45 protein-coding genes (2 of these 45 cut by a window edge) are annotated in these 57,671 nt (G+C 38.2%); 18 read left to right on the top strand and 27 right to left on the bottom strand.

All coding sequences use genetic code 11. From position 1 onward, the window contains the following. Positions 1 to 822 carry the final stretch of a solute:sodium symporter family transporter gene (locus L0B53_RS03265; RefSeq protein ID WP_235059049.1) on the top strand. The gene continues 882 nt to the left of window position 1, outside the view, so only the last 822 of its 1,704 coding nucleotides appear in the window; its start codon lies beyond the left edge, outside the window; the stop codon is at positions 820 to 822. A gap of 151 nt (positions 823 to 973) precedes the next feature. Here L0B53_RS03265 and L0B53_RS03260 read toward each other — a convergent pair whose 3' ends face one another. After that, positions 974 to 2,587, bottom strand: a complete 1,614-nt coding sequence (locus L0B53_RS03260; RefSeq protein WP_235059048.1) for an ABC transporter substrate-binding protein — start codon at positions 2,585 to 2,587, stop codon at positions 974 to 976. A gap of 465 nt (positions 2,588 to 3,052) precedes the next feature. On the opposite strand from L0B53_RS03260, the gene L0B53_RS03255 reads away from it, so the two are divergent. Continuing rightward, positions 3,053 to 3,943 (top strand): DMT family transporter, encoded by an 891-nt coding sequence (locus L0B53_RS03255; protein WP_235059047.1) that lies wholly within the window; start codon positions 3,053 to 3,055, stop codon positions 3,941 to 3,943. A gap of 195 nt (positions 3,944 to 4,138) precedes the next feature. Here L0B53_RS03255 and L0B53_RS03250 read toward each other — a convergent pair whose 3' ends face one another. After that, positions 4,139 to 4,393 carry a hypothetical protein gene (locus L0B53_RS03250; RefSeq protein ID WP_235059046.1) on the bottom strand — a complete coding sequence of 85 codons (255 nt, stop codon included), beginning with the start codon at positions 4,391 to 4,393 and terminating at the stop codon, positions 4,139 to 4,141. A 777-nt stretch (positions 4,394 to 5,170) separates the two neighbouring features. Further along, complete coding sequence (gene ppiC / locus L0B53_RS03245; RefSeq protein WP_235059045.1) at positions 5,171 to 5,449, bottom strand: peptidylprolyl isomerase PpiC; 279 nt, start codon at positions 5,447 to 5,449, stop codon at positions 5,171 to 5,173. Between the two features lie 195 nt (positions 5,450 to 5,644). On the opposite strand from ppiC, the gene L0B53_RS03240 reads away from it, so the two are divergent. Further along, positions 5,645 to 6,316 carry a MarC family protein gene (locus L0B53_RS03240; RefSeq protein ID WP_235059044.1) on the top strand — a complete coding sequence of 224 codons (672 nt, stop codon included), beginning with the start codon at positions 5,645 to 5,647 and terminating at the stop codon, positions 6,314 to 6,316. A 255-nt stretch (positions 6,317 to 6,571) separates the two neighbouring features. Beyond that, complete coding sequence (gene yeiP, locus L0B53_RS03235; RefSeq protein WP_235059043.1) at positions 6,572 to 7,147, top strand: elongation factor P-like protein YeiP; 576 nt, start codon at positions 6,572 to 6,574, stop codon at positions 7,145 to 7,147. Positions 7,148 to 7,226: 79 nt separating this feature from the next. On the opposite strand, the gene phrB is transcribed toward yeiP, so the two are convergent. Together phrB and L0B53_RS03225 are read right to left on the bottom strand one after the other, a co-directional pair. After that, the gene (phrB, locus tag L0B53_RS03230; RefSeq protein ID WP_235059042.1) at positions 7,227 to 8,681 is read right to left on the bottom strand and encodes a deoxyribodipyrimidine photo-lyase; all 1,455 of its coding nucleotides are present in this window, start codon (positions 8,679 to 8,681) and stop codon (positions 7,227 to 7,229) included. 107 nt (positions 8,682 to 8,788) lie between these two features. Continuing rightward, a complete protein-coding gene (locus L0B53_RS03225; protein ID WP_235059041.1) occupies positions 8,789 to 9,739 on the bottom strand; it encodes a DUF523 and DUF1722 domain-containing protein in 951 nt (316 codons plus the stop codon). A 451-nt stretch (positions 9,740 to 10,190) separates the two neighbouring features. On the opposite strand from L0B53_RS03225, the gene L0B53_RS03220 reads away from it, so the two are divergent. The 5 genes from L0B53_RS03220 to L0B53_RS03200 all read left to right on the top strand — a co-directional run bounded on the left by L0B53_RS03220 (position 10,191) and on the right by L0B53_RS03200 (position 17,584). After that, positions 10,191 to 10,502 (top strand): DUF496 family protein, encoded by a 312-nt coding sequence (locus L0B53_RS03220; protein WP_235059040.1) that lies wholly within the window; start codon positions 10,191 to 10,193, stop codon positions 10,500 to 10,502. A gap of 176 nt (positions 10,503 to 10,678) precedes the next feature. Beyond that, entirely contained in the window at positions 10,679 to 11,305 is a 627-nt protein-coding gene (locus L0B53_RS03215) for a cyclic nucleotide-binding domain-containing protein (protein WP_235059039.1), read from the top strand. A gap of 583 nt (positions 11,306 to 11,888) precedes the next feature. Continuing rightward, the gene (locus L0B53_RS03210) at positions 11,889 to 12,527 is read left to right on the top strand and encodes a DUF2760 domain-containing protein (protein ID WP_235059038.1); all 639 of its coding nucleotides are present in this window, start codon (positions 11,889 to 11,891) and stop codon (positions 12,525 to 12,527) included. Beyond that, complete coding sequence (locus tag L0B53_RS03205; RefSeq protein ID WP_235059037.1) at positions 12,527 to 14,353, top strand: Hsp70 family protein; 1,827 nt, start codon at positions 12,527 to 12,529, stop codon at positions 14,351 to 14,353. Before L0B53_RS03210 ends, L0B53_RS03205 begins: the two co-directional genes overlap by 1 nt. A 315-nt stretch (positions 14,354 to 14,668) precedes the next feature. Then, positions 14,669 to 17,584, top strand: coding sequence for an Hsp70 family protein (locus L0B53_RS03200; RefSeq protein WP_235059036.1), 2,916 nt, complete (start codon positions 14,669 to 14,671; stop codon positions 17,582 to 17,584). A 502-nt stretch (positions 17,585 to 18,086) separates the two neighbouring features. On the opposite strand, the gene L0B53_RS03195 is transcribed toward L0B53_RS03200, so the two are convergent. Beyond that, positions 18,087 to 18,440, bottom strand: coding sequence for a type II toxin-antitoxin system PemK/MazF family toxin (locus tag L0B53_RS03195; RefSeq protein ID WP_235059035.1), 354 nt, complete (start codon positions 18,438 to 18,440; stop codon positions 18,087 to 18,089). Beyond that, complete coding sequence (locus L0B53_RS03190; protein ID WP_235059034.1) at positions 18,440 to 18,694, bottom strand: AbrB/MazE/SpoVT family DNA-binding domain-containing protein; 255 nt, start codon at positions 18,692 to 18,694, stop codon at positions 18,440 to 18,442. The genes L0B53_RS03195 and L0B53_RS03190 overlap by 1 nt, the downstream gene beginning before the upstream one ends. Positions 18,695 to 19,017: 323 nt before the next feature. Here L0B53_RS03190 and L0B53_RS03185 point away from each other — a divergent pair, with 323 nt between their 5' ends. Continuing rightward, positions 19,018 to 19,584, top strand: a complete 567-nt coding sequence (locus tag L0B53_RS03185) for a GNAT family N-acetyltransferase (protein ID WP_235059711.1) — start codon at positions 19,018 to 19,020, stop codon at positions 19,582 to 19,584. A gap of 95 nt (positions 19,585 to 19,679) precedes the next feature. Here the strand turns inward: L0B53_RS03185 and L0B53_RS03180 are convergent, their stop codons facing one another. Continuing rightward, positions 19,680 to 20,621, bottom strand: a complete 942-nt coding sequence (locus L0B53_RS03180; RefSeq protein ID WP_235059710.1) for a LysR family transcriptional regulator — start codon at positions 20,619 to 20,621, stop codon at positions 19,680 to 19,682. Between the two features lie 127 nt (positions 20,622 to 20,748). Here L0B53_RS03180 and L0B53_RS03175 point away from each other — a divergent pair, with 127 nt between their 5' ends. Beyond that, entirely contained in the window at positions 20,749 to 21,774 is a 1,026-nt protein-coding gene (locus L0B53_RS03175) for a zinc-binding alcohol dehydrogenase family protein (RefSeq protein ID WP_235059709.1), read from the top strand. A gap of 125 nt (positions 21,775 to 21,899) precedes the next feature. On the opposite strand, the gene L0B53_RS03170 is transcribed toward L0B53_RS03175, so the two are convergent. The 6 genes from L0B53_RS03170 to L0B53_RS03145 form a co-directional block, all read right to left on the bottom strand. Further along, positions 21,900 to 22,724 (bottom strand): glucosaminidase domain-containing protein, encoded by an 825-nt coding sequence (locus tag L0B53_RS03170; RefSeq protein WP_235059033.1) that lies wholly within the window; start codon positions 22,722 to 22,724, stop codon positions 21,900 to 21,902. 21 nt (positions 22,725 to 22,745) lie between these two features. Next, positions 22,746 to 24,203: a peptide MFS transporter gene (locus L0B53_RS03165; RefSeq protein ID WP_235059032.1), complete on the bottom strand. Its 1,458-nt coding sequence runs from the start codon at positions 24,201 to 24,203 to the stop codon at positions 22,746 to 22,748. A 938-nt stretch (positions 24,204 to 25,141) separates the two neighbouring features. Further along, complete coding sequence (aroA, locus tag L0B53_RS03160; protein WP_235059031.1) at positions 25,142 to 26,431, bottom strand: 3-phosphoshikimate 1-carboxyvinyltransferase; 1,290 nt, start codon at positions 26,429 to 26,431, stop codon at positions 25,142 to 25,144. Positions 26,432 to 26,685: 254 nt separating this feature from the next. Continuing rightward, positions 26,686 to 28,173 carry a DHA2 family efflux MFS transporter permease subunit gene (locus L0B53_RS03155; RefSeq protein ID WP_235059030.1) on the bottom strand — a complete coding sequence of 496 codons (1,488 nt, stop codon included), beginning with the start codon at positions 28,171 to 28,173 and terminating at the stop codon, positions 26,686 to 26,688. A 13-nt stretch (positions 28,174 to 28,186) separates the two neighbouring features. Then, positions 28,187 to 29,371, bottom strand: coding sequence for an efflux RND transporter periplasmic adaptor subunit (locus L0B53_RS03150; RefSeq protein WP_235059029.1), 1,185 nt, complete (start codon positions 29,369 to 29,371; stop codon positions 28,187 to 28,189). A gap of 36 nt (positions 29,372 to 29,407) precedes the next feature. After that, a complete protein-coding gene (locus L0B53_RS03145) occupies positions 29,408 to 30,835 on the bottom strand; it encodes an efflux transporter outer membrane subunit (protein WP_235059028.1) in 1,428 nt (475 codons plus the stop codon). Positions 30,836 to 30,911: 76 nt separating this feature from the next. On the opposite strand from L0B53_RS03145, the gene L0B53_RS03140 reads away from it, so the two are divergent. Further along, positions 30,912 to 31,856 carry a LysR family transcriptional regulator gene (locus L0B53_RS03140; protein WP_235059027.1) on the top strand — a complete coding sequence of 315 codons (945 nt, stop codon included), beginning with the start codon at positions 30,912 to 30,914 and terminating at the stop codon, positions 31,854 to 31,856. A 162-nt stretch (positions 31,857 to 32,018) separates the two neighbouring features. Here L0B53_RS03140 and L0B53_RS03135 read toward each other — a convergent pair whose 3' ends face one another. The 5 genes from L0B53_RS03135 to folE form a co-directional block, all read right to left on the bottom strand. Then, a complete protein-coding gene (locus L0B53_RS03135) occupies positions 32,019 to 32,717 on the bottom strand; it encodes a sulfite exporter TauE/SafE family protein (protein WP_235059026.1) in 699 nt (232 codons plus the stop codon). Between the two features lie 51 nt (positions 32,718 to 32,768). After that, entirely contained in the window at positions 32,769 to 34,136 is a 1,368-nt protein-coding gene (locus L0B53_RS03130; RefSeq protein ID WP_235059024.1) for an amidohydrolase family protein, read from the bottom strand. Between the two features lie 72 nt (positions 34,137 to 34,208). Beyond that, entirely contained in the window at positions 34,209 to 35,567 is a 1,359-nt protein-coding gene (locus L0B53_RS03125; protein ID WP_235059023.1) for a uracil-xanthine permease family protein, read from the bottom strand. Positions 35,568 to 35,844: 277 nt separating this feature from the next. After that, a complete protein-coding gene (locus L0B53_RS03120; protein ID WP_235059022.1) occupies positions 35,845 to 36,714 on the bottom strand; it encodes a substrate-binding domain-containing protein in 870 nt (289 codons plus the stop codon). A 733-nt stretch (positions 36,715 to 37,447) separates the two neighbouring features. Further along, positions 37,448 to 38,098: a GTP cyclohydrolase I FolE gene (gene folE / locus L0B53_RS03115; protein ID WP_235059020.1), complete on the bottom strand. Its 651-nt coding sequence runs from the start codon at positions 38,096 to 38,098 to the stop codon at positions 37,448 to 37,450. Between the two features lie 184 nt (positions 38,099 to 38,282). Here folE and moeA point away from each other — a divergent pair, with 184 nt between their 5' ends. The 3 genes from moeA to L0B53_RS03100 all read left to right on the top strand — a co-directional run bounded on the left by moeA (position 38,283) and on the right by L0B53_RS03100 (position 41,943). Then, positions 38,283 to 39,518: a molybdopterin molybdotransferase MoeA gene (gene moeA / locus L0B53_RS03110; protein ID WP_235059018.1), complete on the top strand. Its 1,236-nt coding sequence runs from the start codon at positions 38,283 to 38,285 to the stop codon at positions 39,516 to 39,518. A gap of 9 nt (positions 39,519 to 39,527) precedes the next feature. Then, the gene (gene moeB, locus L0B53_RS03105; protein ID WP_235059017.1) at positions 39,528 to 40,277 is read left to right on the top strand and encodes a molybdopterin-synthase adenylyltransferase MoeB; all 750 of its coding nucleotides are present in this window, start codon (positions 39,528 to 39,530) and stop codon (positions 40,275 to 40,277) included. A 427-nt stretch (positions 40,278 to 40,704) separates the two neighbouring features. Next, complete coding sequence (locus L0B53_RS03100) at positions 40,705 to 41,943, top strand: SO_0444 family Cu/Zn efflux transporter (protein WP_235059016.1); 1,239 nt, start codon at positions 40,705 to 40,707, stop codon at positions 41,941 to 41,943. Between the two features lie 310 nt (positions 41,944 to 42,253). On the opposite strand, the gene L0B53_RS03095 is transcribed toward L0B53_RS03100, so the two are convergent. The 6 genes from L0B53_RS03095 to nrdD all read right to left on the bottom strand — a co-directional run bounded on the left by L0B53_RS03095 (position 42,254) and on the right by nrdD (position 50,357). Further along, positions 42,254 to 42,433 (bottom strand): hypothetical protein, encoded by a 180-nt coding sequence (locus tag L0B53_RS03095; protein WP_235059015.1) that lies wholly within the window; start codon positions 42,431 to 42,433, stop codon positions 42,254 to 42,256. Positions 42,434 to 42,674: 241 nt separating this feature from the next. Further along, positions 42,675 to 44,450 carry a bifunctional UDP-sugar hydrolase/5'-nucleotidase gene (locus L0B53_RS03090; RefSeq protein WP_235059014.1) on the bottom strand — a complete coding sequence of 592 codons (1,776 nt, stop codon included), beginning with the start codon at positions 44,448 to 44,450 and terminating at the stop codon, positions 42,675 to 42,677. A 72-nt stretch (positions 44,451 to 44,522) separates the two neighbouring features. Further along, a complete protein-coding gene (locus L0B53_RS03085; RefSeq protein ID WP_235059013.1) occupies positions 44,523 to 45,143 on the bottom strand; it encodes a LysE family translocator in 621 nt (206 codons plus the stop codon). 1,679 nt (positions 45,144 to 46,822) lie between these two features. After that, positions 46,823 to 47,632, bottom strand: coding sequence for an MOSC domain-containing protein (locus tag L0B53_RS03080; RefSeq protein WP_235059012.1), 810 nt, complete (start codon positions 47,630 to 47,632; stop codon positions 46,823 to 46,825). Positions 47,633 to 47,643: 11 nt separating this feature from the next. Then, a complete protein-coding gene (gene nrdG / locus L0B53_RS03075) occupies positions 47,644 to 48,111 on the bottom strand; it encodes an anaerobic ribonucleoside-triphosphate reductase-activating protein (RefSeq protein ID WP_235059010.1) in 468 nt (155 codons plus the stop codon). Positions 48,112 to 48,239: 128 nt separating this feature from the next. Next, a complete protein-coding gene (nrdD, locus tag L0B53_RS03070; RefSeq protein WP_235059009.1) occupies positions 48,240 to 50,357 on the bottom strand; it encodes an anaerobic ribonucleoside-triphosphate reductase in 2,118 nt (705 codons plus the stop codon). Positions 50,358 to 50,778: 421 nt separating this feature from the next. Between nrdD and L0B53_RS03065 the strand changes: the two genes are divergently transcribed. Together L0B53_RS03065 and L0B53_RS03060 are read left to right on the top strand one after the other, a co-directional pair. Beyond that, positions 50,779 to 51,039 carry a hypothetical protein gene (locus tag L0B53_RS03065; RefSeq protein ID WP_235059007.1) on the top strand — a complete coding sequence of 87 codons (261 nt, stop codon included), beginning with the start codon at positions 50,779 to 50,781 and terminating at the stop codon, positions 51,037 to 51,039. Between the two features lie 346 nt (positions 51,040 to 51,385). Further along, complete coding sequence (locus L0B53_RS03060) at positions 51,386 to 52,405, top strand: ion channel (RefSeq protein ID WP_235059005.1); 1,020 nt, start codon at positions 51,386 to 51,388, stop codon at positions 52,403 to 52,405. 81 nt (positions 52,406 to 52,486) lie between these two features. Here the strand turns inward: L0B53_RS03060 and L0B53_RS03055 are convergent, their stop codons facing one another. After that, positions 52,487 to 55,597 (bottom strand): efflux RND transporter permease subunit, encoded by a 3,111-nt coding sequence (locus tag L0B53_RS03055; protein ID WP_235059003.1) that lies wholly within the window; start codon positions 55,595 to 55,597, stop codon positions 52,487 to 52,489. 9 nt (positions 55,598 to 55,606) lie between these two features. Beyond that, positions 55,607 to 56,773 (bottom strand): efflux RND transporter periplasmic adaptor subunit, encoded by a 1,167-nt coding sequence (locus L0B53_RS03050; protein ID WP_235059000.1) that lies wholly within the window; start codon positions 56,771 to 56,773, stop codon positions 55,607 to 55,609. Positions 56,774 to 57,517: 744 nt separating this feature from the next. On the opposite strand from L0B53_RS03050, the gene L0B53_RS03045 reads away from it, so the two are divergent. Beyond that, positions 57,518 to 57,671: the start of a hypothetical protein gene (locus L0B53_RS03045; protein WP_235058999.1), read on the top strand. Its footprint extends 950 nt past the window's final position; 154 of the gene's 1,104 nt are visible here — the first part of the coding sequence; it begins with the start codon at positions 57,518 to 57,520; the stop codon falls past the right edge of the window.

Here is a 57,671-nt window from a genome sequence, read left to right as displayed (position 1 = left end):
TTCCTAATCATCCCGGGTGTTATTGCTTTCCATATGTTTGGTTCTGATGCCGGTAACCCTGATACGATGTATACTCGTTTAGTGAACGAAGTGTTACCTAAACCATTAGTTGGCTTCTTTGTTGCCGTTATGTTTGGTGCAATTTTAAGTACCTTTAATGGTGTATTAAGTAGCTCAACAACTCTATTCACATTGAATGTTTATAAGCCATTATTTGGTAAAGGTCAAAGTGATAAAGAGTTAGTATCTAAAGGTCGTATTTTTGGTATTTTCATTGCCATTGCTGCAATCTGTATTTCACCATTCATCATGTACGCTCCTGAAGGTCTATTCCAATACCTACAGATGGTTGCTGGCTTCTTTAGTGTGCCTATCTTTACTATCGTTTTTGTTGGTTACATCTCTAAACGTGTACCAGCTATCGCGGCGAAAATTGCTCTGACCGTATTCGTATTGTCTTACGGTTCAATGCAGCTTATTTTCCATACGCCACTGCACTTCTTACATCAGTTAGCGATTCTATTCGTTGTGTGTACGATTCTGATGTTTGTGATTGGTGCCATTAAACCACGCCAAACGGATTATGTATTGCCGACCAGTGATGCGGTTGACTTAACCCCTTGGGAGCATCGTTACGCAGCTTCTGCTATCGTTGTTTGGATGGTCATTGGTGCATTCTTAACCTTCTCAGATATTGGTCTGGTTAGCGGCGATTACTTCTGGATGGAGATGTATGGTCTGCTGGGTATCGCAATGTTGGCTGTTATCTTTATTAGCAATGCTATCCGTAAAGGTAAGAACAAAGCATTAGCAAGTAAATAAGTGAAATAAGTGAAATAAATTAGTAAGTTGATTTTTAATTAAAATTTCATTTTACTAATAAAATAAAACCCCAATTCAAATTGCTATTTTAGCATCTGAGTTGGGGTTTTCTGTTTTAAACGATTATCTTCGTTCTAATCTTGGATTGCGATTATTTTGTAATGTATAAGTCACGGGTATAGCGATTATCTGATGCGTTGTCTTTGCTATAGCCGCCAATATTGGTCTGTTTCAATACGGTACGAGTATAGAAATAAACTGGAATCGCGGGCATCTCTTTCGCAAATATCTCTTCAGCCTGTTGATACAATTTTTCTCGTCCTTGATCCGTCTCCGAGAATGATGCATCACTCAATAGTTGATCATAGTTTTTATTTGACCAACCACCGTAGTTCAACCCTTCTGAATCAAAATAACTTAAAAACGTTGAAGCTTCATTATAGTCACCAATCCATGCATAACGCGCAACACTAAAATCTTTCTCTGACAATGTTTGGAGGAAGGTTTTCCATTCTTGGTTTGCTAAGGTAACTTTTGTCCCTAAGTTTTTATTCCACATGGAAGAGATCGCGATCGCTAACTTTTTGTGAGATTCAGAAGTATTATAATCCAACTCAAACGTTAATGGATTCTCTTCCCCGTAACCCGCTTCAGCCAATAACGCTTTTGCTTTTTGATTACGTTCTTTTTGGCTCAATGTAGCCCACTCTAATTTGGGCACATCAAATCCAGCAACGGCTGGGGGTGTATTGGTATACGCCGGGATCTGCCCTTGTCCTAGAATTCCATTAACCACAACATCACGATCGATCGCATAAGCTAAGGCTTGACGAATTTTCGGATCATTAAATGGGGCTTTATTGACATTAAAGAGATAATAATAGGTTCCTAATGACGGCATGGTTAATAACTCATCAGGAAGATCTCGTTTAATCACTTTAAATAACTCTAAAGGGACGGTTGACGTTAAATCAATTTCATTGGTGCGGAATCGGTTATATTCTGCATTTAAGTCTTCAATTGGCAGATAAGTCACTTCATTAATAATGGTTTTCTTGTCGTTCCAATATGCTTCATTTCGACTCAACACAATACGCTCATTGATCACCCATTTATCGAGTTTATACGCACTGCTCGTCACCATATGTTCAGGCTTAGTCCACGTTGAACCATACTTTTCAACCACATGCTGTGGAAGTGGAAACATACTTGAATGCGCTAACATTTTAATAAAATAAGGTGTCGCTTTAGTTAAATTTATCTCTAACGTCTGGTCATCAAGTGCTTTAACGCCTAGCTTATCTGGTGAGATATCTCCTTTTGTGATCTCAGAGGCATTAACAATGTTCGCCATATTGACATACCAAGAATAAGGCGCGCCAGTATTAGGATCGACAATTCGCTTCAATGCGAAGACAAAATCACGGGCAGTAATCGCTTCGCCATCCGACCATTGTGCCTCACGTAAGTTGAAGGTATAACGTTTTTTATCTTCAGAAATCGTCCAATCCGTTGCTAACGCAGGGATTAAGTTGCCATGAAGATCTTCAGTTAGCAATCCTTCAAACATATCATTAATAACACGAGCACTGGCTGTATCTGATGCCATAATCGGATCAAGCGTCGGCACTTCTGCACCATTGCCTCGAGTTAATGTCTGTTCTTGTGCTAATTGAACATCTGCGGGTACTTCAGCAGCAAAACTGGGCGTTGCAAACGTCAGTGCTATCGTAATGGCAATGAGAGTTGATTTAAATTTCTTCATTTTTCAGATCCTTCTATATTTGCGTTATTCCATTGTTGGCTTGTGAGTGCTTTTTGTAACGCAATTGTTGTATCACGTTAACAAAAATAAATCTATCCTCTTGATTTAATGAAATAAGGATCATTTCACTCACTGACAAACTGATAAAATCCAAGGAGTGGATAAAAACCTAAAAATAAATAAAAACTTAGGGTAATTACTCTATAAAAGAGTGATTGATAGCATAATCCTTGCTTACAAAAGTAAACGCGTTACAATCGATGACAATAATGTCTTGTTAATTTAACCACTTACTTTAGTTCACTTTTCAAACACTTCAGAACATCAATGGCAAATTATACCCAAAGTAATTGGAGTTGCTAGTAGGCGGCAAGTGAATGAGGTCCCATGAGTATAGGTTTTCTATATAATTGGGGCGAATGAGTATAGCCAACAACCTAGCAACTTCAAGTAAGAAGGATATATATGCATAATCAAAGCGCTACCGCCGGCTCCCCTTATCTTGGCATTCAATTTATGCTGCTTTCTGCTCTTGGTTTTACTTTAATGGCGGTATGCGTAAAACTCGTCAGCCACAGTGGGATCCCTCTTTTTGAGATCATTGCAGTTAGAGCTTTAATTTCAGTTATCTTAAGTTATCTGATGGTTAAAAAGAAAAGAATATCGATATGGGGACATAATAAGCTACTTCTCTCTTGCCGAGGAGTCATTGGAACAACAGGATTAATTTGTGTTTACTATGCGTTAACCGTACTTCCTTTAGCAGAAGCAACGATTATCCAAAATACGACCCCAATTATTACTTCTATTTTGGCTTTCTTATTCTTAAAAGAACGAATCCATCTATCAACTATTTTGAGTATTGCATTAGGTGCATTTGGAGTTGTGATAATCGTCAAACCTGATCTGTTTTTTGCATCTCAAGTTGATGACATTCCAACATTTGGTCTTATTGTCGCCTTGATGGGTGCAACGGCTAGCTCAGTTGCCTATACCATCGTAAAAAAGCTAAGCAGGAAAGAAGATCCTGCGGTAATTGTATTCTATTTTCCTCTTTTTGCGCTTCCTGTTGCACTCTTTTTATTAGGAAATGAAATCGTTGTTCCTGATTTATATCAGTTAGTATTGTTAATCCTAGTTGGGTTATTCACTCAAATTGGTCAAGTCTTTATCACCAAAGCGATGAAAGTGGGGGCAGCAAGTAAAACAATGGCGTACTCTTATATTCAAGTCTTGTTTGCTATTGCTTTAGGTATTTTCTTTTTTAATGAAGTACCAACTTCAACCACGTTAATGGGTACTGTATTAATTATTGGCGGGGCTTTGATTAATCTATTTAAAGAAAATAAATCATAAACCTAAAATATTTGAGTCATTAGTTGGCGGTAAGTGAATGAGGCCTCATGAATATAGATAGACTATATAATTGAGGCAAACGAAAGACGCTGTTACTGTTGTAAACCTAGCCTAGCTAATTTCAACTATAAAAGAGATAAACCTGAAATAAAACTCATCGACAACATGAGTCTAGTTATCTATCCAAGTACTCGATTAACGACACAATCCAGACAGAAGTTGATTCTCATCGGATTTTAACGCTTCAGTAACCACCTCAGGGCGAACGACTTTTGTTCTTGAGCAGTCAAGACAGCAGAGATTAATAAAACCGTTGTCATTAATAGATTCAACTTGACCAAATTCATCAATATCTAATCCAGTTAATTGAATATGATACTTTAATTCAAAATCATGAAGCAGTTGCTCTTGAATACGTAATTGCTCTAATTTAGAAATACCAACTTTCATTACTTAGCCTCTTCTTTTCAATACAAGAATGTCAGTCTTTAGTTTTAAACAGTCTCTCAAAGTAAACAGCTAAAATAGCCGAGATATTAAAAATAATCCTGATGATTAAGGAATATACAGCAATAAAATAAGTCAGACACTCGTAAAAATACGGGTCTGTTTTTTACTTACATAACCAAGGTGTTATTGACGATTTCAACAAATAATAGAATAAAAATACCCGTTCTTCATTATTGGCTTACTCAAACCTCTTTATCGAAATTAAACAAGAAAACCAGCCTATTTAATTTTCAACTTTTGAATAAAAATTAAATAGTACTGGTTTTTGAATAAATAAAGGATGTTATACCTAAAATAATTGGAGTGGCTAGTCGGCGAACGAGTACAGCCAATAACCTAGCGACTTCAAGGATGAAGGGTATACAGCTTATGAGTCTGCTTTATTCTCTGTATTTGTTTGTTGTGTCTCTTCATTTTTCTTTGGTTTTTCATCATGATCTTGACCGCCACAGGCTCCACAACAACTCATATTTATTCTCCACTTAATTCAATATTATTTCATGCTAACCGATTAACTCTTCAGCATTGCTTGAACACATAATACATAACATGCATTAAAAATGCAACTTAAAGGGCACCATTAATTACTCGACAAACAAAATAACAACAAGCATTTGATTATATAGGACTTTATATTTAAGGAAGGCAGATAAAGTTGCTAGCAGGCGAAAAATATTACGACTCTCTAGCAACATTAAAGAAAAGAAGGATAAATAATTAAGTACGGTATAGTACTTTCACAATATGCCAACCAAACTTAGTCTTAACAAGTTGAGGAGTGATCACTTCTCCTTGAAAAACGGCTTTATCAAACTGTGGCACCATTTGGCCTTTACGAAATTCACCTAAATCTCCTCCTTTTTTACCTGATGGGCATGTGGAGTACTTTTTCGCTAAAGTTTGAAACTTGGCGCCCTTCTTTAACTGAGCCATAATATCGTCAGCTTTCTCTTTATGTTTCACTAATATATGCAGTGCATGTGCAGTTTGAGCCATGGGTATTCTCTAAGCTAAATATTTAATTTCTCGATTATACTCAAAATAATTGGAGTTACTACTAATAGGCGAATGAATGTAGTCGAAAACCCACAATCTCAACTCAAAAGGAATATATTAATCTCTAACAGTAATGTTATTGATTTCTGAACTAAACTTAAAATTATTTCTCTTATTCTTATAACTTGGTGAGCTATGTCAGATATTATTTCCGTTGCGGTAACTGCATTTATGGGCTTTTTTGCAGTAATGAACCCAATAGCCAATACCGCGGTCTTTGTTGGTATGACAGGTGAGATGAATCACGCACAACGTCGTGGTGTTGCTTTTAAAGCATTATTTACTGCTTTTTGTATCATTGCTGCTTTTTGTTTATTGGGAAAAGGAATTTTTGAATTGTTTGGCATTACTTTACCTGCATTACGCTTAGCGGGCGGTGTATTGGTCTTTATGGTCGGTTATCATATGCTTCAAGGCAGCAGTTCGAGTATGCATTCCGAAGATTCTTCAACGGAATCCGAATCAGAAACAAGTGCATCTAAGGTGCACCAACCTACCACTGATGTCGCAATATCACCTCTGGCAGTGCCAATCTTAGCTGGCCCAGGAACCATTGCTACCGCTATGAACTACTCTGCTTCTGGTGGCATTATCGATATTATCGTCACGATTAGTACTTTTGCTTTATTGTGTTTTATCTCATTTTTCTGTTTTATGTCAGGGCAAAAGCTCATTAATATTATCGGTGAAAGTGGCGTTACCATCGCGACACGATTGATGGGATTAATATTAACGGTTATTGGGATGCAAATGCTAATCCAAGGTCTCCATGATGGATATCAACTATTTAGTTCAACTCCGCTTTAAACGCGATACCTTTCTTATTTGAAGAACAGATAGTCCTCCCAGACTCTACGGCAATAAATTTTTATTAAAAACCGTTTATTGCCTATTTTTCATTCAATTAAAACAGTCTGCTCCTTTAAAAAATAAAAGAAAACTTAGTTTTCTATCTATTGAGTGATTCGACCTCATATTTCTATTAATAAATCCCTTTCATTACTTGGTCTCAGCTTGAGAACATGGTAATTTCACCTTAACAAAAACACTGGAGACTCTACCATGCCTAAGGCAAGTGAAATTAAAAAGAATGCAGCTGTTGAACACAATGGCAAAGTATATTTAGTTCGTGATATTAGCAAACTAACTCCAAGTGGTCGTGCAGGTGCTAGCTTATACCGCATGCGTCTATATGATGTAGCGACAGGCGCCAAAGCTGATGAGAGCTTCAAAGCTGATGAGATGATCAATCTTGCAGACTTTAGCCGCCACCACGTTATGTTTTCTTATATTGATGGTGACGAGTACGTATTCATGGATAATGAAGACTACACGCCATACAACATGAACAAAGATAGCATCGCAGAAGAATTGTTGTTTATTACTGAAGAGACTGAAGGTCTACAGGTTTTAACCGTTGATGGCTCCCCTGTTGCAATTGAATTACCTTCAAGTGTTGAAATGGTGATTGTTGAGACAGATCCTTCAATCAAAGGTGCATCTGCAAGTGCTCGTACTAAGCCAGCTATTTTATCAACAGGCTTAACTGTACAAGTTCCTGAGTATATCGCCAATGGTGAAAAGATTAAGATCAATACAACAGAACATAAGTTCATGAGTCGCGCTGATTCTAAATAGACTTAGGGTTTATTAATTTAATCGAGTCAATAAAAACAGCAGAGAGATATGAATTCAACCTGCTGTTTTTTTATTTAAACTATTCCTTCGCAGCTTTAAACATCGCAATAGCAGATAATCGTTCAGCTTTATGATCAACAATAGGCAGTGGATAATCTAACGGAATGGTCGCGTTTTCACTCCAGATATGCGGAGTGTGGATAAATTTATCAGGGACTTCGGCTAATTCAGGTATCCATTGTCGAATAAACTCACCTTTAGGATCAAAACGCTCACCTTGAGTCGTTGGATTAAAAATACGAAAATAAGGTTGCGCATCCGTTCCTGTTGATGCTGCCCATTGCCAACCACCATTATTTGCTGAGAAATCACCATCAATAAGCTTAGATGAGAAATAATGCTCACCTTGTCGCCAGTCTATTTTTAAATCCTTGGTTAAAAATGACGCGGTAATCATCCTTAAACGATTATGCATCCAACCGGTACTATTTAGCTGTCTCATCGCTGCATCAATAATTGGAAAGCCGGTCTCACCTCGTTGCCAAGCAATAAAATCTGATGTTTTACCTTGCCATTGGATATTATCAGTCCAAAGATGAAATGGCTTACCTTTAGATAATCTTGGATAAGCAAAGCTTAAGTGCTTATAAAATTCTCGCCATAATAGTTCACTCAACCACGTTGCACCGCCAAGATCGTCATCACTACATTGGTTATAACTTAATAATTGTTGATAACAACGACGAATAGATAACGCACCAATAGCAAGATAAGGTGATAATTGGCTGGTTCCATCAATAGCGGGGAAATCACGATCTCTTTGATAATCAACGGCGCGCTCTTGACAAAACGCCATTAAATGATCAGCAATCTTATCTTCAACAGCAAACCAATTAATCGAACTCATCGCACCATGATTATCTATTGGAAACTGCTCATCTTGATAATCCAGAATAATACTCTCAATATCGCTGCCTTTAAAAGATAAAGGTCGCTGTGGAGAAAGCGAATGTTTCAAAGAGTCAAATTCAGTCTCAGCTAATAGACTCAGCGCACGCTTCTTAAACGGCGTGAAAACTTTATACATCTCTCCACTGCCTGTGGTTACTGATCCTGGAGGCAATAAGAGTAAATCGTCAAAATGATGAACGGCAATATCAGCCGCCGTTAAACACTCATCGACATTGTGATCGCGCATGAGTTCGTTGTACTCATATTGTCGATTATAAAAAAGATCAGTAACGCCTTGTTGATCAGCCAGTTTTGCGACGATAGCGGGAATTTGTTGGTAATTATCACAACGCTTAAAGATAAGAGGAATATTTAATCGAGCAAGATCATCACTTAAATGTCGTAATCGACGAGCAATGAGATCTACTTGAATGGGTGCGACATGATGAGACCCCCACTGCTGAGGTGAGGCAATATAAAGCGCAATGATCGATGTATGCTGTTCCTTTGCACGTTGATAAGCAGCAAGGAGCGCCAGTTGATCATCAAGTCTTAAATCTTGTCGAAACCAGACTAAAAACATACACTCACCTCACTTTAAGAACTAATATCCCTCATCATTGAAGCTGTTAGACTGTTGGCATCGTTCATTCGCTTGCCACTTACAACTCCAATTATTTGAGGTATCAATTATAATGAATAACGGAGCTTCAACTCTTTAGGGTGGGGATTAAGGTAGACTTGCGAAGCCAAATATTCATTCGGGTAGAGCTTTAAGTAGTGTGCCATTAAGGTCAACGGTGCTAATAACGGCACTTCACATAGGCGATAACTTTCAATCACAGAAGCAAGTTCTTGACGCTCTTCTGACGTCAATGATTTTTTAAAATAACCTTGAATATGCATTAACGTATTCGTGTGATTTTTCTTCGATGCTCTCTCTTTAATACCATCCATAAATTTCTGACGATAAAGCACAAAGAACTCTTCAAGATCATACTCTTTGATATTGGCGACCAATACACCCAACTCTTTATAAGCTTCAGGGCAATTTGCCATTAACATTAATTTATATCGCGAGTGAAAATTAACAAAGGCCGCAGGGGTTAAATTCGCTTTCACGCTAGTATAAAGATCTTGTAGAGCAAAAATCCGAGTCACGAAGTTCTCTCTTAATACTGGATCATTTAAGCGTCCATCCTCTTCAACAGGTAACCAAGGGATCTTCTTCATTAAAATATTGGCATACATACCAATGCCCGACTTGTCACCAGCCCCACCCTTTTCTGGATAGATGACCACCCGCTCCATACCACAAGTGGGTGACTTAGAGCAAAGTACATAACCACAAAGGTCGCTCAACTGATCGGTTTTCTTTTCACTAAATTCAATCATTTTATCGGTAAAATCAATCGAATTATCTTTACTCAGAACCAATTTAATTCGGTCTTCATCACTGACAAGTCTAATTGCAGGGCGTGGAATGGACATCCCAATCGCAACTTCTGGACAAACAGGGGTAAACTCCACCATTTCTGATAACTGATCAACAACAAAGCGTTGCATTTTATGGCCACCATCAAAACGGACTTGCTCACCCAATAAACATGCGCTAACACCGACTTTAATCTTTTTATCCATTTTTCGGCTCTCTTCAGTTAAGTCTTATTTATCTAAATATATACCAAAAATAAGTGGGGTTACTCATAATTGATAAATTAATGAGGCCATGAGTATAGATTTAGAACAAACATACCCAAAGTAATTGGAGTTGCTAGTAGACGGCAAGTGAATGAGACCCCATGAGTATAGACGTACGATATAATTGGGGCAAATGAACGACGTCAACAACCTAGCAACTTCAAGTAAGAAGGGTATAGAGCCAATAAGCTAGCAGCTTCTATAATGAAAAGGAAAGGGATAGACAATAAAAAATAAAAATCAGACTGCCCCATTAAAGTTGTCTTTTATCAATCAAATTTATGATAAATACCTTTTCATTACATATTTTTATTGTGAACTAAGGTTAGGTTATGGTTTAATTCATTCAGTTTTATAGTTATCTATTATTTAATTTAGAAAGGTGATAAAAATGAACAACGTATTTGAAATCGTTTCTCTAGCACGTAGCAAAAATAAACTAAAACGTGAACTTCTTGATAATGAAAAAAAAGTTCGTGATAACCGTAAACGTGTTGATCTTTTAGATAACCTAATGGATTACATTAATACTGATATGACAACGGATGAAATTGTGGCAATCGTGAAAAATATGAAAGCCGATTATGAAGATCGTGTTGATGACCATATCATTATTGGCGCAGAAATCTCGAAACAGCGTCGTGAAGCAAGCCGTAAAATTCGTGAATTAACCGCGGTTGATAAACAACAAATTAAAAAGTAATTTCAATTGGGAGTCCCCGACTCCCTCTTTCCCCTCCTCATTTTTATCGTTTAATTACCCACAATCTGCTTTCTAACTACATTTATATTTTTACCATCTAAAATTTTAATTTTGAGCATTGAAATAAACCGAAATAATGATAAATTAGATACAATTGTTATTGTGGGCAAACAAAAATGCGAAGTGAAGCAAATCGGGCAGAAAATATTGCCTGGATAGAGAAACATTGTACGGTCAGAACCTACCCACCCAAAGTAAATATTATTTCCAAGGGAGATAATTCTAACTCTCTTTTTGCAATAATAGATGGCACGGCTAAAGTCATTCTGATCAATGAAGACGGCCGAGAAGTCATTCTCTCTTATCTCAATAAAAATGATTATTTTGGTGAAATGTCTTTCTTTTGTCGCAGTGATAGAGTGACAACCGTAAGAACTAAATCTGATTGTAAAATTATTGAAATTGATTACGACAAGTTTCAGCAATTAGTAAAACAACGTCCAGAGATTCTCATCGATTTAAGTACATCAATTGCTGATCGCCTCCTTAAAGTCAATAAACAAGTCACTGCACTTAACTTTCTTGATACCCGTGGTCGTATTGCAAAAACGCTGTTAGATCTTGCCAAAGAACCTTCTGCGATTACTCACCCAGATGGGATGTTGGTCTATATTTCGCGAACTGAAATTGCAAAAATTGTAAACTGTAATCGAGAAAGTGTAGGACGTGCACTTAAAGAGTTTGAAAATCAAGGTTTAATTTCCGCAAGAGGAAAAAGTATCGTGGTTTATGGTACGCGTTAGTTTCTTACTGAAATCGATGTTTATTAATAAACTCATGCCACTCAATAAATTATTATGTTTAAATGAATAACTAAAGGATTAAATAAAACAATCCTTTAGTTATCTCTTTCCCACCCGATCGTCTGACACTTGCCGGATATATTCTCGAGTATTATTTTAATTACTGTAAACTTTATTTATCAAGAATCAACATCATAATTAAACAGAGTGAGAACTCACAACATGTATACCCTTTTTACTTGAAGCGGCTAGGTTGTTGTCGACGTTCGTTCTCTCCAATCATATAGTACACCTATACTCATGGATCTCACTCACTTGCCGCCCACTAGCAACGCCAATTAATTTGGATAGATATCTTATTTTCCCACATAAAAAGATATCACTAACATTTCATTGATAATTAATAATAAAATAGCCTTAAATTGCTTAATGGTTGACCAAAAAAACAATCCTATTGATGATTTGTCTCACAGTTATGATAATATTCACTAAAATTTGTCACTAATTACCTTTTGCGATTTTTTGTTATTAAGAGTCATACGTTGACTAATAAAAACAAAGCTACTACGAGAGTAAAAATATTATGGTTGTTGATTTATCAGTAATGCCTACCACCCTTGATATGGGTCATGCGTCTTTAGCGGCACTTGTGCTTCTTCTTGTTGTCATGTTATTTGCTAAAAAAGGCAAAACCATTGAGAAGATTATTGAGAAGCCAGTCGAAAAAATTGTTGAAGTTGAAAAACCAGTAGAGAAAATTGTCGAAGTTGAAAAGATTGTCGAAGTTGAAAAAGTGATAGAAAAAATTGTTGAGGTTGAAGTTGAACCAAAACTGAAAACATCAACGCCTGATTCAGCGCTACAGCTGCTCTCTCTTCTTCAGCAAGAAGCCCGATTTGTCGACTTTATGAATGAAGATCTAAAAGGGTTCTCTGACGCTGATGTCGGTGCTGCGGCTCGTGTTATCCATGAAGGTGGACAGAAAGTATTTAAAGAGTACTTGGCACTTGCTCCTGTTCGTACAGAACATGAAGAGAGTCGAGTGACTTTAGCAAAAGGATTTAACCCAGCGGAAGTTCGTCTGACTGGCAATGTTATCGGTGAAGCACCATTTAACGGCACTCTTATTCACCGAGGCTGGAAAGTGACAGAAATTACATTACCAAAATTGGCAGAAGGGCATAACCCTTATATCATTGCCGCCGCAGAGGTAGAATTATAATGCAAGACAACCGTTTTAGTATCGGTATCGATTTAGGTACAACTCACTGTGTACTTTCTTACGTAGATCTCAATGATGAGAATGCTAACGTTCAAATTATGCCTATCGCGCAATCAACAGCGCCAGGGCAAGTTGAATCCAAAGATCAGTTACCCTCTTTTATCTATCAAGCGCATGAATCTGAGCTTGCAGATGGTGATACTGCGCTTCCTTGGGATGGCAAGCCAAATGCAATTGTTGGTGCGATGGCGCGCAGTTTAGGTAGCAAAACGCCTATTCGTTTAATTGCCAGTGCTAAAAGTTGGTTATGTCACGGTGGCGTTAATCGTCGTGATGCTTTCTTACCTTTGAATAGCCCAGACGAAGTTGAGAAGCTATCTCCTGTTGATGCGACGCGCAACTACCTACAACATATTGCGAATGCATGGAACAATCAACACCCTGATACACCGATTGATCAACAAGATGTGACGATTACTGTCCCTGCCTCATTTGATCCTGCTGCCCGTGATTTAACGGTAGAAGCCGCTCGAAGTGTAGGTTTTAATCAATTAACCTTGCTCGAAGAACCACAAGCCGCAGTCTATAGCTGGATTAAGAATAACGATGAGAGCTGGCGTGACCAAGTCTCTGTCGGTGATATTATTCTGGTGGTTGATATCGGTGGTGGTACAACGGATTTATCCTTGGTTGCAGTCACAGAAGAAGAGGGGAACTTAACCCTAAATCGCGTCGCGGTTGGTGACCATATTCTTCTTGGTGGTGACAACATGGATTTGGCTCTGGCTTATCGTCTCAAGATGAAGTTAGCGCAAGAAGGCAAACAACTACAACCTTGGCAAATCCTAGCAGTCACTCACGCGTGTCGTGATGCAAAAGAAGCACTATTAAATGATCGTGAACTTCAGGCTGTTCCTATTGTTGTTCCTAGTCGTGGTTCGAAGCTACTAGGTGGCACGCTACAAACTGAATTGACTCAAGAAGAAGTTCAGCAGACCCTTGTCGATGGTTTCTTCCCCGAAACTCAAGTCAACGAACACCCAGTTGAAAAACCGCGTGGCGCCCTGACTCAAATTGGTCTTCCTTATGCACAGGATGCCGCAGTATCTCGTCATATTGCGAGCTTCTTAAGTCGTCAAAACGATGCCGTTGAAGAGCTGTTTGAGCAGTATGACCAACTTCATGAAGAGTTTATTCGCCCAACTGCGATCCTTTTCAATGGTGGTGTTCTAAAATCTTCACTATTAGCGGATCGTTTACAAAATACCATCAATAGCTGGTTAACTACCGCAGGATCTCCAGAGGCTAAACGCTTAACGGGATTAGATCTTGATTTGGCAGTTGCAAGTGGTGCCTCTTATTATGGTTCAGTTCGTCGTGGTCAAGGCGTTCGAATCCGTGGCGGTATTGCGAGTAGTTATTATGTCGGTATTGAAAGCGCGATGCCTGCAATTCCAGGAATGGAGCCGCCAATGGAAGCATTGTGTGTTGCACCATTTGGCATGGAAGAAGGTAGCCATTCGGATGTCCCTAGCCAACAATTCGGGCTGGTGATTGGTCAACCTGTCCAGTTCAAATTCTTCGGTTCAACGGTTCGTCGTGATGATATCGCGGGTACCCATTTAGATTGGTGGCAACCAGAAGAGCTAGAAGAGTTACCGGCGATCCAAGTGACCTTGCCGGTTTCTGATGGCCGAACAGCGGGTGAAGTGGTTCCTGTTCGTCTAGCATCACGCGTTACTGAACTGGGTACACTGTGCCTTGAAGCTATCCCAACCGATGGTGGACAGAAATGGCAAGTTGAGTTTGACGTTAGAGAGGCGTAACCTCTAACCATTAAAAAAGGTGTATCTTCGGGTACACCTTTTTTATTATTGCTATTTGAAGTTATTCCTTAATTAATGGTTACAAGGTATTAATTATTAATTAAGCGTTATACCGAAAATAATTGGAGTTGCTAGTAGGCGGCAAGTAAGTGAGGCCCCATGAGTATAGGTGTACTATATGATTGGGGCGAGCGAATGCAGCCAACAACCTAGCGACTTCAAGTATGAAGGGTATATTTGCTAAAGTTATTAAGTATTCACTCTTAAATATTAATTCTCCGAGTTTTCATTCTTATTTCACTGGAGTTATTTATTATGTCTCAATTTTCATCTCCTCGTTATCTTGTCGGTATTGATCTTGGCACTACCCATACCGTTGTTGCTTATAGTGAAATCGTCGATGATCTTAAATCAAGCCCAGTTAAAATCTTTGAAATAGACCAATTAACTGCATTAGGCGAAGTTTCAAGAAAGCCCCTTTTACCCTCTTTTCGATATCATCCAGCTAGAGATGAAATCGATCCTTCTCAATTGGTTCTCCCTTGGCATGACCATCATGTTTCTGGCGATATTGAGCATCTCATTATTGGTGAACTGGCGCGAGAGTTAGGCTCAAAAGTAGAAGGTCGTCAAGTTGTCAGTGCAAAAAGCTGGCTCTCTCATACCGGTGTTGATAGAACAGAATCGATTTTGCCTTGGTCATCGACCGCTTCTCGTTCAAATGTTGAGAAAGTCTCCCCGGTTATTGCCAGTGCCAGTTACCTTAACCATATTCGTCAGTCTTGGAACTATCACCACAAAGATGCCCCTTTAGAAAAACAAGAAGTAGTGATTACCGTTCCCGCCTCTTTTGATGAAGGCGCAAGAAGCCTCACCCTACAAGCGGCAAAACTAGCAGGATTACCGAAAGTTCACCTGCTCGAAGAGCCTCAAGCTGCCTGTTATGATTGGTACGCCCAACATGATCAACAAGCTGAAACGTTACTGCAAGATCTTCCCCTGTTATTAGTCTGCGATGTGGGTGGCGGAACGACCGATCTCAGCTTGATCAAAGTCGGTCATCAAGAGGGGAAATTAACTTTAGATCGCATTGGTGTCGGTGACCATTTAATGCTTGGTGGTGATAACATCGACCTTGCCCTTGCCCATATAGCTGAACAGCAACTGGCTAGATCTAGTCAGTCAACTAGCCCGAATCCGTCAAATAGCCCTAATCCATCAAATAGCAATAAGCGAATGAGCAGTGCTGCGCTCTCGAAACTGATCCAGCAGACCCGAAAAGTCAAAGAGCAACTACTTAGCCATTCTAGTGCCGAGCAAGGAAAAGTGACGCTATTAGGTTCAGGCTCTCGTTTAATTGGTGGCGCAAAAAGTGTCGACCTTCAACGAAAAGATGTTCATCAAGTCGCATTGGAAGGCTTTTTTCCACTCACTGATATCAATCAACTACCCGAGCATCGCCGTGCAGCCGTGGTAGAGTTTGGCCTGCCCTACACTGCTGATCCTGCGATTAGTAAGCATTTAGCGCAGTTTATTGCTCTTCATCAATCGGTTTGTCGTGATGCGCTTAATGAATATCATCAATATAAACAAGATGGTATTGAAGTTGCCGATGATGAGTTAGTGATCCCAAGTGCCATTCTACTCAATGGCGGGGTCTTTAATAGCCCTCAAATCACCAACCAGCTCACAACGCTCTTTTCTCGATGGCGTGGTGAAACAATCACGCAGCTATCAAATCCTCACCCTGATCTTGCGGTGGCATTAGGCGCAGTAGCTTATGCCAAAGCCCGCCGAGGAGCGCAACTTAAGATTGGTGGTGGTTCAGCGCGAGGTTATTTCTTAACGATTAATGAGAATAATCGCCATAAACAAGGGATCTGTCTGTTACCAAAAGGGACTCAAGAGAGTGAAGAGATCAATCTAACAAGTCGTAAGTTTGCCTTAACTTTAGGTGAACCTGTACGCTTTAATCTCTCTTCCACCAGCGATGAATTAGATATTTCTGCTGGTGACTTAATAGATATAAAGAGTGAGAGTTTTATCTCGTTACCGCCTTTTATTGCCACGTTAGCCAGTGATCATGACCGTTCACAATTAGCGGCTAACCAAAAATTACGAGAGGAAGTCACGCTAGCTTGCCAATTAACAGAAGTCGGAACGCTACAGCTCGAATGTGTGAGCACCCATTCAGATCAACGTTGGCAAGTCGAATTTTCGGTTCGAAACCAGCACAGCAATAAGAAAAGTGACAATAACTCAGAATTAGCTGAATCTATTCTACCCGCAAATATTGAGCAAGCAACCAAAGCCATTAAGCAGGTTTTCGGTGGTAGTAAAAATAATGATCCAAAGCTGGTGAAAACCCTCAATAAAGATCTCGATAAAATGCTAGGTAAACGTGAACGATGGGATTCACCTTGCTTACGCTTTCTCAATGACACCCTAATTGAGAGTCGTAAACGTCGTCGCCGCTCTGAACAACATGAAAGAACTTGGTTGAAACTGGTGGGATTTACGCTGCGTCCGGGATTTGGTTATCCCTCTGATGAGTACCGAATCGAGCAACTTTGGGGACTCTATCAACACGGTATTCAATTCGATAATCAACCTCAAGTTTGGAGTGATTGGTGGACGTGCTGGCGTCGTGTGGCTGGGGGTTTATCGCAACAGCAACAATTAACGATTTTTAACGAGATATCTAAATACGTCAATCCAGAAGCGACTAGAAACAGTAAGTTATCTCACGAAATGCAAACCCGTGGCTATGAAGAGATGGTGCGCTTGTTAGCGTCTCTTGAACATCTGCCCTTTGAGAAAAAACTGCAACTGATTGAGTGGATGTTTGGTCGTTTGCAAAAGTCTCAATACTCACAAGCGCATTGGTGGGCAATTGGACGAATTGCCACTCGTTCTCCTTTTTACGGTAGTCAGCATAACTTACTTTCTGGTGAGCATATTGCCTATTGTCTGCCTCATCTTATGGAGTATGAGTGGCGCAAAGAACCTCATATCGCCTTTGCTGCCGTTATGATGACCCGTAAAACAGGGGATAGAAATCTTGATGTCAGTGATGAGATCCGAAGCGAAGTACTTAAGAAGCTCAAACAGAGTAAAGTGCCACAAAGTTGGATTGAGATGGTCTCTGAAGTGAAGATACTAACCGAAGAAGAGACCAAGCGTGTCTTTGGTGATGCGCTACCAAGTGGATTACGTTTAGTGACTGAATAACAATAAGTCTGTCATAATTGCTCATTGAGCCGTAACGAATAAGCGGAGCAATGAGTAATTATCAAAAAAACCAATAGTAGAAACTGAGAGCTTGATAGAATGTTAAGCAGGTTTGAGTTAACTATTTTATCTGAAACACTCAACAGTCAGGCTTTAATTATGCTCTATGCTCTTCATGCTTGACTATTTTTTTAATAAAATAATCCAACCGATAGATATTTCATTGGTAACCACTTTGTATATCACGGGAGTAAATTCGATAAAAATTCGAGTATGAGTACTCCCTTTACTGACTAACTCATTTCTGCCCCAAAACGAGCTAGCAATTTAATGTTGTCGAAACTTATTTTTGAACATTTATCAGTTTCAATTTTTTTATTTATAACTTGGAATTATTCATCATTGGTGAATTAAAAATCAAAAACCTTTGCTATTGATCTCATAATACCCTTCTGGAATAGACACTTTAAAATACCTTGGTTCTCGCCATACAAATTATCATTTATTCTTCAAATAGAGACTCAGCCCCAATCAACGGGATAATTCTTAGCAAAACATCTTCCATCACACCGTTTTCAGCGGCGGTTATCTTCTTCGCGTTACGGTCTTTCCAAGAGAATGTTTGAATCAAGCTTGATGCCACGACACTAGGTTTATCCAAATTCCTAACTGAAACCTCGGTAGCTTGACCTCGGATACTGGTACTAATCGGACAGCAGATAAGTAGCCCCGTTTGCTGATTGTATTCTTTACTTGAAAGGACAAGGGCTGGACGGTACTTACCGATCTCCTTGCCTTTCACGGGTTCAAAATCTAACCAGATAATGTCATTGCGTTTAGGGATGTACTGAGCCATTATTCGCCGAACTCTTTACCAGAAACAACCGCTAATTCGTCAGCATGTGCCGTATGAGCATCTAAGCCGTTCAGAAGTTCTTTTTCGCTGAACGGAAAGCGTTTCTTCGGACGTTTGATTGGTTCGATAGTGATTTTTTTACCATCAGCTTTAACCTCAATATCAGCCCCTTCAACCAAACCAAGCTGACGAATGAACGTAGCAGGAATTATGTTGCCAAGACTATTGCCAATTTTTCGTACTTGAGTGCGCATATCCCAACCTCTATGTAACTACATTGTTATAACAATGGTGATTGTACCCCCTTTATTTAAGGTGTCAACATTGTTATAACTATAATATCATATTACCGCCAAACTAAGACGATCTAACTGATGTTTTGGGGCAAATCAGTTAGCGTTCTCTAACAAGATTTAAATGAAGGCATCTCTGTTTAATATTCTTCATGCTAATAACATCTAAAGGTATGACCAAACTTAGTTACCACTACACAACAACCTAGCGACTTCAAGTATGAAGGGTATAGTTCTATCTTACTCGTGACGCTAAAACTGATGCAACAGAACTCTTCACCCTAATCGCAAAACAAAATCATCCTGTGATCGGGACAGTAAACGGGGCATTTGTGAGCACGGCTGAACCACAGTATCTATCACTTTGTCTTGATAACTCATCAGCGGTGACGGTTAATGCTCTGATGTACCAGCAAATAAAGCGCAGCAATAAAAACCATACCGCTAAATTTGAGCTAGCCCTGGCTCAGCCGGAACAATTGACTCAATTTGTAGAGTTTGCTGCAACCAATATCGGTGCACCTGAGCAGTGGCTGGCGGGTTACTTTGAAAACCTTATCAGCCGTAATGAACTGTTCGGTTACTGGAAAGAGGGTGAACTATTTGCTACTGGCGAATGTCGTCTATTTGATGAATACCAAACCGAGTATGCAGATCTTGGTATGATTGTGGCGCAGTCTCAGCGTGGAAACGGTATTGCCACTCACGTTCTTAATTGGTTAGTTAACTCAGCCAATCAACGAAACTTAACCCCTATCTGTTCGACTGAGAGCGGTAACCTTGGTGCACAAAAAGCAATAAAACGAGCAGGTTTATTACCGTTAAATCGTATCGTCCAGATTGAGTTTTAATCAGAAGTATGGGTAAATAAACGATTCCCTAGCCCTTCGACGCATTTAATTATTCGTTTCATAATCAACCCAACAGGTGATAGATAAGATATCGATTAATGACTGGATAAAACCTTGGCGTCGATGAGCTGTTTCATGATCTCTTTACTCTTACGACGACACATATCTCGAAATAGGCGAACTGCGGGCGTTATTGACTGTTTTGACGGACACACTAACCACAACTCCGTGGGTTTTGGGGTAAATTCTGGCATCACATTCACTAAGCGGCCACTCAGCAAATCGCTCGAAATATCAATACTCGACTTCACGGCAATCCCTTTACCCGCCACACACCAACGGCGTACCAATTCGCCATCATTCGCAAATCGATTACCACTCATCTTCACTTTAAAATCTTTCACTCTCTGATCATTATCTATTTGTGAAAACTGCCAAACGTCGTGAGTGACATCAAAGAGCTGATAAAACAGTCCATTGTAATTCACTAAATCATGAGGATATTTAGGGGTTCCGTGAGCCGCAATATATTCAGAGCTGGCGCAAAGAACATCAGGCACATCGCACACTTTAAACCCATAAAGATTAGAATCAGAAGGCGAGCCATAACGTAAAGCAAGATCAACAGAGTCGCGATAAAAATCGATATTACTGTCACTAATATTGATCTTTAAACTCACTTTTGGATGCTGATCAAGAAACTCATCGAGCCATGGGATCACAAAGTTTCGCCCTAAATCAGAAGAGAGCGAAAGCCGCAATTCACCATCCACAATATCGAGATCATCCCGCATATTCTGTTTGGCTTGCTCTAATAGCAGTAACGCCTGCTCACACTGTGGTAAGTAACGCTCCCCTAATGCAGAAAGTCTTAACTGGCGAGTGGTGCGAATAAATAACTCTGCATCGAGTGACTTCTCAACCCGCTTTAATGCCGCACTCGCCGTTGCCGTACGCATATTTAAGCTGGTCGCGGCAGCCGTAATACTCCGCATCTCTGCTATTTTTAATATCACTTGAAGATCTTCTAACAGCATATTGTCAAAAATTATTTGATAATGTTTCAATCATTATGCTGTTTATCATTGTGAAATCAAGCTCTATTATACTTACATCGCAACAGAGATGATGTTGCTCCAATTAAACAACCTAAGAGAAATGATGATGAAAGCGATCGGTTATACTCAATCACTACCTATTACAGACACTAATGCCCTTGTTGATATCGAGCTCGCTCAACCGGTTGCGACAGGTCATGATATTCTGGTTAAAGTAGACGCTATCTCAGTTAACCCTGTTGATTATAAAATTCGCCAAAACTTCCCAGCAGAACAGAACGCGCCTCGTGTTTTAGGTTGGGATGCAGTAGGTGAAGTTGTCGCGATTGGTGAAGCAGTGACTCAATACCAATTAGGTGACATCGTTTATTATGCCGGTGACTTAAATCGTCAAGGCAGCAATGCAGAGTTTCAATTAGTTGATGAGCGCATCGTTGGCTTAAAACCAAAAAGTTTAACTAAAGCAGAAGCGGCGGCACTTCCTTTAACCACGATTACAGCTTGGGAGTTACTGTTTGATCACTTAAACATCACTAAGCAATCGGTAGAATCAACGGACACATCTGATGAAGTGATTCTAATTACAGGTGCTGCGGGCGGTGTTGGATCGATCTTTGTTCAAATTGCTAAAGCCTTAACCGGTGCAACGATTATCGCTACCGCTTCACGTGAAAGTTCAGCGAATTGGATCAAAAGCTTAGGTGCAGATTATATTGTTGATCACAGCAAAGATCTTAAACCACAAATCGAGGCACTGAATATTGGTCAAGTGACGCATGTTGCTAGTTTACACAGTACAGACACTTATTTAGATAGCTTTATCGATATTCTTGCACCATTTGGTAAGGTCGCATTAATTGATGATCCAGCAACCCTTGATGTGATGAAAATGAAGCCAAAGAGCCTTTCTCTTCATATTGAGTTTATGTTCGCACGTTCAATGTTTACCGCAAAAGATATGATCAAACAGAGCCAGTTACTGAACGAAGTTGCTAGCCTTATCGACAGTGGCTACCTAAAAACAACCGTCGGTGAAAACTTAGGTACAATCAATGCTGAACATATTAAACAAGCACATCAGAAATTAGAATCTGGTACTGCGATTGGTAAAATTGTACTCGAAGGTTTTTAATTTTCGTTGAAGCCGTAAATATAAGTCTTAAGTAATCTAAAAAAGCCGCTTGATTGAGAAGGTTCACTTCGAAGATTAGGCGGCTTTTTGTTTATCTAAAACAACCGAGAAACAACGAGCAAATATTATTGAATCTTCACATTTTCTGCTTTCTTCATAAAGGATTCATTATGGCGCAGCATGGATTGCAACTCTTCGACATATTTCTCACCAATTTGAGAGTAATTCACTAAACCATTCGCTAATTGGTGAGCCGTAATAGGTTCATTGCTGGCTCTTAATTTAGCTCGGATCTCATGAAGTTGATGATACGCTTGGTGACTATTTAAGTTATCCATATAGGCGTAAACCGACTCACTCATAGAGTCAAACTTCTTAACAGCATGAAAATGTTCTGGGTCAGGATGAAGTGGAACAAGTCCACACCCTTCGACAAAACACCATTGACCAAAATAGTTATTGGCATCAACAGCAAAACGAGAGGTTCCCCAAGCAGACTCAATTGCCGCTTGTGACATTGCTAATTCAACAGGGATAATATCAACTCGGGAAAGTAACGAGTTTAGCCAAGCTGTCGTTACACCACCTTTAGGAATAGGTGAACGATAACGCTTACTTAACTTCTCAATAAAGGCTTTTTCTGACCCTTTGAGTTCAATCAAAGGAACTGGTGAAGTTTGTTGCCACTCAGCAATGTACTCTTTTAACTCACCGCGCTCTTGAGTAATCGCAATGTTTTTAGCCGCAATACTCGGATAAATAAAATTAAAAAAGGCTTGTTTCTTCTCTTGTACATTTGTCATTGTACGAAAATCTGGGGTTTTAGACGGCTGCTGGAGCACAACAGCCGTATGAGGTGTTTCTGAGGCTTTTAAATAATCAGAGGCAATATAACCTGCCAATAGTAAAGATAAGGGAATAACTATTAGCTTTTTTTTCAGTTTAACCATATTGCCTCTTTATAGATTTATTTAATTTTTAATTAGCTTCCTTAATAATGGGGTCATAAAGATTAAGATCACACCGGCAACACACGCTGCAAGACCTAAACCACCAAATACAGAAGCATAACCGGCATCCGTTGTTGCTGCTGCGCCTTGACCCGGCATCATTTCAGAGAAACTAGCTGCAACAATAGAAGCGACACCCGTTACCAACATCCAAGCGCCCATCATGCCGCCTTGATATTTCTTCGGTGCAAGCTTACCTACCATTGCATAACCGATTGGAGAAATAAGAAGTTCACCAATACTTTGTAAAATATAGCTCAATCCAACCCAACTTACAGCAACCATTCCATTTGGATTCGCAAAATGGATACCAAGAGGCAGAACAAGGAAACCTAACCCGATGCAGATAAGCGATGAAGAGAACTGCATCGGAATATCAATATTAATTCCTTTCTTACGCAGTTTATTAAACAGCATCGCCATTAATGGACCGCCGATAACAATCACAACAGTATTAATATTTTGAATCCATTGTGGTGCAATCTTAAAGCCTGACATGGTTAAATCAACATTACGGTCAATAAATAACGATAAGCCCATTGGCGCTAATGAATAAAGAGACCAGAAGACTAAAGATCCAACGGCAAGAATCAAGTAAGAGACCATTCGACCTTTTTCATGCGCCTTTTTATGCTTAATAGTTAGAATAATCAAAACCAGAGCAACAAGTACTGCAATAAAGACCACTAAATGTCCCGCCAGCGAAGCAGAAACAAGTAGGTATTTAATAATTGGAATCAATGTAGCAATAATAATTAAACCTATTGCAAAAGAGCGTAACCATTTACCACGACTTTGACCAATAAGCGGCGTTGTCAGATCAGATAAGCTCTTCCAGAAAACCAGAGTCGCCAGCACAGCGGCTAAATTACCTAAAGTTGCGAACATAAACAGAGATTTATAATCAGCAAGGTTTTGGAAATAACCTGCAACCGCAAAACCGATAAAGAAACCAAGATTCATCCCTGCATAATTATATAAAAATGCAGATTCACGGCCTGGATCATCAGGGTGAAAACGTTGAGTCAGCATCATATTGATACAAGTTACATTTAAGCCACTGCCCGTTAAAAAGAGTGCAAGCCCCCAATAAAGCCCTGAATGACCAAACTGAGCAATAAAGTAACAACCAATAACTTGCAATACCATGCCGATAATAAACAAGTTTCGGTTACTCATTAAGCGGCCACCAAGTAACCCGCCTAATAGATGAAGGCCGTAGTTAAATGCGCCAAAAACACCCATAATAACGGTAGCTTGAACATCAGTAAAACCTAGCTTTTTCGTTGCATACAACACAAGCGTTGAATACAAAACAGCAAAGCCAAGTGTGGCAAAGGTTTGAATAATTAATAGGGCAAAAGAGGCTTTTTTCTTATCTCTTTGTATTGCGATTTCATTTAAATTTTCAGTTGTCAAAACAGTCTCCACTATCTTCGCTGGAATTATCTCGATAAGAGATGAGTTAGGGAATAACTAGAAGATAATTGAAGGAGCAAACATGATCAAGCTCAAAAAAAGCAGTGAATAACCATGCAAATTTATAGTAATAAAAGCCAATCATTAGCTCCTATTATCTATCGAGAACCAAAATCACAGCGCTTACCATTACAAAACAAGCACTTATATATTTAGGATGTCATAACTATTATATTTTTTATTCATTAAAGATTAGTTTTAATAATGGATTGGATTTGCAATATATATACAAAACCCTAAAGCAAAAAATATAAACCAATGATTTATAAGAGAAAATAAAAGAAGATACCTAAAAATGAAATCTTATATTCACATTAGAAAAAGTTAAACAAAAAGAGTGAGTAAAAATAGTATGGACACAAAATAACAACAATTATAGAAAATATTTAACCTACCCAACCATAAATAAATTGATAACTGAATTCATAAAAATTTATATCTATTTTCATCAGCTTAAATATTCAATTTATTTGCAATATTATTTTATATAATCGGTATCTTATCTCTCATTTAACTATACCTAAAATAATTAGAGTTGCTAGTAGGCGGCAAGTGAGTGAGGCCCCATGAGTATAGGTGTATTATATGATTGGGGCGAGTAAATGCAGCCAACAACCTAGCGACTTCAAGTATGAAGGGGATAAGCCTATACCTAAAGTAATTGGAGTGACAAGTAGACAGTAAAAGAGTGAGTTTATATAAGTATAGATAGGCTGATATAATGAGAGGTGAAGGAATGCCAGAGTAGGTAGCAATCTCGTCACTTCGCAGCATCATGTATAACGGGAATACTCTCTTTTTACCTAAAGTTGCAGTGTGATGACTGCAACTTCAGGCTGATAATTTTCTTTCGTTAACTGATTTTCTCGCTAGTCAATTTATTTCGCCAGCTGCTTAAACGTATCAAAATAATTTGGGAAGGTTTTTGACGTACAGTTAGGATCATTAATGGTGATACCACAATCAGCAAATGCAACGAGAGAGAAACACATCGCCATACGGTGATCATTATAAGTATCAATTGCTGCATGGTTAATTTCAGCAGGTGGTGTAATGGTAATATAATCTTCACCCTCATCGACAATCGCACCGACTTTACGTAGTTCTGTTGCCATCGCAAACAGACGATCAGTCTCTTTTACACGCCAGTTGTAGACGTTACGAATCGCAGTCGTTCCTTCAGCAAACAGTGCCGTTGTTGCAATCGTCATCGCTGCATCAGGAATATGATTAAAGTCGAGATCAACGGCTTTTAATTCACCTTTACGGGCAATCACGTAATCATCACCCCACTCTATCTCTGCGCCCATCGCTGCCAGTGCATCTGCAAATTGAACGTCACCTTGAATGCTCTTTTTACCAATCCCTGTCACTTTAATTTCACCGCCGGCAATGGCTGCCGCAGCTAAGAAATAAGAGGCTGAAGAGGCATCACCTTCCACCAGCAGATCACCAGGGGAAACATATTGCTGTCCCGCAGGAATCACAAACGTCTGATAGTTTTGGTTATCAACCGTAACACCAAATTGCGCCATAATATGTAGCGTAATGTCGATATAAGGCTTCGAGACTAAGTCGCCTTTAATTACAATCGTCGTATCGGCCGTTGCTAAAGGTGCTGCCATCAGAAATGCGGTTAAAAACTGACTCGAAATAGAACCATCAATCTCAACCGTACCGCCGTTTAATCCTGTGCCTGTAATTTCAACGGGTGGATAATCGGTCTGCTCAAGATAGTCCACTTTGGCGCCTGTCTGACGAAGTGCATCGACTAAATGACCAATTGGGCGCTCTTTCATTCGAGGTTCACCGGTTAAAATCACTCTCCCCTCACCTAAACAGAGTGCTGCCGCTAATGGACGCATTGCCGTTCCTGCATTTCCTAAATAAAGCGATAGAACGTCAGATTGTTCAGCAACGGTAAATGGTCGCCCTAACCCTTCGACTTCACACACCGTATTATTTTCGGAAAGACGATAAGTCACACCTAACTGCTGCAAGGCATCAAGCATATGACGAATATCATCACTATCAAGAAGATTAGTTAAACGTGTGGTTCCTTTGGCCAGAGCAGCCAGTAATAGTGCGCGATTCGAAACACTTTTAGACCCCGGTAAATTAACAATACCAGAAACGCGTTCAATCGGTTGTAGGGTTAAACTTTCCATAAACGTTCTTTGATTCCTTTTTATCATTCTGTCTTGACTACAGATCTTCTCATTACTATACCTTGAGAGTATCGAAAAGTTCATTAAGACGCTAGAGCTAGTTTTAATATCGACTCAGATCTTCCCACCGTATAACTTTAGTGGTTAATTTTCATACTAATCATATGGAAAAACTCATCAGCTTCACCCTATAAATAAAGAGAAATCCGATGAGTTTTAGTTTTTCAGCTCAAGAATTGAACAAGTATCACTCATTACGAACGAACGGGTTTCGCTAACCAAACTAAAGGTATCAACCCGATACACAGAATACCTGAGGCCCAAAAGAGATCAGAGGTCGATAACATATAGGCTTGTTTAATAATCACCTGATTGACCGCCGATAAATTATGTCCTAATTGCTCAATTATCGACATTGCTCCTTGATTATCCATGGTAAAGCGCTCGGCTATTCTCGCATGATGCAGTTCCATACGATTATCCCATAAGGTCATCACCACCGAAGATGAAATACTGCCAGCTAACGTTCTGAAGAAGGTCGAAAAAGCAACCGCATCCGCAATATTATCCTTATCAACACTGGTCACCACTAAGTTTTGTAAAGGAACAAAAAACGACAGCGTCCCTAAACCTAATGCTAACTGCGGCAACATGATGTAGATAAAAGGCGCATCTGTATTGAATGTTGCTCGCCAAAAACCGACAATACCAAAGATAATGAAGCCGTAACTTAAGATAAAACGAAGGTCAATTTTCTGAACTAATTTACCAATAATTGGGGCACTCAAAACAGCAAAAATACCAACAGGTGCCACAGCAAAGCCAGACCATGTTGCGGTATACCCCATCACACCTTGCAACCAAAGTGGTAACAGAACAGTCGAACCAAAATAGACCATATAGCCTAAGCACATCACGACAACAGCAACTAAGAAATTACGACGCTTAAAAAAGCGGAAATTAACTACAGGTGAGTCATGATACCACTCCCAAATGATCATCACGCCCCAAGAGATCACCGCAATTACAGCTAAAACAACAATTAAGTTAGAAGCGAACCAGTCTCGATCCTTTCCTAAATCTAACATCATTTGTAGACTGCCTGCCGCAAGCACTAATAATGTAATCCCGACATAATCAATCGCCGTTTTCTCTGTTTTGGTATCTTCATTGCGTAATAACGCATAAATAATACCGCAAGATATGATACCAACCGGAATGTTAATAAAGAATATCCAGCTCCAAGAGTAATTATCGGTCAATATCCCGCCAAGAATAGGGCCAAGTATCGGAGCAACCACCACGGTCATCGACCACAATGCCATCGCTAATCCATGTTTCTCTCTTGGGAAATTACGTAACAAAATACTCTGTGAAAGTGGAGCAATAGAGCCAGATACAGCACCTTGTAGCACACGAAAGAAGATCAACATCTCCATGCTCGTCGACATACCACAAAGTATAGAGGCTATAATAAAACTAATAACCGCTATACAAAATAGCTTCACTTCACCAAAACGACGACTTAAAAAGCCAGTCATTGGCATTGAGATCGCATTTGCCGCACCAAAGGCCGTAATGACCCATGTCCCTTGGTCATTAGAAACACCAAGATTACCCGCAATAGTTGGTACCGCTACGTTTGCAATGGAAGTATCAAGTACCATCATAAAGGTGGCCATTGACGTCGCCAATGCAATCAATATCAGTTTAGATTTAGGGATAGCGTCTAAATCAGACATGATCTTCCCCTAATTACTTAATGAGTGTCGCGACAAAAGCATCCACTTGCTGATTCACTTTAGTCAGACGCTGTTGTTGTAATTTCTGAATATCATCCTGTTGAGTAAACACTTTAAAATCAAATGGTTTCAGGTCTTTACTTACCGTATCAATAGTAACAGTCATTGACATACCAACACGCAGTGGGAACGCTTTCAACTGTGCAGGATCAAGATAGATTCGAACCGGTACACGCTGAACAATCTTAATCCAGTTACCTGTTGCATTTTGTGCAGGAATTGGCGAAAAAGCACTACCTGAACCGGCATTAATGCCAGCAACCACACCATGATAGACATGTTCATCACCATAAATTTCTGACGTTACTTTAACCGCTTGCCCTGGCTTAATATTAGTTAATTGCGTCTCTTTAAAGTTGGCATCAATCCAGATGTGATCCAGAGGAACAACGGTCATTAGAGCTTGACCTGCTTGAATTTGCTGACCTACATGCACATTACGCGTTGCAATCATGCCTGAGCGAGGAGCAACAATATCACTATTTAATCGCGCTAAATAGGTATGACGTAACGCCGCAATCGCACTCTGAATTTGTGGATTATTAATGATTGCTTCATCAGGATAAAGCGCTTCTAAACTTTCTAGTTGCTTGGTTAATGCCGTCACATTTTGTTGATTAATCGCGACTGCATTCTTAGCGTGTGCCAATGTCTCAGCAAGAACAGAGCCATCTTTGTCACCACCAATACGACGTTGGTAATCAGACTGTGCTTGTTGTAATTGGATCTTCTGTGATGCTAACTCTGCTTTTAATTGAGCGATTTTCAGGTAATTACTTTTGACTTGACGAACCACTGAGTTCAATGTCGCTTCATCATGTTGTTGTTGTAGAATAATGTTATTTTTATTTAATGAAACCAGCGTATCACCTTGTTGTATATTTTCGCTATCATCCACACTGATCTTACCCACAATACCCGGTTCTTTAGAGGTAATCATTACTCTCTGCCCAGAAACATAGGCATCATCCGTTATCTCAACACCTTTCGGCATTAAGAAATACCAACCTGCCAATGCCGCTGCAATAATGATAATAAACAGTACAATCAATTTATTACGCTTTTTAGGGTTACTATTTGTTTGCTGTTCCATTTCACGGCCTTCTTCTGTTTGTTCTTTTATTGATTCAATAGTCATATTAAATACGCGTCTCAATGCTTAACTATTTTGATCTTACTGATTCTTTGATGATGATTGTTGAGGCACGGGTTGTTGATACCCTCCACCCAGTGCAACAATCAGTTGTAGCTGTTGCTGAAGTACAGAGCTATCAGCTTTGGTCTTATTAATCAGTTGTTGATGCCACTTTAAACGCGCACTGTTCATCTCGTTATAGGTTGCTAAACCACGACGATAACGTTTATCAAGGATTTGATACGCTTGATGGTATTTATCTGTCGATGAGATGAGTAACTGTTGCTGTTGATGAGCAGACTCAAGGCTGATAATGGCATCTGATGTCTGTTTCACTGCATTCAATACTGTTTGATTATAACTATTTACTGCTTGATCGTATTGGATATTGGCCGTGTTATATTTTGAATCACGAACTCCACCATCATAAATCGGTAACGTTGTGCCCACCGTGGCTCCGGTTAATAGCAAGTCTGCTGGATTCATATTTGAAAGCTTTTGCGCCAATCCCATCACCATTAAATTAAAGTCTGGATAATAGGCTTTTTTTGCCAACGCCACATTTTGTCCATTTGCTTCGACCATCCATTGACTGGCGACAACATCAGGGCGGCGTGCCAGTAAATTCATGGGAATATTCTTAACACTATCCAATTGTTTAATGGTGTTCGCGTTCGGTGCAATAAGTTCACCTAACTGAGATGGTGACTTGCCTAAATAGAGTGCCAGTTGATTTTTAGCTAATTTTTGAGCTAATTTTGCTGCTGATAACTCCGTTTTTAAGTTATCTAATTCACCATTGTTCTGATAAAGCGCAGTATCTGTTGCAAGGCCACGCGAAATCTGGGATTCAATCACTCGATTTTGGCTTTCCATCTCATTAATTAATAGCGTGACGGTTTGCTCGATGTCGAAATTATCTTGAAGAACAAAATAACTTTGTGCAATGGAGGCTGAAACTAGCAAACGACTTTGAGCTTGTTGTGCTTTCGTTGATAGCACTTTATCTGACGCTAACTCAATAGATGTTTTGTTCTTACCCCAAAAATCAAGTTGATAAGAGAGGGAGGGTAAAAGCATACCTAAGCCAGAGTAATCAGAATCAGATGGATTAAAGGATGTTCCACCACCAATTCCACCGCCACTCGCCGTCAGATTAACTTTAGGTTTATTGCCCGTTTTCGCTAATGAAACTTGTTCTTTTGCTAACTTCAGTTGATTATTAACATCGATTAACGATAAATTCTGCTGTAATCCTAATTCGATTAATTGCGTTAATTGGGGATCGTTAAACTGTTGCCACCAGTTAGGGGCTAAGTTATCAACTTGTTTCGTCTCGGCTAACAACTGTTTTGTTGTCATCTCTGTTATATGCTTGGGTTCTTTTGGTGGAACCATGCTACAAGCAGATAACAGAGATGCAGTAAACATTAGCGCGATGGCATTTAATTTCTTTTTATTTTTCATATTGTCACCTACTATTTAAGGGTAACAATTATATGTAACTAAATATGAAGATAAATCGAATTTAAGGAACACACTGTTGCACAGATACAACAATCCATTACCATTAGATCTAAACGCTATCTATATCTATGTCCGAGTTATTGATTGCCATAGCTTTACTCAAGCTGCCGAAGAGTTAGGATTAACAAAATCGACCGTCAGCCGTAAAGTCGCAGAACTGGAAAAATTTCTAGGCGTAAAGTTATTAGTACGCTCAACACGAACCTTAACCATCACCAAAGAAGGTAAAGAATATTATCAATCCTGTGTTGAATCCTTAAATGTATTAAATAAAGGGACATCACAGATTATTGATAGTGGTGAGAAAGTCAGAGGCCCTCTGAATATCGTGGCCCCAATGGAGATAGGATGTGGTTTCCTTGGTCGTATTATGCGGGACTTTATGCGGGAAAATACAGAAATTAAGATCAACCTTGATCTGTCGAATAGAGATGTCGATATCATTAGTGATGGTTATGATTTAGGCGTGAAAGTGGGAAAAATGCATGACTCGGCCTTAATCAAGCGAACGTTTTTCCATTCTCAACGTATTTTAGTGGCAAGTCCTGATTACCTTGAGCAATATGGTACCCCTCAATCTATCAATGAACTCACGTCAAATCATCAACAAGTCAAGTTTGTTTCAACTGGAATAGAGGAAGATATTTTATCAAAACTTCCTTATCGTTTACGGGTTAATTCCTTAGATGCAGTATTACAAGCTGCTGTAGATGGTTTTGGCATCGCCTCCTTACCGACTCTTTTCTGTTACTCCCCTATCAAGGAAGGAGAGTTAGTTCATATATTGCCAGATGAACATAGCGTTTCGATTCCAATTAACTTTATCTACCCAGATAGAAAGCTGCCCCCAAAACGATTAACCGCATTTATTGAATACACCATCCAAGAATGTATTAAGTTAGAAAAAGAAATTAAGAAAAATAAAGATTATCAAAGACAATCTAAAATTTATGGTAAGTAGGCATTTAAGGGAGACATTCACTTCTCTCTTAGTGTTAACAACTGGTTTTAAATGGTTTTTATTATATAAAACATTAGAGCTGCTAGTCGTTGATTCAACACAATCAACGACTAGCAGCTCTAATCACTTTTGGCATCAGTATTCAATACACTCATCTAAAAACTAAAAAAACACAAGCATTAAACCACTAACTAATGAAAAAACAAGTACAAACATTCTTAGTGTTTTGTCATTTATATATCTCTTAATATAATTACTTAAATAAAGACCTAAAAATACAGATAGAAAATAAAAAGAAATATCTTGATTTAATATTATTGACGAAGAACCCATAACAATCAGAATAACAATTGATATTATTTCACCAAATAGAAAACAAGCTGCGATTGATGCTCTCATCACAGATGCTTTTTCATATTGATATACCAATGCTAAAGGTGGACCACCTACCCCTGTTGATGTTTCAGTAATACCTGTTACTAATCCTGCACAAAAATAGGCTTTATTATTAGGTGAAAATTTAGGTGCGATAAAACTTAAACCAACTGCAAATACCGTAGAAGCACCTACAAATACTTTTAATGCTTCAGGAGTTAGAATGACTAATATAAAAATGCCTAAAAATGTACCAATAAATCTAGAAGGAAATATCCATTTTAAACTTGGTTTATTTAATGAAGACAACTCCCTTATTAATATATAAGCATTTAATGGGATCATTAATAGCAATAAAGTAAAAGGCATTAACTCAGGTTGAGCATAAATTAAAACAGGGGCCATTATTAAAGCAAACCCCATCCCCGTTGAGCCTTGGATCGTTGCAGAAATCAAAACAGTAATAAAAATTAATATAAAAGTCAATGTGTCTCTCCAAGGACATAAGTTAACATACTTATACTTCCCTTTTAGTTTTTAATTTAAAGTAAAATGTTCATTAATTTTATGGATTGGTGATTTTAATACAATATCTTTTGATATTAAATTCACTTCATCCAGAAGTGCATTAAGATCCCAGTCAACAGGCATACCTTTATATAATCTAGTTTTCCCATTAACAATAACTTGGTCGATTTGGGATTTATTCATTAACCTCACCATCTCCCAAATCAAATCCCAACTAGGTGATAATTCTGGAATATAAATATCAATAATCAAGAAGTCTGCTTTCTTTCCTATCTCTATAGAGCCGATATCATTTGATTTTATACTTTTTGCAGCTAAGTCTGTTGCCATGGATAGCCAAATATCACCACTACCACAATTAAAATCGCCATTCTTAATGCCATAAGTAAACCTATGAGCCATTTCTGCTGTATCCATTAATCTAAAACCATCACTTCTCGTACTATCAGTTCCCAATCCAACATTAACATCCAAGTGATATAACAATTCAGCAGGTAAAACGGCATTCCCTTTCCATGCACTCGCGACAGGACAATAACTGACATTAGCATCTGCATTTTTAATCAACTTCAATTCAGGTGGAGTTAAAAGTGTGCTATGGGCAAGAAGAGTGTATTCATTTAATGCATTAGCTTTAGATAAATGCTCAATTGGGCGCAATGAACGATCAATTAAGGAACGCTCAACCGCAACCAAATGCTCATTGGCATGTGTTTGAAATAAACATTTAGATTCTTTACAAAGATTAGCTGTAAATTCTAATGCTTTATCTGAGGCAATTTCAGGTATTGCTATAGCTAATGATGGCGTGATTAAATCGTGTGATTGATATTGACTGATAAATCTCTCAGATTCTTTCACAATATCTGTCATTGGTCGAAATTCATTAGCTCCAATCTTATCATTTGACGTTTTTGCTAAAACCGCTCTAATTCCAACTTCTTCAATTGACTCTGCTAATAAACTTAAACTTTTCTCAGTTCTTGCTCCTGGATCAACAACGGTTGTAAATCCACCCCTCAAAGACTCTAAGCATCCCAGTTTAGCCGATAGCTTAATAGATCGTTCCGTAAGATTTGATTCCATAGGGATCCAGATCCGTTTAAAGATTTCAGAGGGTTCACCAAACACAAGTGACTTACCAAACGATTGAGCTAAATGATTATGTGTATCAATAAACCCAGGGCTTACTAATTTATTCTTAATTTTAACTTTTTGATATTCTGGGTATTTACTTAGCAAGTTTTCTACTGTATCAATATCTTTAAATAGTTCACCTTTAATAACAAAACCAAAATTTTGCTTAACTTCACCTTTATATATTAAATGATCAGGAATATAAATAGTATTATCTTTTATTTCAATGGAATGTGTCATTTTATAATTTCCAATTATACTAATTGAGAAGATATTCACCTAGTTATGAATACACTAAGTGAATGAGCAATATTAATGTGATAAGCTTTCAGATAAATTAGGTTTAGATTGTTTCTTTGTTTCTTTTATTATGAACAAAACATTGACCAGTAGTGCAGTTAATGTACCGGCTGCTAATCCATTACCTAATGTCATCTGAACAATAGGATGGAAATTAGAATACAATTGAGGAATTAATGTAGGAAGCAACCCCATTGTTAACCCAGCAGATAACGTATACATTTCCGCATGATTTTTTAATTCAACTTTTCTTAGCATATCAATACCAATGACACCAATAATGGCAAAAACCATAACTGCGGTTCCACCGATGACATAAGGTGGAATTAATGCGGCTAATCTACCAATTGGAGCAATTAGTGAGATGAAAATTAAAATAAAACCGGCCATTAACGTGACATATCTTGATTTAACATTTGTAGCTCTTACTATGCCAATATTTTCTCCTGAAGTTACAATCAATGATGTACCAAAAAAACCACCAATTAATGATGATAAAGCATCTGCTTTAATTGTTTTTGGTGCAATTTTAGCAGGGTCCTCTTTACGTCCTGTAATTTCTGCTGTTGCTATTGTTTGCCCTGTAGCCTCAGCCATTGAAATCACAGAAAAAAGTAATAAAGGTAATGAAGCCCATAAGTCAAATTTAGGCATACCAAAAGGAAGGAATGCTGGGAATGTTAAAACAGGGCCATTTAATACTCCAGAATAATCAATATTCGTGAACATATTAGCAAAAAATGTCCCAGCTAATAATCCAATCATCACCGCTAAACGTTGAAGTGTACCTGATAAGAAACGTGCACAAAGAATAGTAAAAAGAATCGTAGCTCCGGCCAACATCACATGTGTTGTTGATGCATAATCAACATCAGTTGGTTGTCCAATAATATTACCACCAAAAACTTTAATTAATTTAATTGAAACTAATAGCAACATAGTTCCTATAACGATAGGAGGAAAAAATTTAATTAATCGTTGAAAAAAAGGTAACACAAGAAAATAAAAGCAGGCAGTCATAATCACCGCACCACTTGCTGTTTGTACATCCGTTTGTGTTGCAATCGCAACAAAGATAAAAATAGGAGCACCACCAGGTAACATAATAAAAGGTAACTTAGCTCCCATATTGAAAGCTCCAGTACTTTGCAAAATAGTACCTAAACCACAAACAAAAAATGTCGCACTAATCAAGCTAACGGTCATGGACATAGGAAGGTCTAAAATACTTGCAATTAGAAATACCCCTGTTAATGGCGATGCTGCCATAACAAGTACATGTTGAATACCATAAATGATTTGTTTTTTTAATGATAGCTTTTCGTCAACAGGTTCAATAACTAGTTTAATATCTACATCTTTATTCATCATAACATTACATCCTAGTCTGTTTATAAATATTTTATGAGATTAATAATTTAAGCTATAAATCGTTAGTTATTTCTTTACACAACAAAAAAACCAAAACGATTTGGCATATTAAGCCAAATCGTTTTGGTTGTGTCGACACCAAATATTTTAAATTCATATCTAAATCACATTATTTTAAATTTAATAATGTATATTTCATTATTAACTAAATAGTTATTAACCCTTGCTCATAGCAATAAGAGTCCTATTATTTCCATATATTTATTTGACTAAATTATTATTGAGTAGACTCTTTTTCAATTAGAACAGGGGAAGGGATTAAGCTATTTATCTCTTTTGATTGGTCTATTTGGCTAAATAATTTTTCTAGGGCTATCATAGAAGCATCTTCTAAATGCAAATCAATAGCGGTCATAGGTGGTGTTGATGTTTGAGATATAATCCCATCAAATCGAGTGCATATTTTAATATCTTCTGGTACATTTATTTTTTGACCTTTTATATAGTTTAAAGCCCCTTCAGCAAACGTATCGATAGTAACAATAATCCCATCAATATCTTCATTATGTGTTAATAAGTATTCTGCCGCATTATATCCAGCCTCGACGCCATCGTTTTCATCTGCATATACAATTATTGGTAATCTATTGTATTTATGCATTTTATCAAGATAGTCGTCTTTGATTTCTAGTTGAGATAATCGAGAAGACTCCCCCATAATTAATGCAATATTAGAACATTGTTTTGTGACTAAGTGATTTATTAGTAGCGTTGATATTTTAGTATAATGTAAATCTACAAACTGATTACTATTGGTAATATTTTGATTACAACCGATCGATACAAAAGGTATTTGCTGTTTTTTTAAAAATTCAATGCAAATATCATCATTCTCAGGTTCAATGATAATAGCACCTGCAATATCACTTAAATTATGTAATTTAGATTTTGTTGTAACAGGAGGGGTTAACAAAATACTATAATCTTTATTAATAGTTAAGTGTGTAATTTCAGATACAATATTAAAAAGAAAGCCTAATTTAGAATGAGAATTTGAAGTTGCGAGAGGCATTGAACTAATAATAGCAATCGTATTATTTTTCTTTGTTCTTAAACTACTTGCGACTTTACTCGGTATGTAACCCATTTCATCTGCTTTTTGCTTGATTAAAGCTCTTGTTTTAGGGTTTACACTCCCTTATCATTTAAAGCGTGAGAGACAGTTGTTACTGATAAAGAAACTGATTTTGCCACATCATGTATAGTTATTTTCATTGTAATTCAATCATATCGAAACGTTCATTTATCATAACATATTAACCAAAGACTTATATTATTGATATAAAACAACTAATTTAAAAGGTTTAATTATTGGTCTTCATTAATTAAAAAGCACCCTCTTCCTTTAGAGTCATATATTTGTACTGGTACATAAGGTTATTGGGGTTGCCCATAGACGGAAAGCGAGTAAATAAAACCTATGAATTCAGGTGCATTATATAATTGAGACACAGTTAGTAGTCAATAATCTAGTCGCTTTAAGTAAGAATGGATGATACCCAAAGTAATTGGAGTTGCTAGTAGGCGGCAAGTGAATGAGGCCCCATGAGTCTAGGTTTTCTATATGATTGGGGTGACGAACGCAGCCAACAACCTAGCAACTTCAAGTAAGAAGGGATGATACCCAAAGTAATTGGAGTTGCTAGTAGGCGGCAAGTGAATGAGGCCCCATGAGTCTAGGTTTTCTATATGATTGGGGTGACGAACGCAGCCAACAACCTAGCAACTTCAAGTAAGAAGGGGATAGCCATTTTTTAGCTAAATATTTTTAAATAGCCATAACATTACTTTGATTTTTAGCTCAAAGAGACCAGTTACAACTAACGAATACCATGCAAAAATTCGTGACGGGTCGCAATATTACGTTTAAATATCCCACCAAGCGCTGTTGTGGTTGTCGCACTTGTGGCGTCCATCACCCCTCGGGCTTTCACACAATAGTGGGTTGCATCAATACTAACGGCGACATCATCGGTTTCAAGTAGAGTTTGCAGCGCAATTAATACCTGCTGAGTTAAACGCTCTTGAACTTGAGGTCGTTGAGCGAAAAAGCGCACAATACGATTAATTTTAGATAGGCCAATGATTTTATCTTTTGGCATATACGCGACACAAGCCTTGCCATCAATGACCACTAAATGATGTTCACAAGTACTGGTTAACGTGATGTTTTGCACCCTAACCATTTCATCAACCTGCATCTTATTATCAATCACCGTGATTTTGGGGAATTTTTGATAATCTAAACCAGAAAAAATCTCATCAACATACATTTTAGCCACGCGTCGAGGTGTTTCGATCAAGCTGTCATCAGTAAGATCAAGACCTAACGTCGAAAGGATCTGCTCCATGTGGTGCTCAATTTTGTCTTTTTGTTCTGACGTTGAAAGTAAGTTGTCACGAGTTGGCGTCTCTAATCCTTTCGCCTCTAGGGCTGACTTTACTTTTATTGCTTCATCCGTTAATGCCATTTTATGCCTCTTTACCAATGACTTTGTCTAGTTTACTGACTTGAAGTATTTCTAATCACGATTTATAGAGAATACCGCAAATAAATAAAATAAACACCTCAGTTTTGATCTTCATCTGTCGAAGTCTTTGAGTTTCTGTAATAATATTATTTATAACTCTTACATTTATAGATGGATAGAAACGATGGCAAGTTGTGATGCTCCTGGCTTAATGCCAATTGAAGATGCGTTAATTAAGATTTTAACCCCTGTAAAACCGGTAACTACCGTTGAGAATTTACCTCTTCCAGAAGCGATGAGTCGTGTTGTAGCTGAAGATATCTGTTCACCGATTAATGTGCCCCCTTTTGCCAATTCCGCTATGGATGGTTATGCCATCAATACGGCGGATCTTGAAAAGAACTTAACACTACCAATGGCGGGAAAATCTTTCGCGGGTCAACCTTATGAGGGAGAGATGCCTGCGGGAAGTTGTATCCGCATTATGACAGGTGCAGAAGTTCCTGTTGGTTGTGATGCAATTATTATGCAAGAGCTAGCAACGGCAAATGGCGACCAGATCACATTCGAAGAGATCCCCAAAGTAGGTAACCATATTCGCCCTATTGGTGACGATATTGTAACAGGTGCAGTAGTAATTAAAGCCGGTACACGCTTAACCGCTCGAGAAATGCCACTTTTAGCCTCTTTAGGGGTCGCTACAATTCCTGTTTTAGCTCGACCTAAAGTTGCGTTTTTCTCAACAGGGGATGAACTTCGCCCATTAGGTGAAACGTTAGAAAAAGGCCAAATTTTTGACAGTAATCGTTATGGTATTCACGCGCTATTAACTAAATTTGGTTGTGAAGTGATTGATTTAGGTATAATCCCAGACGTACCTGAATTATTAGCCCAAGCATTTGAAAAGGCAGACCAACAAGCTGATGTTGTCATCACCTCTGGTGGCGTCAGTGTCGGTGAAGCAGATTACACCAAAGATATATTAGAGCAAAAAGGTCGCATCGATTTTTGGAAAATTGCAATGAAGCCTGGTAAACCGTTTGCTTACGGAACACTCGATAACTCTATTTTCTGTGGTCTTCCCGGTAACCCTGTTTCAGCCATGTTGACACTGTATCAATTAGTTCAACCGCTTCTAGCTAAATTAGCAGGCCACACCGATTGGCAACCACCGCTACGTATCCAAGCTAAAGCCAACACTATCTTTAAGAAACGCGCAGGTCGTACTGATTTTCAACGTGGTGTTTATTCAATTAATACTCAAGGTCAATTTGAAGTATCAAGCTGTGATAACCAAGGTTCTGGCGCATTTAGTTCAATGCATCACGCCAACTGTTTTGTGGTACTAGAAAAAGATCGTGGCTTCGTAAACCAAGATGAAACAGTCACGATTGAACTGTTTAACTCAACTTTATATTAAGAGATGATCATGGCGGAATTAACCGATAAAGAGATGCTGCGCTACAACCGTCAGATCATCTTGCGTCAATTTGACTTTGAAGGCCAAGAGGCACTTAAATCTAGCTCAATGTTAGTGTTAGGTGCTGGCGGCTTAGGCTGTGCGGCCACTCAATATCTTGCTTCAGCAGGCGTTGGACAGTTAACGTTGATTGATGATGATGTGGTTGAGCTATCAAACCTACAACGTCAACTTCTCCATAGTGATGAAACGATCGGTATGAGCAAGGTGGAATCCGCGAAGCAAAGTTTACTAAAAATAAACCCGAACATTCAAGTTGCAACAGTCAATCAACGTCTTAATAATCAGCAACTAACAGAACTCATTAAGCAACATACATTAGTGTTAGACTGCTGTGATAATGTTGACACTCGTAATCAACTTAATGCTATCTGCTATCAACTTAAGAAGCCTTTGATCTCTGGTGCTGCAATTCGAATGGAGGGACAAGTTTCTGTCTTCACCTATCAAGACGATAACGAACCATGTTACCAATGTTTGAGCTCTCTATTTGGTCAAAATACATTAACTTGCGTAGAAGCTGGGATCATGGCACCAGTCGTTGGTATTATTGGTGCAGTTCAAGCCATGGAAGCAATCAAAGTGGCCGCGAATATGGGTTCACCTCTAACAGGAAAAATTTTAATGTTAGATGCAATGAGTATGAGTTGGCGTGAAATGAAACTGTCTAAACTACCCAATTGCTCAGTTTGTGGTTAATCGTATAATTTCGACTCGATAAAGCCAACGATTAAAGGGAAGAGATGGAGTGATATCTACTTATTGCTTCCCTTATTTTTTCTGAATAATCTTTAGCTAAATGAGTTGAAGTTGCGAGCATCCTAGATTAACAGGCAAAAAAAACGCCAAGCTGGGGAAGCATTGGCGCAAAAATAAATAGTAGTAATAAGTGCTCTCATCCGAAAGCATGCGCATATAATAATGGCACTCAACCTCTCTGTATACCCTCAATAATGGGATTGACATTCCCATATTTAAAATTGTTATAAATAACATTTATAATAAAATAATTTAACGCTTTAAAGGGGCGATTAATCTCCCTAAAAATCTCCTTGACCTTAGAGTCATGACCAACCTCTATCATTGCCTAATTCATTTTCATTCTAGTCGTTAAAGGTTTTAAACGATGCTATTTATCCAAAACTTTTTAGAACTCTTTTTATCTGCTGCACCTTGGCTCCTATTTGGTTACTTTGTTGCCGCGGTGATTAATCTCTATGTTCCTACTGACATGATGGTCAAATACCTCGGTGGTCACTCTTTTGGTACCACAGTCAAAGCTGCTCTCATTGGTGCCCCACTTCCTTTATGTTCATGTGGTGTTATTCCGGCAGCATTAGGTCTTCGTCGTGCAGGGGCATCAAAAAATGCAACAACCTCATTCCTAATTGCGACCCCAGAGACTGGCGTTGACTCCATTGCAGTCTCTTATGCGTTACTTGGGCCAGTCATGACGATTGCTAGACCACTTGCTGCAATCTTTAGTGCTATTCTGGCTGGCTTTCTTGTCGGTAAATCCGAGGAAGAAGAGACAAATAACAAAACTAAAAATAAACTAAAAAATCTTACTCCTATTAATAACTGCAGTCAGAGTAAAGATAAATTAGCAAATCCAAGCTTTGAGATTAATGCCATAAAGGCGACTAAAGGTTGTTGCTCAACGTCACCTAAACCAGAAGAAACAACGACAACCAGCTGTTGCTCAAGTAAACCAACAAAAGAAGCTAAACCAAGTTGTTGCTCAAGTAAGCCAGCGAAAGAAGTTACATCAAGCTGCTGCTCAAGTTCAACACCTCAAAACGGTAAGCCGAAAAGTAAGTTAAAACTGGTTTTTGATTACACCTTTGGTAATCTTGTCTCTGACACTTACAAATGGATTTTTATCGGAATTCTATTTGCAGCGGTTATACAAACTTTTATTCCAACTTCTTGGTTAATTCAATGGGGAGATGGCTGGCTAGCCATGCTCGTCATGACACTGATTGGTATTCCAATGTATATTTGTGCAACAGGATCGACACCCATTGCAGCAGGATTTTTATTGGCAGGAATTTCACCTGGTGCGGTATTGGTCTTTATGCTGGCAGGTCCTGCAACCAATGTCGCCACGTTAGCTTTAGTTAAGCAAGAGCTTGGCATGCGTGCATTAGTAAGCTACTTGACTGGCGTTATTGGTGGTGCTTGGATCTTTGGTATCGCAGTCGATTGGATTATCAATAACTGGAACTTACATTATCAACCTGGCACATGGAGTGAAGAAGCCGTTCTTTATAGCTGGCCAGTGGTGTTATTAAGTATCATTTTAGCGGTTGCAATGATACGCGCGATGCTGAAAGAGTACGTTCCTCAATTAAAAATCGCTTAACGTCATCATTCGCCCCCATCATAGAGCACGACGATGCTCATGGGGGCAATGTCATGTATTGTCAATTGCTCTCCAATGATTAGGCGTCAGAAACAAAAAAGCCAGACTTCTTTCTATCAAGATTTAATTAAATCAAGCAGAAGAATTCTGGCATTTTAGTTAACAATTTCACTATTTACTAATAATTAACGATTACTCACGTTAAAGAAGTTAATATCAAAAAATCAATTATTAGCTTGTAACCCATTTACACTTTAATCATCCATTAAGACTCAATAGTCATGAGCAGTTTAACCATTAAATTTTTTTATTAACGGTATAAACCTAAGTCACGTTGAATATGCGGAGATAATTCACGTAATTGATAGTTTAACGGTGCAGTTTTTTTCGTTGTAAACATGTTGATGATACGCTTGAAGAAGCCAGTGTTTTTAAGTGCTGGTGCAGAAGTTGTTGTCATTGTATCGTTTAACGTTGCTGAATGTGCCATAAAATGTACCTTCTAAATTAAAGTGGGTTAATCATTAACTGGTACTAATTTTACGTCATAAATCGGTGGTTAAAAAATGACAATAATTTCACTGTAACATTAGTTTTTCTAATACCTAAACAGGGGTATACTAAATATTTTATATTTAAGCAAAAAAAGCGAATCTCCACCCATAATTAAGACCTATTTTGAATAACTAATCATTCGAGAACGCTTATCAAATAGACTAATCAAGATCACATTATTCACAATCACACGGAATAAACGTATTCAAATCTTGCGCTATTTTTCCTAAGGTAGGATTCGATTTACAATAATTGATAAAACTATCCGCTAAAGTTGCGGTTAGTGGCATTATTTCGTTATCTCGAGAGAGTAAGGCAAAATACCCCTCCTTCCCCATTGCAGTAAATGCAGTTGTTACAACCGTATAATTTTTATCATCGATAATATCAACCCATCTTCCATTGATTAATGATTGGCAGTTTGTCATTCGTCGACCATGCGCTTTATTCCCCTGATAACAAAAACGAAGTTCAGCCGTATACGGAAAGCTTCCCGTTCCTGTTCCACTCACCCCATTATTGGTGGCATTATTAATAGCTCCCTCTAAGGCAGCAATAATATATTTACCGGTTATTTCAAAACTGACCACATTGACCGCAAAAGGAAGTAATTTACCCGCAATATCAGCAGCAGAAAGTCGTCCGACAGGTAATGAACTTCTTACACCACCGGCATTATGTATCGCAAAATCAGCCTTCACCCCCAACTCCCTAGCTTGTCGAAGCATACCCGCAGCCACATGAGGACCCACTTGACTCCCTCCTTTGTGATCTGGAATACGGACATGGCGAAGGGGCTCAACAATATGGGTAATATGTTGTTGCTGTAACTCTTTAATCTCTTTTCTATACTGATGATCAAGCAGAGCTTCAACTTGAGGATCTTTATGGCAAAAAAGAATATTCGATTGCTGTTGCAGGTAGTGATGGTAATAAGCAGATTCAGCAGCTGATACTTGGATTGTTTTTTCAGCATTAATAAATATCTTCTGCCCTAAAAGAAGTTGATTTTCTCCTTCTTCTAAACTTGCTTTACCACTTTCAGAAAAGGCGATAATCGCAGACCCCAATGCAATGGTATTACAACCCGCTTGTAAAATCAGAGTTTGATTAATTGCAATGCCATACTCGCCATGATTACCATAACCAAAAGGTCTAAAGTCTCCCTGCATGGTATGGCTATGTCCACCGACAATCAGACTAATACCGTCAACTTCTTGAGCAAGTTTTTTATCTAGCTCCAAACCTTGATGACTCAAAAGGACAATATTATTAATCCCTTTCCCATGAAGTGCTTTCACGGTGTTCTTAGCAACCTCTACCGCACTTTCAAACCAAGTATCAGGATCTGGAGAGGCAATTTTTGCCATTTGATCAATAGATAAACCAAACAATGCAATCGTGTGTGAGTTATCTGACGGTTTAGGATTAAAATGAAAGTATTTGACTTCCGCTAATTGAGTTTTGTTGTTGTAAAAGTAACCGTTCTTTCGATTTTTTAATGTATTAGCTTTACTCTCGTCTTCTTGACTTAGATTCCAATTTCCAGAAAAAAAGGGAAAATTAACCTGATCAAGAAAATTCGCAACGGGTAAATTACCGAGATCTAACTCATGGTTACCTAGTACCATACCATCTAGATCAAGCGTATTTAATAATGGCGCATTCGCCTCACCATGAAAGAATGAAAAATAGAGGGAGCCTTGGAAGCAATCACCACCATGGAGATTCAAGCTTGGGATCCCTTTTTTAACGGCCTGTTGTTTTTTTAATTCAAGCGCAGTTTTAACACGAGCAAAGCCACCACAACTGACAAAGATCTCAACACTGTGCTGCTGTTCTGTGCCTCGGCCATCATAACTTGGGAGGGTTATTGGCAGTGGAAAAGGATCAAAATGAGAGTGGGTATCATTAATATGATTAATCTGTAATTTTAGATGCTCATTAGCCATGCTCATCGATCCATTTTAAAAATTAGTGGTAAATTTGAGTATAAAGGGTAAATCGTAAATATAACCTATTATTTAGGTTGAAATTAACCACACACCAACTCCCATCATTAATACACCGGATATTTTATTCATTAACTTCACATTATTTGACTTTTTCAATAAAGCTTTAAGGCTTTTTCCGCCGGTGGCATAAAGAGACATACAGATAAACTCAAAGGTTAAAATAATAGAAATAAGAATAATTAGCTGTGGTGTAAGGGCTTGGTTTTGATTAATAAAAGGAGGCAATAAAGAGACCATAAAAGCCCAACCTTTCGGGTTTGATACCGCGGTAATAAAACCCTGATAAATAAGTGATTTTGGATCAACGTTGGCTGAAACATCCCCAGAAGCATCAAGAGCCAATTTTCCTTTAGATTGCCACATACTAATACCAATATAAAACAAGTAAGAGCCACCTGCCCACTTTAGAACATCAAATAACCAAGGAAAGTTAAGCATAACACCTGCAATACCAATGACCGCAGAAATAGAGACCAGTGCAACGCCTGCCAACTCGCCAATCATCATCCACAATGCTTTACGGTAACCAACACTCATCCCTAAAGTTAGCGCTAAAGTCATACACATACCAGGAGTGATCGAAACAAAGAAAAACGTCGGCACAAAAGCGGCCAATAAAGTTAAATCCATTTTAAGTACTTAATAAATAATAAAGGTGGCTATTCTACGTTTTATCAAAAATTCTGCAAAGTAATTCAGGGATCAGTTAAATGAATGACCATTAAAACGATCTTAAAGTCATTATCCCCTTCTTACTTGAAGCGGCTAGGTTGTTGGCGTCGCTCATTCGCCCTAATCATAGAGTACACCTATACTCATGGGGTCTCACTCACTTGCCGCCGACTAGCAACGCCAATTATTTTAGGTATAAATGAGTAAATAAGTACCAAATGAGTAAAAATTAGATAGGAAGTGAGTGGGCAGCCATCCACATTCGGAGTGAGGGTTGATTGGTGTTAAACTATTAGCTGAAATACCCAAATAGCTTAAAGTCGAAGAGATAAATCGCTTTCTATAAAAGAAGTATTTGAGGTCGACTCATTCACAGCAAATCAATTGACGGTGTAAAGTAGAAAATCTAATCAATTTAGATTGATTTTAGTACCAATTAAGTTCTATTTATATCATAACGGGGTAAAAGAAGATAACTAACCAACTCAACAGAGAAAAATTCAAGCTAAGTTAATAAGAACAGCAGGTTATAAATATCAAAAAAGCCGCCATAAGCGACTTTTTGTCTATTGATGTAACAAAAGATTGTATTAAAAAAGTAATTACATCAAAAGTGGTTAGTTTTTAGATTTTTCTCGCTTAACCATAAAAAACCCACCAACGATAAAAACTAAAACTAATAATATTTCCATGCCAAAGCATCCTCATCAATTTGCTGAAATATAGAATTTGAAAACGCGGCTATTCTATCAACAATTGAGTAATTTACCAGCAAAAAAATTAAAAAATCACACTTAATTAATTAACAAGGACGTAACAACTGTTTTTTGTTATCTTAATATGTATATTCATTTAATACTGTCATCGTGACAGTGATCACAGATGAATTGAAAACCCACTTAATATCCAGTGCTAGAATTGAAAGTAAGTCATTTATTTTTATATGAAAATTAACAATGTAGCCTCCCTGTTTCGAACAATTTATCGCCAGATAAAATGATAACGACACCGAAAACAGATACAGTAAAAACTCATTTAGTAAATACTCTAAATGATCACTAAAAACTAAATAACAAGCTTAATCACTGACTATTTGCGACTAAATTACTCATTATTCATTTTAATTTTGATGAATTAGTTAAAATTGAATTTTTATGATCAGAAGTTAAGATTAATAGGTATTATTTCCCCACACTCAACAGCAACATTAAAAACTGCCAATTTCAAATATATCGATATTATAAACTAAATATAAATCATTATTGATATTTTACAGTAACATTTATTACTGATTAATCATATTGACATATACCTAAAAGAATTAGAGTTGCTAGTAGCCGGCAAGTGAGTGAGCCCCATGAGTATAGGGGGACTATATGATTAGGACGAACGAGTACAACCAACAACCTAGCGACTTCAAGTATGAAGGGGATAAAGAGAAGAGGCATCGATTTACAATGTAAATCGATGCCTTTTGATTTTATCTTGATAAGAATAAGCGATACCTAAAATAATTGGAGTTGCTAGTAGGCAGCAAGTGAGGCCCCGCGAATATAGGTGTACTCTATGATTGGGACAAACAAGCAATACGGTTACTGTTATAAACCTAGCCTCTTCAACTCTTCAAGCATGAAGGACTATTGATATTCAATAACCGTGATTTCAGCGCCCTGTTCAATTATTCCGCTATTTCTAGGAATGATATTTTGACCAAAAATCACCCAACCTTTCTCATTACAACGATAAGTTGTAAGGGTTTTCATTGGCTCTTGGCTTTCACTCTTCTTACCTGTTAGTGGATCTACCGTCGTCATAATGCATCGGCTACAAGGTTTGACAATATCAAATTCGATATCACCAATTTTAATTCGCTTCCACGTATCTTCTGCAAAAGGTTCTACACCAGAAACCACAAGATTAGTTCGGAATTGATCCATAGTATGAACTTCAGAAGAGCGTTGATTGAGATCTTGCAAAGACCCTTCACTAATGACTAAGAGTGGAAAACCATCAGCAAAGGTTAAATTATCCTTGGTCTCGCCACCAATACGATTTGGTTCTTCACCAATGTAGAGGAGTTGTGCGGGTTGCCCAATAACCTCACTCACCCATTGATCGGCAATATCTAAGGTTGAATAAGCAGAAAAGCTATCATTCCAGACTTGAGTTGATATCAGTTGCTGAGAAAAGTCTTGATAACGAATCGTTAAATGCCCTTTCGTAGGATAATTCAACGTTAAACCAAAAGGCTGTAAGTTGGTCTGTAACTTAACTAATTGAGGAAATTGACGCGCAGTTGCCATCTTGCCACTGTTAAGCATAATCATAAAGTGACGATCAAAGCTTAAACCTGTTAGATTAACCCAGCTGGATGAAAGAGATATCCCAGAGGTAGATTTGATCGGATAAATATTAATTTGTGATAGAACCGCTGTTGATTGACTCATCCTTACTCCATTCATTTGTCAAATTGATGAATAACTTGGTTGCTACTTCCTCGCCACTTTAAGCTTGGATCGGCTAACTCTTTGACAAACTTACCATCTACTAAAGCTGAAAGATAGGGTAAAACTTGCTGCTGTCGTTCATTCAACTCTGACAATTTATACCCCGTCCAACACCAAATATCTTTATCGGGACATTCACGTTCCACTCTTTTCACTAACTGTAAAATTGCTGAGATATTTTCAGGATGAAGGGGATCACCACCAGAGAGGGTTAACCCTCGGCGCTTAATTCGCTGATCTTGAAGGTCTGCAATGATTTGATCCTCCATTTCTTGATCAAATAAATGACCAGAATCTAATCGTAACGTAGACTGATTATAACAACCTTTACATTGATGTTCGCAGCCAGAAACAAAAATTACCGCTCTGGTTCCTGGGCCATTTAACACGTCAATGGGATAATAAGTGTGGTAGTTCATTGTCAATTACTCTACTTTTTGATTAGGTTTTAGATCTGATTACGGTAAATTAATATGGAAACAAAAAATGGCAAGTCTGTTGATTATCCCAACAGCACTGCCATTCCTATTTATCTTAAACGTATTGTTTATAAATGTTTTACGCGACGCTGAACTTCTTCTTGTTTACCACTATTAAATGGACGTGCATCTGGACTACCTAAATAACCACACACTCGACGAGTCACCGAAACGGTTTGAGGATTATGATTACCACATTTGGGGCAAGTAAACCCTTTACTGGTGCTGTTAAACTCACCGGTAAAACCGCATTCATAACACTCATCAATCGGCGTATTTGTTCCATAATAAGGAACTCGACTGTAGCTGTAATCCCAGACATTTTCTAACGCTTCTAGGTTATGCTGAATATTCGGGTATTCGCCATAACAGATAAAACCACCACTTGCGATTGCAGGATAAGTCATTTCGAAATCGATTTTGTCGTAAGGATTAACTTGTTTTTCAACATCTAAATGGAAACTATTGGTGTAGTAACCTTTATCTGTCACACCATCAACGACACCAAACTCTTTTGCATCTATATTGCAGAAACGGTTACACAGATTCTCACTTGGCGTACTATAAAGGCTAAACCCATAACCAGACTCTTCTTTCCAGCGCTCAGTGACAGCACGTAAATGCTGGACAATTTCAACCGCTTTTTGACGCAAGATCTCACTATCATAAACATGAGTTTCAGTACCAAATAGGGCATTGATTGTTTCATGAAGACCAATGTACCCTAGTGAAATAGAGGCACGACCATTTTTGAAAATCTCACTAATATCATCATCTGCATTTAAACGAACACCACATGCACCTTCCATATAAAGAATAGGTGCAACACGGGCTTTAACCCCATTTAAACGTTGAATTCGGAAATCCAATGCACGCTTGGTTAGCTCTAACTGTTGATCTAACAACTGATAGAAAGCAGCCTCATCACCTTTCGCTTTCAAAGCCACTCTTGGTAAGTTAATTGAAACCACACCTAAATTATTACGACCATCATGAACCAGTTCGCCATTCTCTTCGTAAGTCCCTAAAAAGCTTCGGCATCCCATTGGGGTTTTAAATGAACCTGTCACTTTAACCACTTGATCATAGTTCAGGATATCAGGGTACATACGTTTAGAGGCACACTCTAACGCTAACTGCTTAACATCATAATTGATATCGTCAGGCTTATGGTTTAAGCCATCTTTAATCGCAAAAACTAATTTAGGGAAAACCGCTGTTTTACTATTCTTACCTAAGCCAGCAATGCGATTCTTTAAAATTGACTGTTGAATTAACTTTGACTGCCAGCTTTCACCCAATCCAAAACCAAAGGTAACAAAAGGCGTCTGGCCATTCGCTGTATGTAAGGTATTCACTTCATACTCTAATGACTGAAAGGCATCAAAACACTCTTTCTCTGTCCGAGTGATCGCAAATTCTTGCGCATTGGGGATCTGCCACTCTTCAGCGACTTTAACATTTTTCTCAAAACTCGCAGTCACATAAGGCGCAAGAATTTCGTCAATGCGGTTGATGGTTGTTCCACCATAAATATGACTCGCGACTTGGGCAATAATCTGAGCAGTAACTGCCGTTGCAGTAGCAATAGACCGAGGCGTATCAATCTCCGCATTACCCATTTTAAAACCATGGGTCAACATGCCTTCAAGATCGATCAACATGCAGTTAAACATAGGGAAAAAAGGTGAGTAATCTAAATCGTGAAAATGAATATCCCCATTTTGATGCGCTTGAACAATGTCACGAGGTAACATGTGTTGTGTGGCATAATGTTTAGCAACGATGCCAGCGAGTAAATCACGTTGAGTCGGGATCACTTTGCCATCTTTATTGGCATTTTCATTGATAATATCAGTATTAGTTAGATCGACTAAACCACTAATCTCACCATTTAGACGACTACGTTTGTCACGAGCAATATCACGGTCGTGTCGATATTCGATATAAGCGCGTGCCACTTCTTTATGCGGGCCTTCCATTAATAGATCTTCAACCGCATCTTGAATTCGATTTATCTCTACTTCTTGTTGCTGTTTAAATTGAACTTCAACCGCCTCAGCAATAGAAAGGGCATACTGTTCATCTAGGTCAGTGACCGTTTTCGCTGCTCCTAATACTGCATCTTTAATACGAGTGGTAATAAATGGGACTCGGCATCCATCTCGTTTAATCACAATCGGCATATCAAAAACTCCTAACCATAAATGAAAAAGAATATCAACACAAAATATAGGGCTTATATTTTTAGTTAACACAATATGTGGGTATTAAGCGCTAACCAGATAAATTAAACATTGACCATGATCAATAAACATTAGATACAGAACAATCCTTCTTCTACTTATTTTTTCAACGAATAAAATCAATCAATCAATAGGAATAAATGACAAAAACCTATTAAATTAGACTTGAGATCTGCTGTATTGTCCTGTATTTGATACTGATTGAATATTGTTACTCAGAAGTCACACTCTGTTATTGAGCCAATAAAAAAATAATCGTAATCTCCGAAACGAACCATCATAAAACATTGTTTTTAATTGCTTTTTATTAAAGTATATTAATTTTTATTCAAAATAAACCGATTTAAGTTGGAGATAACTTATGAATTTTATAAATAAATTGATTGAATCTATTAAAAACTTTTTCAACTCTTTAACCAACAAAGAGAAAGTAGCTGAAGAGCAACAGCCCCCGACACCAGAGAGCACAGAACAAGATGCGACATTGGCGCAAAAAGCAGAAGCCGCCGCAGTGAAAGAAGAAGCCCAGCAACAAGAGCAATCACTCAAAGGGACGATTGAAGAATCGGTTGACCAACAACCAACTGAAGCACCTGAAACAGAGTCTGAAGTTAAACGCTAGCTCCCTCTTTTGTAATAAAAATAGAGAGATAACAAGGTTAATTTCTTCTCTCAATTTAGTTGCTAAGAGATAAGTTTGTTTATATTCTTCTTACTTAAAGTTGCTAGTCTAGGTTTATAACAGTAACGGCTACGTTCACTCTCCTCAATCATAAAGTACATCTATGTTCATGGGGGCTTACTCGTTTATCACCGACTAGCAACACCAATGATTTTGCCGACAACTCAATGGATAGACTTTAAGTCATTGAGTTAAAGCGAGGATTAACCTAAAAAACACCTGAAACAATCATTTATGTTTAAAATAGTTTATCCTTACTTAAAGAATATTTTTTGAGACTTTTTACATGGAATTTTGGAGACTCTGTCGCCGTTGGTTTATCTCCCATATAAGCCATATTACAAAAAAAACTTTACTCATTGCGCTAACCAGTTACTTAGTTATCAGCTGGTTACTCCTTATTATTGCTCAAGAAGAGCAGTTAACTCACTCTACCTCGCAATTTATATATTACATATTAGTCACCGCCTCAACGGTCGGATATGGTGATCTTTCACCTTCAACGCCTTTAGGTCAGTGGGTTGTTGCTCTATTTGTAATACCTGTAGGGTTGAGTCTATTTGGTGTCATTATAGGGCAATTAGCAAGTGCAGCCATTCAGTATTGGAGAAGTGGCATTTTAGGAACAAGAGAGGTAAACGTGAAAGATCATATTTTAATTTTAGGTTGGAATGAACAGAGAACACTTCATTTAATCAATATGTTGCAACATGAAGTAAAAGAGCATCGAGCGATTGTTCTTTGTGTTCGACCTGAGATGGAAAACCCACTTCCAGGTAAAATAGAGTTTGTTCGCGTCAATAGCTTTACCGACCCACAAGTTGCTGAGTTGACCTCAATGAAGACGGCTAACTGTATTATTATTGATAATCCAGAAGATGACATTACCCTTTCTGCCGCTTTATACAGTAGTCATTTAAATCCGAAAGCACACCTACTGGCTTATTTTCATGATGAATCCTTAGCGAAATTACTGAAGCAACACTGTCCAAATGCTGAATGTATTCCATCAGTGGCGGTGGAGATGTTAGCAAAAGCGGCGATTGATCCCGGTTCCAGCGAATTACATCATGAGCTTTTAACTAGCCATAAAGGGATGACTCAATATAGTGTCATTTATCAAGGCGAAAATCGTGAAATAGCCTCACTTTTCCAGAAATTTAAAGAACAGAATGATGCGACACTCATCGCGATTGAACAACAGGGCGAAATCATAATAAACCCTGATTTAACAACCAAGATTAGTCAAGGGGATAAAATTTTCTATATCGCTGATGAGCGTATAGACAATTTTCATTGGCATTAATGAGTAGTTAAACACTTTATAAAAACAAAAAGAGCAGCCTCTAAGAAGCTGCTCTTTTTTATTAGGCTTACAGAAGAAAACTTAATCTGCGATTTTATGCTCTAATGGCTTTTTCGCAGTCACTATCGTCTCTGATTCATCCAGATCATCATCATTCTTCTCATGATTATGTTCTGCTGCTAAGAAGCTATATACCGTTGGTACAACAAACAGCGTAAATAGCGTACCAATCGACATACCAACGGTTATCACAAGACCGATAGAGAAACGACTCTGAGCCCCCGCACCAGCAGCAATAACCAATGGAACAACACCGATAACCATCGCGGCTGTTGTCATCAATACGGGACGTAGACGAATTGCCGCTGATTTCTTCGCAGCTTCAATCTTACTTAACCCTTCTTCACGTTGAAGCTGGTTAGCAAACTCTACAATCAAGATACCGTGTTTACTGATCAGACCGATTAAAGTTACCAACCCGACTTCGGTATAGATATTTAATGTATCCACCCCGAAATAGAGTGGGATCATCGCCCCAAATATTGACAGCGGAACACTGACCAATACCGTTAATGGATCTCGGAAGCTCTCAAACTGTGCAGCCAGCACTAAATAGATAATAATCAAGGCTAAGAAGAACGTCTGAACCAAAGAAGAGCCTTCTTGGATAAACTGACGTAATTGACCTGATGTATCGGTACTATAAGATTTAGGTAAAATCTCTTTTGCTGCCTGTTCCATCACAGTATAGGCATCACCGATACTGACACCTGGCATCATCTTACCTTCAATCGTTGCACTGTTTAACTGCTGGAACTGATCAACCGCTGAGGGCTGAATACTTTGCGTAATTGTCACAACTGCAGAAAGAGGAACCATCTCACCATTTTGAGACTTGATGTAGTAACTCTTCAGTTTTTCACGAGTATTGCGATAGTCCCCTGAAACCTGAGTAATAACCTGATAACTACGTTCGTTTAATGCAAAGTAGTTAACAAAACCTTCACTCAAATAACGCTGCAAAACAACACCGATATCCGAAGGGCTTACCTGCATTAATGCGGCTTTATCGCGATTAATTGAGATCTCAAGCTGTGGTTTGTTGAAATCTAAATCATTCTGCATATAGATGAATTTACCGCTCTTCATTGCGTAAGCTTTCATCTTCTCAGCATAGTTATATAGATCTTGATAACTGCCTGTTGGCGTTTTTAAAATCATCTGAAATGGAAGACCTTGTGGTGTTCCTGGTAAATCTGGTGGTGAGAAAGTATAAAGCTGAACACCCGGAAGTGACACAGTATCCTTCTTAATTTCTTTCATCAAGTCTTGTGCAGAACGTTCGCGCTGTCCCCAATCCGTTAATACCGAGAATCCAAAGAACGTGTGGTTATTAGTATAACCATTAATCATCGCTGTTAATTGAGACTCAGGATAGGATTCGGTGGTTTTACTTAATGGCTTAGTAAAGTTATCCAAATAATTAGTATTTGCATACGATGGACCTTTACCCATCATCATCACGATACCCTGATCCTCTTGAGGTGCAAGCTCAGAAGAGGTATGAGTAAACATAAAGACCAAAGAGACTAGAATGGTTGCCGCTAATGGCCAAACCATAATTCGGTTGCGAAGACAGCTCGATAACATTTTCTCATAAAATTTGGTGACCTTTTCTATCACTCGGTCAATTTTCTTAACTAATGGTGCTTCTAAGGTATCTTTTGATAACATCTTAGAACACATCATCGGAGTCAATGTTAAGGCAATAAAGCCAGAGATAATCACTGATCCTGCCAATGTGAAGGCAAACTCAGTAAACAACTTACCCGTTAATCCTCCCATAAAACCGATAGGCGCATAAACCGCAGCAAGCGTAATGGTCATTGCAATAACCGGCCCTGTGATCTCCCGTGCACTTAAAATTGCAGCTTTAAGTGGAGGCGTTCCCTCTTCCAAATGTCGGAAGGTATTCTCCACCACGACAATGGCATCATCGACCACCAGCGAGATAGCCAATACCATCGCTAACAATGTCAGCAAGTTTAAACTAAAACCAAGCGCCATCATAAAGAACATTGAACCGATCAGAGACAAAGGTATCGTCACCAATGGGATAAACATTGCTCGGAATGAGCCTAAAAAGGCAAAGATCACGATAATAACGATCAGTGCGGCTTCACCAAGGGTTTTAATTACTTCTTCAATGGAGGAGTTGATAAACTTAGTTTTATCGTAAACAACTTTTGCTGTCACACCATCAGGTAAACTGCTTTGAATCTCAGGTAGTACCTTGTAAGCATCCTCGACTACAGTTAACGGGTTTGCCGTTGCTGTGTTGGTTAATGCCACCATAATACTTTGATTACCATTGAATTTTACAATAGTATCGTAACTGTTTGCACCTAGCTCAACCGTCGCAATATCTTTAACATGAATAAAACGACCATCTTTTGCTTTAATCGAAATATTCTTAAATTGTTCAACGGTGCTAGCATCAGTATGTGCATTGATCTCAATCTCAATGAAATCATTTTTCACTTTACCCGCAGCACTAACCGCATTATTCGCTTTGATTGCCGCTTGAACATCAGAGGCTGTCACGCCAAATGCAGCCATTTTGGTTGGATTTAGCCAAAGACGCATCGCAAAGTCACGCTGACCAAAAATATCAACCTTTGATACACCACTAACTGTTGAGAAAATTGGCTTAGCTACTCGGCTCGCAAAGTCTGAAAGTTGTTGTGTCTCGAGTGTGTTACTCGATAGTGCCAAATACAAAATTGGTGAATCAGACGTTGATTTAACGATACTCGAATCTTGTACTCCTGCAGGCAAACGGTATTTAACCTGTTGAACTAAAGATAGGATTTCAGTTAACGCTTTATCCGAGGGATAATCTAACTTTAAGTAAACGGTAATCGTTGATTTACCCAAACTACTGTCTGATGTCATATAATCGACACCTTCAGTTTGTGCAATCTGTGCTTCTAACGGCTGTGTTACATATCCCTGTACACTTGACGAGCTTGCACCTGGATAATTAGTTGTTACGGTAATAACACCAGACTCAAGTTTTGGATATTGTCTTACTTGCAGATCTTGGAATGATTTCAAGCCAAGTACTAACAAGACCAAACTTAAAACGATCGCAAGCACCGGTTTTTTAATAAAAACATCAGTAAACTTCATTCACAGCTCCTACTTTGACTTTGCTTCATTTGCAGAAGTTATTGAAGGGAAAGGCTGAGAGTTGTTAATGATAACTCGAGACTTCTTTTTAAGTTGTTGCTGGTTAGAAGTGACAATCATATCACCCTTTTTCAAGCCAGCAATAACGCCTACTTTACTATCTCGACGTTCACCAACTTTAACGGTTCGACGAATCGCATGATAGACAGGGAATGTCTTACCTTTACTATCAGTGACAATATCAGTATCACTTTTTGATTTTGGATCAATGATATAAACCGTATCACCATATAATGAGTAGTTAATCGCAACCGTCGGAATAACAATCAAGTCGGTGACATCGTGAGTAATAATTGACGCTTCAACATACATTCCCGGAAGGAAAGTAACCTTATCTTCTTTGACAATTTGTGCGCGAATATCCAAGTTACGAGATTGATCATCAATTGATGGATTTATCGCACTAATTTTAGCCGTATGATTTTTATTGTCAGTGCCTGAAGTCGTAAAGGTAATTGTTTGACCTACAGTGACTTTATTTAGGTACATTTCAGGAATTGAAATATCGATATAAGTTTTATCTAAATTTTGTAGCTCAACAATCGTATCACCCGGTTTTATATAATCACCAAGATCAACCTGACGTAAGCCTAATTTACCCGAAAAAGGTGCTTTGATTTGCATGAAATCAATTTGAGTTTTGATATATTGGGTATTTGCTTTACTTGTTTCTAAATTGGCAAACGCTTCATCAACAGAGTTCTGTGATGTATTGCTATTTTTGAGTAGTCTTACTTGGCGCTTGTACTCTAGCTCCGCTAATTTTAAATTTGCTTTACTGGTGACTAAATCAGCTTGTAATAGACGATCATCAAGTTGAATCAATACATCCCCTTCATGTACCGATTGACCTGATTTAAAGTTGATTTGTCTTACTTGACCAGACATCTGGGAAGTAATATTTACGCCTTGATTTGTCGTTACACGACCAATAGCAGGAATTTTTTGCGTCCATGTATCTGACTTGGCAACCACAGTAGTTACTGGAACTGCTGGCAATTTTAGGTGAGACAATGCCTCTTTAATTTTCTGCTTCTTCAGGTGGTTAAATCCGAAAACAACAGCAAGGATTATCAATATTCCAATAATAACAGCTGATATGAATTTTTTTGACATTATTAATCTCATCTCTGTAAAGATTAAACCTCGCTATAATATTTAGCATCAGGCTTACACTTATTACTTTCCCTCTACTTCTCCTATGCCGTTAACTAACTTAATGAAATAGCTAACAATATAGTAATAACGTCCCTATCGAATCAATATCTACTCTAAATAACAACTTACTGACTAATAAACCTAGTACCGATTAATAAAAATCACAAATAACTAAGAGTATAACTATTGATTAGCAGCCAGTTTACAAAACTAGTAAAATTACTAATAGTTAAAAATATGGAATCAAGAATTCCATTAATAAAATTCTATCTCACTAAAAATTAAATACTTATCGGCTATTGAATTTCTCAGATAAATAGAAAATATTAATATACTCTTAATATATACGTAAAATAATTGGCGTTGCTAGTCGGCGGCAAGTGAGTGAGGCTCCATGAATATAGGTGTACTCTTATGATTGGGGCGAACGAATACAGCCAACAACCTAGCGACTTCAAGTATGAAGGGTATAGATGAGGTTTATAAAGGTATCTGAAATAACACAACCTAAAATTCATGTTTCTTTGCTATACCGTTATCGAAGCCTGAAAGCGGTAGATCAATCTCTGTTTATCGAAAAAATGACTGAATATTTCACACAAAAGCAAATCGTTAACTAGTATAAAGAGAATAGATATATAAGCTGTTTCACTCTTTCAATAGTTTAAAGGATTAAAGATTTGAGGATAAAGGAGAAGTATAATGTTTAATCAACAATGTACGACAATAACTCGTTCTATCCTTTTTTGCTTTTCTTTTCTTTTCTTTTTATCATCAAGCTTGGTGATTGCTGACGAACAAACGACATCAACAACGAAAGCAACAGTAACAGCAGCAGTAATAAATACAGATGATC

It is taken from the genome of Vibrio sp. SS-MA-C1-2 (assembly GCF_021513135.1).
Classification (GTDB): Bacteria; Pseudomonadota; Gammaproteobacteria; order Enterobacterales; family Vibrionaceae.
The sequence above is the reverse complement of the archived record's forward strand: the minus strand, read 5'-3'. Positions and strand labels throughout refer to the sequence as shown.

Excerpts from the sequence above, each read along its gene's own strand:
- nrdD (WP_235059009.1), bottom strand. The coding sequence starts at position 50,357 with ATGCCGATTGTGATTAAACGAGATGGATGCCGAGTCCCATTTATTACC.
- L0B53_RS03190 (WP_235059034.1), bottom strand. The coding sequence starts at position 18,694 with ATGCGCACTCAAGTACGAAAAATTGGCAATAGTCTTGGCAACATAATT.
- aroA (WP_235059031.1), bottom strand. The coding sequence starts at position 26,431 with ATGGAAAGTTTAACCCTACAACCGATTGAACGCGTTTCTGGTATTGTT.
- L0B53_RS03095 (WP_235059015.1), bottom strand. The coding sequence starts at position 42,433 with ATGGCACATTCAGCAACGTTAAACGATACAATGACAACAACTTCTGCA.
- L0B53_RS03090 (WP_235059014.1), bottom strand. The coding sequence starts at position 44,450 with ATGGCTAATGAGCATCTAAAATTACAGATTAATCATATTAATGATACC.
- L0B53_RS03195 (WP_235059035.1), bottom strand. The coding sequence starts at position 18,440 with ATGGCTCAGTACATCCCTAAACGCAATGACATTATCTGGTTAGATTTT.
- L0B53_RS03050 (WP_235059000.1), bottom strand. The coding sequence starts at position 56,773 with ATGTCAAAAAAATTCATATCAGCTGTTATTATTGGAATATTGATAATC.
- L0B53_RS03220 (WP_235059040.1), top strand. The coding sequence starts at position 10,191 with ATGAACAACGTATTTGAAATCGTTTCTCTAGCACGTAGCAAAAATAAA.
- L0B53_RS03145 (WP_235059028.1), bottom strand. The coding sequence starts at position 30,835 with ATGAAAAATAAAAAGAAATTAAATGCCATCGCGCTAATGTTTACTGCA.
- L0B53_RS03200 (WP_235059036.1), top strand. The coding sequence starts at position 14,669 with ATGTCTCAATTTTCATCTCCTCGTTATCTTGTCGGTATTGATCTTGGC.
- L0B53_RS03080 (WP_235059012.1), bottom strand. The coding sequence starts at position 47,632 with ATGAGTCAATCAACAGCGGTTCTATCACAAATTAATATTTATCCGATC.
- moeA (WP_235059018.1), top strand. The coding sequence starts at position 38,283 with ATGGCAAGTTGTGATGCTCCTGGCTTAATGCCAATTGAAGATGCGTTA.
- L0B53_RS03085 (WP_235059013.1), bottom strand. The coding sequence starts at position 45,143 with ATGGATTTAACTTTATTGGCCGCTTTTGTGCCGACGTTTTTCTTTGTT.
- phrB (WP_235059042.1), bottom strand. The coding sequence starts at position 8,681 with ATGTTTTTAGTCTGGTTTCGACAAGATTTAAGACTTGATGATCAACTG.
- L0B53_RS03180 (WP_235059710.1), bottom strand. The coding sequence starts at position 20,621 with ATGCTGTTAGAAGATCTTCAAGTGATATTAAAAATAGCAGAGATGCGG.
- L0B53_RS03100 (WP_235059016.1), top strand. The coding sequence starts at position 40,705 with ATGCTATTTATCCAAAACTTTTTAGAACTCTTTTTATCTGCTGCACCT.
- L0B53_RS03125 (WP_235059023.1), bottom strand. The coding sequence starts at position 35,567 with ATGATGAATAAAGATGTAGATATTAAACTAGTTATTGAACCTGTTGAC.
- L0B53_RS03215 (WP_235059039.1), top strand. The coding sequence starts at position 10,679 with ATGCGAAGTGAAGCAAATCGGGCAGAAAATATTGCCTGGATAGAGAAA.
- L0B53_RS03155 (WP_235059030.1), bottom strand. The coding sequence starts at position 28,173 with ATGTCTGATTTAGACGCTATCCCTAAATCTAAACTGATATTGATTGCA.
- L0B53_RS03205 (WP_235059037.1), top strand. The coding sequence starts at position 12,527 with ATGCAAGACAACCGTTTTAGTATCGGTATCGATTTAGGTACAACTCAC.
- L0B53_RS03225 (WP_235059041.1), bottom strand. The coding sequence starts at position 9,739 with ATGGATAAAAAGATTAAAGTCGGTGTTAGCGCATGTTTATTGGGTGAG.
- L0B53_RS03240 (WP_235059044.1), top strand. The coding sequence starts at position 5,645 with ATGTCAGATATTATTTCCGTTGCGGTAACTGCATTTATGGGCTTTTTT.
- L0B53_RS03055 (WP_235059003.1), bottom strand. The coding sequence starts at position 55,597 with ATGAAGTTTACTGATGTTTTTATTAAAAAACCGGTGCTTGCGATCGTT.
- nrdG (WP_235059010.1), bottom strand. The coding sequence starts at position 48,111 with ATGAACTACCACACTTATTATCCCATTGACGTGTTAAATGGCCCAGGA.
- L0B53_RS03060 (WP_235059005.1), top strand. The coding sequence starts at position 51,386 with ATGGAATTTTGGAGACTCTGTCGCCGTTGGTTTATCTCCCATATAAGC.
- moeB (WP_235059017.1), top strand. The coding sequence starts at position 39,528 with ATGGCGGAATTAACCGATAAAGAGATGCTGCGCTACAACCGTCAGATC.
- L0B53_RS03130 (WP_235059024.1), bottom strand. The coding sequence starts at position 34,136 with ATGACACATTCCATTGAAATAAAAGATAATACTATTTATATTCCTGAT.
- L0B53_RS03255 (WP_235059047.1), top strand. The coding sequence starts at position 3,053 with ATGCATAATCAAAGCGCTACCGCCGGCTCCCCTTATCTTGGCATTCAA.
- yeiP (WP_235059043.1), top strand. The coding sequence starts at position 6,572 with ATGCCTAAGGCAAGTGAAATTAAAAAGAATGCAGCTGTTGAACACAAT.
- L0B53_RS03120 (WP_235059022.1), bottom strand. The coding sequence starts at position 36,714 with ATGGGTTACATACCGAGTAAAGTCGCAAGTAGTTTAAGAACAAAGAAA.
- L0B53_RS03175 (WP_235059709.1), top strand. The coding sequence starts at position 20,749 with ATGAAAGCGATCGGTTATACTCAATCACTACCTATTACAGACACTAAT.
- L0B53_RS03210 (WP_235059038.1), top strand. The coding sequence starts at position 11,889 with ATGGTTGTTGATTTATCAGTAATGCCTACCACCCTTGATATGGGTCAT.
- L0B53_RS03065 (WP_235059007.1), top strand. The coding sequence starts at position 50,779 with ATGAATTTTATAAATAAATTGATTGAATCTATTAAAAACTTTTTCAAC.
- L0B53_RS03250 (WP_235059046.1), bottom strand. The coding sequence starts at position 4,393 with ATGAAAGTTGGTATTTCTAAATTAGAGCAATTACGTATTCAAGAGCAA.
- folE (WP_235059020.1), bottom strand. The coding sequence starts at position 38,098 with ATGGCATTAACGGATGAAGCAATAAAAGTAAAGTCAGCCCTAGAGGCG.
- ppiC (WP_235059045.1), bottom strand. The coding sequence starts at position 5,449 with ATGGCTCAAACTGCACATGCACTGCATATATTAGTGAAACATAAAGAG.
- L0B53_RS03150 (WP_235059029.1), bottom strand. The coding sequence starts at position 29,371 with ATGACTATTGAATCAATAAAAGAACAAACAGAAGAAGGCCGTGAAATG.
- L0B53_RS03260 (WP_235059048.1), bottom strand. The coding sequence starts at position 2,587 with ATGAAGAAATTTAAATCAACTCTCATTGCCATTACGATAGCACTGACG.
- L0B53_RS03170 (WP_235059033.1), bottom strand. The coding sequence starts at position 22,724 with ATGGTTAAACTGAAAAAAAAGCTAATAGTTATTCCCTTATCTTTACTA.